The sequence below is a fragment of the Kribbella sp. NPDC000426 genome (assembly GCF_040300265.1).
Lineage (GTDB): Bacteria > Actinomycetota > Actinomycetes > Propionibacteriales > Kribbellaceae > Kribbella.
Genome location: NZ_JBEPDK010000001.1, coordinates 1013760 through 1070899, shown reverse-complemented (window position 1 = coordinate 1070899; position 57140 = coordinate 1013760). Strand labels below are relative to the sequence as shown.

General features: G+C 69.4%; 54 protein-coding genes (2 of these 54 cut by a window edge). 37 read left to right on the top strand and 17 right to left on the bottom strand.

Features of this window, described 5'->3' with window-relative positions:
- A protein-coding gene (locus tag ABT313_RS05195) for an MMPL family transporter (protein ID WP_350848853.1) crosses the window boundary here: on the bottom strand, positions 1-1840 show its 5' portion. The gene continues 323 nt to the left of window position 1, outside the view; the window shows 1840 of its 2163 coding nt (coding positions 1-1840); its start codon is at positions 1838-1840; its stop codon lies off the left edge, out of view.
- Positions 1841-1988: 148 nt separating this feature from the next.
- On the opposite strand from ABT313_RS05195, the gene ABT313_RS05190 reads away from it, so the two are divergent.
- Genes ABT313_RS05190 through ABT313_RS05150 form a run of 9 tightly spaced genes read left to right on the top strand, consistent with a single transcriptional unit; the run spans position 1989 to position 13598 of the window.
- Positions 1989-3356 (top strand): MFS transporter, encoded by a 1368-nt coding sequence (locus ABT313_RS05190; protein ID WP_350848851.1) that lies wholly within the window; start codon positions 1989-1991, stop codon positions 3354-3356.
- Complete coding sequence (locus ABT313_RS05185; protein ID WP_350848850.1) at positions 3353-5455, top strand: molybdopterin oxidoreductase family protein; 2103 nt, start codon at positions 3353-3355, stop codon at positions 5453-5455. The genes ABT313_RS05190 and ABT313_RS05185 overlap by 4 nt, the downstream gene beginning before the upstream one ends.
- Positions 5452-9348, top strand: a complete 3897-nt coding sequence (nirB, locus tag ABT313_RS05180; RefSeq protein WP_350848848.1) for a nitrite reductase large subunit NirB — start codon at positions 5452-5454, stop codon at positions 9346-9348. The genes ABT313_RS05185 and nirB overlap by 4 nt, the downstream gene beginning before the upstream one ends.
- On the top strand, positions 9345-9665 hold the full coding sequence (gene nirD, locus ABT313_RS05175) for a nitrite reductase small subunit NirD (RefSeq protein ID WP_350848846.1): 321 nt from the start codon (positions 9345-9347) through the stop codon (positions 9663-9665). The genes nirB and nirD overlap by 4 nt, the downstream gene beginning before the upstream one ends.
- Positions 9655-10782, top strand: coding sequence for a uroporphyrinogen-III synthase (locus ABT313_RS05170; protein ID WP_350848844.1), 1128 nt, complete (start codon positions 9655-9657; stop codon positions 10780-10782). The genes nirD and ABT313_RS05170 overlap by 11 nt, the downstream gene beginning before the upstream one ends.
- Positions 10779-11555, top strand: a complete 777-nt coding sequence (locus ABT313_RS05165; RefSeq protein ID WP_350848842.1) for a sirohydrochlorin chelatase — start codon at positions 10779-10781, stop codon at positions 11553-11555. The genes ABT313_RS05170 and ABT313_RS05165 overlap by 4 nt, the downstream gene beginning before the upstream one ends.
- Before the next feature lie 23 nt (positions 11556-11578).
- A complete protein-coding gene (locus tag ABT313_RS05160) occupies positions 11579-11809 on the top strand; it encodes a hypothetical protein (protein WP_350848840.1) in 231 nt (76 codons plus the stop codon).
- Positions 11810-11847: 38 nt separating this feature from the next.
- Positions 11848-12474 (top strand): DUF6891 domain-containing protein, encoded by a 627-nt coding sequence (locus ABT313_RS05155; RefSeq protein ID WP_350848838.1) that lies wholly within the window; start codon positions 11848-11850, stop codon positions 12472-12474.
- 11 nt (positions 12475-12485) lie between these two features.
- Entirely contained in the window at positions 12486-13598 is a 1113-nt protein-coding gene (locus ABT313_RS05150) for a hypothetical protein (RefSeq protein WP_350848837.1), read from the top strand.
- Here the strand turns inward: ABT313_RS05150 and ABT313_RS05145 are convergent.
- Positions 13595-13993 (bottom strand): MerR family transcriptional regulator, encoded by a 399-nt coding sequence (locus ABT313_RS05145; RefSeq protein WP_350848835.1) that lies wholly within the window; start codon positions 13991-13993, stop codon positions 13595-13597. The two genes, ABT313_RS05150 and ABT313_RS05145, sit on opposite strands and share 4 nt — an antisense overlap.
- A gap of 67 nt (positions 13994-14060) precedes the next feature.
- Here ABT313_RS05145 and ABT313_RS05140 point away from each other — a divergent pair, with 67 nt between their 5' ends.
- From ABT313_RS05140 to ABT313_RS05125, 4 genes are read left to right on the top strand one after another with little or no spacing between them, the layout of a single operon-like run.
- Positions 14061-15224, top strand: coding sequence for an acyl-CoA dehydrogenase family protein (locus tag ABT313_RS05140; RefSeq protein ID WP_350848833.1), 1164 nt, complete (start codon positions 14061-14063; stop codon positions 15222-15224).
- A gap of 7 nt (positions 15225-15231) precedes the next feature.
- Positions 15232-16761: an acyl-CoA carboxylase subunit beta gene (locus ABT313_RS05135; RefSeq protein WP_350848831.1), complete on the top strand. Its 1530-nt coding sequence runs from the start codon at positions 15232-15234 to the stop codon at positions 16759-16761.
- A gap of 9 nt (positions 16762-16770) precedes the next feature.
- The gene (locus ABT313_RS05130) at positions 16771-17538 is read left to right on the top strand and encodes an HpcH/HpaI aldolase family protein (RefSeq protein ID WP_350848829.1); all 768 of its coding nucleotides are present in this window, start codon (positions 16771-16773) and stop codon (positions 17536-17538) included.
- A 4-nt stretch (positions 17539-17542) separates the two neighbouring features.
- The gene (locus ABT313_RS05125; RefSeq protein WP_350848827.1) at positions 17543-18238 is read left to right on the top strand and encodes a maleylpyruvate isomerase N-terminal domain-containing protein; all 696 of its coding nucleotides are present in this window, start codon (positions 17543-17545) and stop codon (positions 18236-18238) included.
- Here ABT313_RS05125 and ABT313_RS05120 read toward each other — a convergent pair.
- Positions 18235-19308, bottom strand: coding sequence for a CobW family GTP-binding protein (locus ABT313_RS05120; protein WP_350848825.1), 1074 nt, complete (start codon positions 19306-19308; stop codon positions 18235-18237). The two genes, ABT313_RS05125 and ABT313_RS05120, sit on opposite strands and share 4 nt — an antisense overlap.
- A 64-nt stretch (positions 19309-19372) precedes the next feature.
- Between ABT313_RS05120 and ABT313_RS05115 the strand changes: the two genes are divergently transcribed.
- From ABT313_RS05115 to ABT313_RS05090, 6 genes are read left to right on the top strand one after another with little or no spacing between them, the layout of a single operon-like run.
- Entirely contained in the window at positions 19373-20584 is a 1212-nt protein-coding gene (locus tag ABT313_RS05115; RefSeq protein WP_350848823.1) for a GNAT family N-acetyltransferase, read from the top strand.
- A 17-nt stretch (positions 20585-20601) separates the two neighbouring features.
- Positions 20602-21324, top strand: coding sequence for a DUF4129 domain-containing protein (locus tag ABT313_RS05110; RefSeq protein ID WP_350848821.1), 723 nt, complete (start codon positions 20602-20604; stop codon positions 21322-21324).
- Positions 21321-21908, top strand: coding sequence for a hypothetical protein (locus tag ABT313_RS05105; RefSeq protein ID WP_350848819.1), 588 nt, complete (start codon positions 21321-21323; stop codon positions 21906-21908). Before ABT313_RS05110 ends, ABT313_RS05105 begins: the two co-directional genes overlap by 4 nt.
- Before the next feature lie 9 nt (positions 21909-21917).
- Positions 21918-22895, top strand: a complete 978-nt coding sequence (locus ABT313_RS05100; RefSeq protein WP_350848817.1) for an AAA family ATPase — start codon at positions 21918-21920, stop codon at positions 22893-22895.
- A complete protein-coding gene (locus ABT313_RS05095) occupies positions 22892-24193 on the top strand; it encodes a DUF58 domain-containing protein (protein ID WP_350848815.1) in 1302 nt (433 codons plus the stop codon). Before ABT313_RS05100 ends, ABT313_RS05095 begins: the two co-directional genes overlap by 4 nt.
- Positions 24190-24738: a hypothetical protein gene (locus ABT313_RS05090; RefSeq protein WP_350848813.1), complete on the top strand. Its 549-nt coding sequence runs from the start codon at positions 24190-24192 to the stop codon at positions 24736-24738. Before ABT313_RS05095 ends, ABT313_RS05090 begins: the two co-directional genes overlap by 4 nt.
- Here ABT313_RS05090 and ABT313_RS05085 read toward each other — a convergent pair.
- Positions 24735-25274, bottom strand: a complete 540-nt coding sequence (locus ABT313_RS05085; protein WP_350848811.1) for a TetR/AcrR family transcriptional regulator — start codon at positions 25272-25274, stop codon at positions 24735-24737. The two genes, ABT313_RS05090 and ABT313_RS05085, sit on opposite strands and share 4 nt — an antisense overlap.
- A 94-nt stretch (positions 25275-25368) precedes the next feature.
- Here ABT313_RS05085 and ABT313_RS05080 point away from each other — a divergent pair, with 94 nt between their 5' ends.
- Both ABT313_RS05080 and ABT313_RS05075 read left to right on the top strand, forming a co-directional pair.
- Positions 25369-26769 carry a DHA2 family efflux MFS transporter permease subunit gene (locus tag ABT313_RS05080; protein ID WP_350848810.1) on the top strand — a complete coding sequence of 467 codons (1401 nt, stop codon included), beginning with the start codon at positions 25369-25371 and terminating at the stop codon, positions 26767-26769.
- Positions 26770-26771: 2 nt separating this feature from the next.
- The gene (locus tag ABT313_RS05075; protein ID WP_137252890.1) at positions 26772-27107 is read left to right on the top strand and encodes an MmcQ/YjbR family DNA-binding protein; all 336 of its coding nucleotides are present in this window, start codon (positions 26772-26774) and stop codon (positions 27105-27107) included.
- On the opposite strand, the gene ABT313_RS05070 is transcribed toward ABT313_RS05075, so the two are convergent.
- Positions 27087-28286 (bottom strand): neutral zinc metallopeptidase, encoded by a 1200-nt coding sequence (locus ABT313_RS05070; protein ID WP_350848808.1) that lies wholly within the window; start codon positions 28284-28286, stop codon positions 27087-27089. The two genes, ABT313_RS05075 and ABT313_RS05070, sit on opposite strands and share 21 nt — an antisense overlap.
- A gap of 67 nt (positions 28287-28353) precedes the next feature.
- Here ABT313_RS05070 and ABT313_RS05065 point away from each other — a divergent pair, with 67 nt between their 5' ends.
- Together ABT313_RS05065 and ABT313_RS05060 are read left to right on the top strand one after the other, a co-directional pair.
- Positions 28354-30057 (top strand): DUF885 domain-containing protein, encoded by a 1704-nt coding sequence (locus ABT313_RS05065; protein WP_350848806.1) that lies wholly within the window; start codon positions 28354-28356, stop codon positions 30055-30057.
- The gene (locus ABT313_RS05060; protein WP_350848804.1) at positions 30054-31277 is read left to right on the top strand and encodes a Maf family nucleotide pyrophosphatase; all 1224 of its coding nucleotides are present in this window, start codon (positions 30054-30056) and stop codon (positions 31275-31277) included. The genes ABT313_RS05065 and ABT313_RS05060 overlap by 4 nt, the downstream gene beginning before the upstream one ends.
- A gap of 1 nt (position 31278) precedes the next feature.
- Here ABT313_RS05060 and ABT313_RS05055 read toward each other — a convergent pair whose 3' ends face one another.
- Positions 31279-31479: an acyl-CoA carboxylase subunit epsilon gene (locus ABT313_RS05055; protein ID WP_350848802.1), complete on the bottom strand. Its 201-nt coding sequence runs from the start codon at positions 31477-31479 to the stop codon at positions 31279-31281.
- On the bottom strand, positions 31476-33053 hold the full coding sequence (locus tag ABT313_RS05050; RefSeq protein ID WP_350848801.1) for an acyl-CoA carboxylase subunit beta: 1578 nt from the start codon (positions 33051-33053) through the stop codon (positions 31476-31478). The genes ABT313_RS05055 and ABT313_RS05050 overlap by 4 nt, the downstream gene beginning before the upstream one ends.
- Before the next feature lie 89 nt (positions 33054-33142).
- Between ABT313_RS05050 and ABT313_RS05045 the strand changes: the two genes are divergently transcribed.
- Genes ABT313_RS05045 through ABT313_RS05030 form a run of 4 tightly spaced genes read left to right on the top strand, consistent with a single transcriptional unit; the run spans position 33143 to position 38416 of the window.
- Complete coding sequence (locus ABT313_RS05045; protein WP_350848799.1) at positions 33143-34804, top strand: hypothetical protein; 1662 nt, start codon at positions 33143-33145, stop codon at positions 34802-34804.
- Between the two features lie 30 nt (positions 34805-34834).
- On the top strand, positions 34835-35374 hold the full coding sequence (locus ABT313_RS05040) for a hypothetical protein (RefSeq protein WP_350848797.1): 540 nt from the start codon (positions 34835-34837) through the stop codon (positions 35372-35374).
- Positions 35375-35392: 18 nt separating this feature from the next.
- Positions 35393-35815 (top strand): hypothetical protein, encoded by a 423-nt coding sequence (locus ABT313_RS05035; RefSeq protein ID WP_350848795.1) that lies wholly within the window; start codon positions 35393-35395, stop codon positions 35813-35815.
- The gene (locus tag ABT313_RS05030; RefSeq protein ID WP_350848793.1) at positions 35816-38416 is read left to right on the top strand and encodes a hypothetical protein; all 2601 of its coding nucleotides are present in this window, start codon (positions 35816-35818) and stop codon (positions 38414-38416) included.
- 230 nt (positions 38417-38646) lie between these two features.
- On the opposite strand, the gene ABT313_RS05025 is transcribed toward ABT313_RS05030, so the two are convergent.
- Entirely contained in the window at positions 38647-39123 is a 477-nt protein-coding gene (locus tag ABT313_RS05025; RefSeq protein ID WP_350848791.1) for an SCP2 sterol-binding domain-containing protein, read from the bottom strand.
- A 97-nt stretch (positions 39124-39220) separates the two neighbouring features.
- Between ABT313_RS05025 and ABT313_RS05020 the strand changes: the two genes are divergently transcribed.
- The 3 genes from ABT313_RS05020 (at position 39221) to ABT313_RS05010 (ending at position 43398) form a co-directional block, all read left to right on the top strand.
- The gene (locus tag ABT313_RS05020) at positions 39221-39847 is read left to right on the top strand and encodes a TetR/AcrR family transcriptional regulator (protein WP_350848789.1); all 627 of its coding nucleotides are present in this window, start codon (positions 39221-39223) and stop codon (positions 39845-39847) included.
- Positions 39848-39958: 111 nt separating this feature from the next.
- Positions 39959-42586 carry a phosphoenolpyruvate carboxylase gene (locus ABT313_RS05015; protein ID WP_350848788.1) on the top strand — a complete coding sequence of 876 codons (2628 nt, stop codon included), beginning with the start codon at positions 39959-39961 and terminating at the stop codon, positions 42584-42586.
- Positions 42583-43398 carry a biotin--[acetyl-CoA-carboxylase] ligase gene (locus tag ABT313_RS05010; protein WP_350848786.1) on the top strand — a complete coding sequence of 272 codons (816 nt, stop codon included), beginning with the start codon at positions 42583-42585 and terminating at the stop codon, positions 43396-43398. The genes ABT313_RS05015 and ABT313_RS05010 overlap by 4 nt, the downstream gene beginning before the upstream one ends.
- Here the strand turns inward: ABT313_RS05010 and ABT313_RS05005 are convergent.
- The 4 genes from ABT313_RS05005 to ABT313_RS04995 are packed head-to-tail and all read right to left on the bottom strand — an operon-like array spanning position 43370 to position 46361.
- A complete protein-coding gene (locus tag ABT313_RS05005) occupies positions 43370-43915 on the bottom strand; it encodes an MOSC domain-containing protein (RefSeq protein WP_350848784.1) in 546 nt (181 codons plus the stop codon). The genes ABT313_RS05010 and ABT313_RS05005 overlap by 29 nt on opposite strands.
- Positions 43912-44814: a helix-turn-helix domain-containing protein gene (locus ABT313_RS05000; RefSeq protein WP_350848782.1), complete on the bottom strand. Its 903-nt coding sequence runs from the start codon at positions 44812-44814 to the stop codon at positions 43912-43914. Before ABT313_RS05000 ends, ABT313_RS05005 begins: the two co-directional genes overlap by 4 nt.
- 48 nt (positions 44815-44862) lie before the next feature.
- Positions 44863-44970, bottom strand: a complete 108-nt coding sequence (locus ABT313_RS44695) for an MFS transporter small subunit (RefSeq protein ID WP_502883934.1) — start codon at positions 44968-44970, stop codon at positions 44863-44865.
- Entirely contained in the window at positions 44967-46361 is a 1395-nt protein-coding gene (locus tag ABT313_RS04995) for an OFA family MFS transporter (RefSeq protein ID WP_350848780.1), read from the bottom strand. The genes ABT313_RS44695 and ABT313_RS04995 overlap by 4 nt, the downstream gene beginning before the upstream one ends.
- Positions 46362-46526: 165 nt before the next feature.
- Here ABT313_RS04995 and ABT313_RS04990 point away from each other — a divergent pair, with 165 nt between their 5' ends.
- On the top strand, positions 46527-47147 hold the full coding sequence (locus ABT313_RS04990; RefSeq protein WP_350848778.1) for a PH domain-containing protein: 621 nt from the start codon (positions 46527-46529) through the stop codon (positions 47145-47147).
- Here the strand turns inward: ABT313_RS04990 and ABT313_RS04985 are convergent.
- Positions 47144-48433, bottom strand: a complete 1290-nt coding sequence (locus ABT313_RS04985) for a GNAT family N-acetyltransferase (protein WP_350848776.1) — start codon at positions 48431-48433, stop codon at positions 47144-47146. The genes ABT313_RS04990 and ABT313_RS04985 overlap by 4 nt on opposite strands.
- On the opposite strand from ABT313_RS04985, the gene ABT313_RS04980 reads away from it, so the two are divergent.
- Positions 48432-49358, top strand: a complete 927-nt coding sequence (locus ABT313_RS04980) for a hypothetical protein (RefSeq protein WP_350848774.1) — start codon at positions 48432-48434, stop codon at positions 49356-49358. The two genes, ABT313_RS04985 and ABT313_RS04980, sit on opposite strands and share 2 nt — an antisense overlap.
- A 4-nt stretch (positions 49359-49362) precedes the next feature.
- Here the strand turns inward: ABT313_RS04980 and ABT313_RS04975 are convergent, their stop codons facing one another.
- A complete protein-coding gene (locus tag ABT313_RS04975; protein WP_350848772.1) occupies positions 49363-49923 on the bottom strand; it encodes a hypothetical protein in 561 nt (186 codons plus the stop codon).
- 15 nt (positions 49924-49938) lie between these two features.
- Positions 49939-50517: a GtrA family protein gene (locus ABT313_RS04970; protein WP_350848770.1), complete on the bottom strand. Its 579-nt coding sequence runs from the start codon at positions 50515-50517 to the stop codon at positions 49939-49941.
- Between the two features lie 143 nt (positions 50518-50660).
- On the opposite strand from ABT313_RS04970, the gene ABT313_RS04965 reads away from it, so the two are divergent.
- The 3 genes from ABT313_RS04965 to ABT313_RS04955 all read left to right on the top strand — a co-directional run bounded on the left by ABT313_RS04965 (position 50661) and on the right by ABT313_RS04955 (position 53638).
- Positions 50661-51833 (top strand): 5-(carboxyamino)imidazole ribonucleotide synthase, encoded by a 1173-nt coding sequence (locus ABT313_RS04965; RefSeq protein ID WP_350848768.1) that lies wholly within the window; start codon positions 50661-50663, stop codon positions 51831-51833.
- A 23-nt stretch (positions 51834-51856) separates the two neighbouring features.
- Entirely contained in the window at positions 51857-52342 is a 486-nt protein-coding gene (purE, locus tag ABT313_RS04960) for a 5-(carboxyamino)imidazole ribonucleotide mutase (RefSeq protein WP_350849855.1), read from the top strand.
- 75 nt (positions 52343-52417) lie between these two features.
- Entirely contained in the window at positions 52418-53638 is a 1221-nt protein-coding gene (locus tag ABT313_RS04955; protein WP_350848766.1) for an MFS transporter, read from the top strand.
- On the opposite strand, the gene ABT313_RS04950 is transcribed toward ABT313_RS04955, so the two are convergent.
- On the bottom strand, positions 53635-54972 hold the full coding sequence (locus ABT313_RS04950; protein WP_350848764.1) for a UDP-glucose dehydrogenase family protein: 1338 nt from the start codon (positions 54970-54972) through the stop codon (positions 53635-53637). The two genes, ABT313_RS04955 and ABT313_RS04950, sit on opposite strands and share 4 nt — an antisense overlap.
- 124 nt (positions 54973-55096) lie before the next feature.
- Here ABT313_RS04950 and ABT313_RS04945 point away from each other — a divergent pair, with 124 nt between their 5' ends.
- On the top strand, positions 55097-56260 hold the full coding sequence (locus ABT313_RS04945; RefSeq protein WP_350848762.1) for an acyl-CoA dehydrogenase family protein: 1164 nt from the start codon (positions 55097-55099) through the stop codon (positions 56258-56260).
- Between the two features lie 9 nt (positions 56261-56269).
- On the opposite strand, the gene ABT313_RS04940 is transcribed toward ABT313_RS04945, so the two are convergent.
- A complete protein-coding gene (locus ABT313_RS04940) occupies positions 56270-56749 on the bottom strand; it encodes an anti-sigma factor (protein ID WP_350848760.1) in 480 nt (159 codons plus the stop codon).
- Between ABT313_RS04940 and ABT313_RS04935 the strand changes: the two genes are divergently transcribed.
- Positions 56654-57140, top strand: the 5' end (the start) of a protein-coding gene (locus ABT313_RS04935) for a TerC family protein (RefSeq protein ID WP_350848758.1). It continues 524 nt past the right edge of the window; only the first 487 of its 1011 coding nucleotides appear in the window; it begins with the start codon at positions 56654-56656; its stop codon lies off the right edge, out of view. The two genes, ABT313_RS04940 and ABT313_RS04935, sit on opposite strands and share 96 nt — an antisense overlap.

Genomic DNA, 57140 nt, shown 5'->3' with positions numbered 1-57140 from the left:
TCAGGAAGATCGAATAGTCGATGCCTAGGGCAACCAGGAAGACGAACGCGTAGAGCGGGATGCCGGGATCCGCGCCGGGGAACTTGAAGACGTGGTTGAACATCAGCGCGCTCACCCCGAGGGTCGCGCCGAAGGACAGCACGTTCGCGATCACCAGCAGTACGGCGGCGACGAGCGAACGCAGCAGCAGCATCAGTACGACGAAGATCACCGCAAGGATCGTCGGGATGATCACCCGGAGGTCGCGCTGCGCGGCGTCCAGGACGTCGAGGTTGATCGCGGTGTTGCCGCCCACCAGGATGTCCGGACTCACGGCATCCAGCGAGGACCGCAGATGCTTCACGACCTTCGTGGCCTCGGGCGAGTCGGCCGGCACCTTCAGCGTGGCCTGGACCAGCACCTTGCCGTCGACAACCTTCGGCGGTACGCCGGGAGCCACCGACGCGGACGCCTCCCCGATACCGTCGACCTTCAACGCGGTCTGTACGACCTGGTCCGCCTGCGCAACCGGCGTGAGGATCTGCACCGGCGTACCGGCACCCGCGTCGAAGTGCTTGCCCAGCTCCTCCTGCCCGGTGACCGACTCGACCTTGTTCAGGAACAGGTCCTCCTGCGAGGTCCCGCTCGCCTTGAACGTCGGCAGGAACGCCGCGCACGCCAGCAACGCCAGCGCGCTGATCACCCAGACCCGGCGGGAGTGCCGGCCGACCAGCCCGGAGATGCGGCCCCAGAGACGCTTGCCACCGACCTGGTCGCGGGAGTGGACGTGGTCGACCCGCGGGATCGACGGCCAGAAGATCCGCCGGCCGAACGCGAGCAGGATCGCGGGCAGGAACGTCATCGCCGCGATGAACGCGCCCGCGATCCCGAAGGCGCCGACCGGGCCGAGGCCTTTCGTGCTGCCGAGCTGGGAAAGCAGGAGGCACAGCAGACCGAGGATGACCGTCGCCGCGCTGGCCGCGATCGGCTCGATCGACGCCCGCCACGCGACCCGCATCGCCTCGAACTTGCTTTCGTAGTCGTGCAACTCCTCTTTGTAACGAGAGACGAGCAGCAGCGCATAGTCGGTCGAGGCGCCGACCACCAGGATGAACAGGATGCCCTGGCTCTGGCCGTTCAGCTGCAGTACGCCGTTCTTCGCGAGCGGATACACCACGAGCGCGGCCAGCGCGAGGCCGAAGACCGCGGTCAGCAGGACCGCGATCGGCAGGATCGGGCTGCGGTAGACGATCAGCAGGATCACGAACACGACCGCCAGCGCGACCCCGAGCAGAATCCCGTCGATCCCGCTGAACGCGACGACGAAGTCCGCGAACACCCCGCCCGGTCCGGTGACGTAGACCTGCAGACCGGTCGGTGTGAGGTTCTGCTTGATGTCGGTTCGCAGCGTGTCGGCGACCGCGTACAGCACGGTCGTGCCCTGCTTGACCACCTCGTCGGCGCGGTCGCCGTTCGTCTGGATGGTGATCAGCAGCGCCTTGTGATCCTCCGACGGGATCGGGGCGCCGACCGGAGCGGTCAGATAGGAACCCAGCTTCTTCCCGTCGCCGATGTCCAGCGACGGGATCCGGGCGATGAACGCCTTGGCCGCCTCCAGGTCCGCCGGCGTGATCCCGGATTCGCGCTCGATCAGGACGAAGTACGGCAGCGCCTTGGAGTCGACGAACTTCGCCGACTCGTTGGCCACCAGCGTCGACTCGGCCTGCTTCGGGAGGAAGTTGGCGTTGTCGTTCTGCTGGACCTCGCTCAGTTTCCCCACCGCCGGACCGCCCAGGGCGCCCAGCACCAGCCAGCCGATCAGTACTGCGGCAATCGCCGCCCGCCATCCCCATCGGTTCACGCTCGGCACAGTACCCAAGATCTCTCACCACCCCACAGCGGGTGTGCGGGAGCCGTTTCGGCGGCGTAACAACAAGATGACTACGCGGAAACACCCCGGTCATAACGTCCAGGCCTAATCGATGAGGTCGGATGATCGGAGACTTGCGATGACGCTCGAGGCAGGACCGCAGACCGTCACCACCACAGACGCCCGTGGCGCGGTGGGGACCGTCGAGGCGCCGCGGCGCGGACGCTGGATCGACGTCTGGGATCCCGAGGACGCCACGTTCTGGGCCGGGAAGGGCCGGGCGATCGCGCGGCGGAACCTGTGGCCCTCGATCTTCGCCGAGTTCCTCGGCTTCTCCGTCTGGCAGCTGTGGAGCATCGTCGTCGTGTCGATGCCCAAGGCCGGTTTCGGCTACGACACCAACCAGCTGTTCTGGCTGGTCGCGCTGCCGAGTCTGGTCGGCGCGACGCTGCGGTTGCCGTACACGTTCGCCGTACCGCGGTTCGGCGGGCGGAACTGGACGGTTTTCTCGGCGCTGCTGCTGCTGATCCCGACCGTCGGGCTGTCGTACTTCATGACGCGGCCGGACACGCCGTTCTGGCTGATGGCGCTGGTCGCGGCGACCGCGGGCGTCGGCGGCGGCAACTTCGCCAGCAGCATGACCAACATCTCGTTCTTCTACCCGGAGAAGGAGAAGGGTTTCGCGCTCGGCATCAACGCAGCCGGCGGCAACCTCGGCGTCGCCGTCGTCCAGCTCCTGGTGCCGATCGTGATCGTCGCCGGGGCGGGCCTGTCGCTGAACCGGGCCGGGCTGATGTGGCTGCCGCTGATTGTGCTGGCCGCGTTCTGGGCGTGGAAGGTGATGGCCAACCTCTCGGTGGCGAACTCCTCGTTCCGTACGTCGATCGCCGCGGCGAAGCGCCCCCACACCTGGGTGATCTCGTTCCTGTACATCGGTACGTTCGGGTCGTTCATCGGCTTCGGCGCGGCGTTCCCGCTGCTGATCAAGACGACGTTCCCGGACATCACGCCGGCGCACTACGCGTTCCTCGGCGCGTTGGTCGGGTCCATCGCGCGACCGTTCGGCGGCAAGCTGGCCGACCGGGTCGGCGGTGCCTGGATCACGGTCTGTTCGTTCGTGGTGATGGGCCTGGGCATCCTGGCCGCGATCGTGTCGGTGAAGTCCGGCAGCTTCGCGGCGTTCCTGCTCAGCTTCCTCGTCCTGTTCGTCGCCAGCGGCGCGGCCAACGGGTCGACGTACCGGATGATCCCGGCGGTGTTCCGGCTGACGACGCCGGACGACCCGGGCCGGGCGCGGCGCGAGGCGGCGGCCTGCATCGGGATCGCGTCGGCGGTCGGTGCGTACGGCGGATTCCTGGTGCCGCGCGGGTTCGCGATGTCGACGAGCCACTTCGGGTCGCTGATCCCCGCGCTGTACGTGTTCTGCGGGTTCTACGTGCTCTGCCTGGCGGTGACGTACTTCTGCTACCTCCGCAAGGGCGGCCCCCTCAGCCAGGAGCGCGTGTGAGCTCTGTCCTTACCCACTGTCCGTACTGCGCTCTGCAGTGCGCCACCACGCTGCACCCGGTCGCACGACCGGGTGCCGTGGAGGTGCGCCCCGCCGGCGGAGGCGGGTTGTGCCGCAAGGGCTGGACGGCTCCCGACGTACTCACGGTGCCGGATCGGCTCACGACGCCGCTGATCCGCAATGCCGCGGGCGAACTGGTGGAGACGAGCTGGGACACCGCGCTGGACTTCGTTGCCGCGCGTATCCGGTCGGTGCAGGAGGCGCACGGCCGGGACGCGGTGGCGGTGTTCGGCGGCGGCGGGCTGACGAACGAGAAGGCGTACGCGCTCGGGAAGTTCGCCCGGGTGGCGTTGAAGACGGCGAACGTGGACTACAACGGCCGGTTCTGCATGTCGTCGGCGGCAGCCGCGACGAACCGGGCGTTCGGGATCGATCGGGGACTGCCGTTCCCGCTGGCGGATCTGGGCGGCGCCGGCGGGATTCTGCTGGTCGGCAGCAACATCGCGGAGACGATGCCGCCGGCGATCGCGCATCTGCAAGGCGTGCGGGACTCGGGTGGACTTCTGGTCGTCGACCCGCGTCACTCGGCCACTGCCGGACTCACTGCAGACGGTGGCGGCGTCCACCTGCAGGCCACGCCGGGCACGGACCTCGCCCTGGTGCTTGCCCTGACTCACGTGGTCCTGCAGGAGGGCCTTGCGGACACGGATTACCTGGCCGAGCGCGTGGATGATCCGGACTTGCTGATTCGCTCCACGGCTTCCTGGTGGCCGGAGCGGGCTGAGCGGGTGACCGGTGTTCCTGCTGCGACGATCCGCCGGGCCGCGCGGGTGCTGGCTTCTGCTGCTCCGGTGCATGGTGGCGCCGGGGCGTACATCCTCACCGGGCGTGGGGCTGAGCAGCACAGCAAGGGCACCGACACGGTGACTGCTTGTATCAACCTCGCGCTGGCGCTCGGGCTGCCCGGGCGACTGGGAAGCGGCTACGGCTGCATCACGGGACAGGGGAACGGCCAGGGCGGTCGGGAGCACGGGCAGAAGGCGGATCAGCTGCCTGGCTATCGCAGTATTTCCGACCCGGCGGCGCGCGCGCATCTGATGCGGGTCTGGGGTGTCGACGATCTGCCCGGCCCCGGCAAGAGCGCGGTTGAGCTGATCAACTCGCTCGGGCAAGCGGACGGACCCAAGGCGCTCATGGTGCACGGAAGCAATCTGCTGGTGTCGGCGCCGAACCTCGCCTCGGTCCGCGAGCGGCTCGCTTCGCTGGAGTTGCTGGTGGTTGCGGACGTGGTGCCGTCCGAGACGGCGCTGCTAGCGGATGTCGTGTTTCCCGTGACGCAGTGGGCCGAAGAGGACGGGACGATGACGTCGCTCGAGGGACGGGTACTGCGGCGACGTACCGCCGTACCGCCTCCTGGCGAGGTGCGGAGCGACCTTGCTGTGTTTGCCGGTCTGGCCGAAAGGCTCGGTAGTAAAGGGTTTTCGACCGATCCGGCTGAGGTCTTCGAGGAGCTTCGGCGGGCGAGCGCCGGCGGGCGGGCCGACTATTCGGGGATCACGTGGGACCGGTTGGACAACGGCGAGGCGTTGTTCTGGCCGGTACCGCACGAAGGACATCCGGGTACGCCGCGACTCTTCGCGGACGGGTTCCCGACGCCCGACGGACGCGCGCACGTGGTGGCCGTCGACCATCGACCGGTGGCGGACGACCTCAACGCAGAGTCGCCGCTGTACCTGGTGACTGGGCGCCTGCTGCAGCATTACCAAAGCGGTGCACAGACGCGGCGGGTACCGGAGTTGGCTGAGGCGGAGCCGGAGGTGTTCGCGGAGATTCATCCGCGGGTGGCCGCGCAGCTGGGGATCGGTGACGGGCGGCCGGTGCGGTTGCGTACGACGCGTGGGTCGATGGTGCTACCTGCGCGCGTGACCACCGACGTACGGCCGGACACGGTGTTCGTGCCGTTCCACTTCGGTGGGGCCGAGGCCGTCAACGAGCTGACCAACGATGTGCTCGATCCGGTATCGGGGATGCCCGAGTTCAAGGCGTGTGCCGTCGAAGTCACCGCCGCCGTTCTACCGGCGACGGGAGTCTCGGCATGAAGGTGGTGATCATCGGCGGCGGGATGGCCGGCCGGCGGCTGGCGGAGCTGTTGCCGTCGTACGACGTGACTGTGCTCGGCGACGAGCCGTCGTACAACCGCAACAGGCTGACCGAGTACGTCGCCGGCCGCGCCGAGCCGTTGATGGGTGGCGAACCGGTGGCCACCGCTGTGGCGGTGGACCGGGATCGCCAGGTGGTGACTGATGCCGCGGGGCGCGAGTGGGGCTATGACCGGCTGGTGTTCGCGACCGGAGCCGAACCGGTGCTGCCCGAGGCGGTCGCGGGTGTTCATCGCCTTCGTTCGGTTGTTGATGCCCGAGCGGTGGTGGAAGCGGCGGGTTCGGCGCGGCGGGCGGTCGTGCTGGGTGGCGGCGTGCTCGGCGTCGAGACTGCTTGTGCGCTGCGCGGGCGCGGGGTCGCGGTGACACTGGTGCACGACGGGGAAACGCTTCTGGACAAGACGATCCGGGCGTCCGCCGGCCGGCAGGTCACGCGGGCGGTGCGGGCGTTGGGTGTCGAAGTACTGCTCAACGCGACTGTCGACGGCACGGACGTGCGGGACGGGCGTTTCCGGGTGCTGAACCTGCGCAACGGGCGGCAGGTGTACGGCGAGCTGCTGGTCGTGGCATGCGGCGTACGCCCCCGAACCGAGCTGGCCGCGGGCCTGACAGTCCGCACCGGCATCGTCGTCGACCACACCCTCACCAGCCCCGACGACCCAACCATCCACGCAATCGGCGACTGCGCCGAAGTCGACGGCCGTCTTACCGGAACCGTCGCCTCGGCATGGTCCCACGCCGAGCTCCTGGCTGGTCACCTCCGCGCTCAGCACATGCAGACGCCGGGTGTGGTTCCGCCTGAGGTCCTTCGGCTGACAGCCGGTGGGCTGGATGTGCTTGTGCTGGGCGACATGCACGAGGTAGGCGAGGTCGTCCGGCTGGAGGATGGCTCGCGGTACGTGCGGGCCGTCCTGCGGGACGGTGTGGTCCGGTCAGCCGTGGTGGTGGGGGCGCCGGAGGTGGCGGCGGAGCTCGTGCTGCTGGCGGACCGGGGGACGCCGGTTGATGCGGATGGGTTGCTCACGGCGCCCGCCGTACCGGCCAGGAAGATGCCGACCGTGTGTCGGTGCAACGGGGTTACGAGGGCTGCCATCGAGGCGGCCTGGCGTGGGGGTGCCGACAGTGTCGACGGCATCGCCGCCACGACGCGGGCGACGACCGGGTGCGGCAGTTGCACCGGCGCCGTCGGCGAACTGCTCGACCGCTTCCGGCGCGGCGAGACCGAACCAGTCCCGAGCAGGAGGGCGACGATGGCAGAGCTGAAGAAGGCCAAACACGTTGTGGTGGTCGGCGGTGGCATGGTCGCCCACCGGTTGGTCGAGGCGCTGCGGCAACGCGACACCGGCATCACCTATCGCGTCACGGTGTTCGCCGAGGAGCCGCGGCTCCCGTACGACCGGGTCGCGCTGACCAGCTACTTCTCCGGCCGCGACCCGCAGGACCTCTCCCTCGGCGACCCCGACCTGTGGGACGACCCGGCCGTGAACCTGCGCAAGGGCGTCCGGATCTCCTCGATCGACACGACGGCGAAGACCGTGACGACCGCGCGCGGCGAGCAGGTCGGGTACGACGAGCTCGTCCTGGCGACCGGTTCGGCGGCGTTCATCCCGCCCGTGAAGAACAACGACGCGCAGGGCTGCTTCGTCTACCGGACCATCGACGACGTCGCCGCGCTGCGCGTGTACGTCGAACGGCTGAAGTCCGAAGGCAAGCAGGTCAACGGTGTCGTCGTCGGTGGCGGTCTGCTCGGCCTGGAGGCTGCGGGCGCGTTGCGGGCGCTGGATGCGGCGACGAAGGTCGTCGAGTTCGCGCCGCGACTGATGCCGTTGCAGGTCGACGAGGGCGGCGGTTCGGCGCTGTCCCGGTTGATCGAGGGGCTGGATGTCGAAGTTCTGACCGCGACGCAGTGCCAGCGTGTGAAGCTCACTTCGCAAGGCGCGGCGCGGGCGATGGCCGTTGCCGATGGCCCCGATCTGCCGGCCGACGTGGTGGTGTTCGCGACCGGTGTCCGCCCGCGCGACGAGCTCGGCCGCGAGGCCGGCCTGGAGATCGGCGAGCGCGGCGGCGTCGTCGTGGACGAGGCCTGCCGTACGTCGGTGCCCGGCGTATGGGCGATCGGCGAAGTCGCTTGTATCGAAGGCCGCGTGTGGGGATTGATTGCCCCCGGCTACACGATGGCCGAGATAGTTGCCGACCGCCTACTAGGTGGTGAGGCAACGTTCCCCGGCGCCGACACGTCGACCAAGCTGAAGCTGCTCGGCGTCGACGTCGCGAGCTTCGGCGATGCGTTCGGCGCCACCGAAGGCGCGCTCGACATCGTGTACGCCGACCCGGTGGCCGGCGTCTACAAGAAGCTCGTGCTGTCCGACGACGCCCGTACGCTGCTCGGCGGCATCCTGGTCGGCGACGCATCGGCGTACTCCGGGTTGCGCCCGATGGTCGGCCGCGAACTCGGTGCGGACCCGGCCGCGTTCCTGCTGCCGGAAGGCGCCGCGCCGGTGCAGCTCGAGCTGCCGGACGAGGCGCCGGTGTGCTCGTGCAACAACGTATCGGCGGGGACGATCCGCTGCGCCGTACGCGACGAGGGCTGCGGCGACATCAAGTCGGTCTGCGGTCGGACGAAGGCAGGGACGTCGTGCGGTTCCTGCCTGCCGATCGTGAAGAACCTGCTCAACAGCGAGCTCGCGAAGGCCGGTGTCGAGGTCAGCAAGGCGCTGTGCGAACATTTCGCGCTGAGTCGGGCCGAGCTGTTCGACGTCGTCCGGATCACCGAGCTGCGGACGTTCAGCGAGATCGTCGAGCGGCACGGGACCGGGCGCGGCTGCGACATCTGCAAGCCCGTGGTGGCGTCGATCCTGGCCAGCCTGGACCCCGCCGGGCACGTCCTCGAGGGCGAGCGCGCGACGCTGCAGGACACCAACGACCACGTGATGGCCAACATGCAGAAGGACGGCACGTACTCCGTCGTACCGCGGATCCCCGGCGGTGAGATCACGCCGGAGGGGCTGATCACGATCGGCGAGGTGGCGCGCGACTTCGGGCTGTACACGAAGATCACGGGCGGGCAGCGGGTCGACCTGTTCGGTGCCCGGATCGAGCAGCTGCCGGCGATCTGGAAGCGGCTGGTTGATGCCGGGTTCGAGTCCGGGCATGCGTACGGGAAGGCGCTGCGGACGGTGAAGTCGTGCGTCGGGTCGACCTGGTGCAGGTACGGCGTACAGGACTCGGTCGGGATGGCGATCGCGCTGGAGTTGCGGTACCGCGGGCTGCGGTCGCCGCACAAGCTCAAGCTCGGCGTGTCCGGGTGTGCCCGCGAGTGCGCCGAGGCCCGGGGCAAGGACGTCGGCGTGATCGCGACCGAGAAGGGCTGGAACCTGTACGTCGGCGGCAACGGCGGGATGACGCCGCGGCATGCGGAGCTGCTCGCGTCCGATCTCACCGACGAGGAGCTGTTCCGGGCGATCGACCGCTTCCTCATGTACTACGTCCGTACCGGCGACCGGCTACAGCGGACGGCGGTGTGGATGCGCGAGCTCGAGGGCGGCCTCGACCACGTGCGCGACGTCGTACTGAACGACAGTCTCGGGATCGCGGCCGACCTGGACGCCGCGATGGCCATGCATGTCGACTCGTACGTCGACGAGTGGCAGGCGACGCTGAACGACCCGCAGAAGCTGGCCCGGTTCGTGTCGTTCGTGAACGCGCCGGACCAGCCCGACGCCGACCTGCGCTACGTGGTCGAGCGCAGCCAGCCGCGCCCGGCCAGCCCGGCCGAACGCGGGCAGCTGGAGCCGGTCCTGCTGGCCGGCCCCCGATTGGAGGTACGCCGATGATGGTCTGCTCGTTCGACGCACTGCTCCCCGAGCGTGGTGTCGCCGCTCTGCTCGGGGACGTGCAGGTCGCGTTGTTCCGCACCCACGATGGCGAGGTGTTTGCCCTCGGCAACCAGGATCCGTTCAGCGGGGCGAACGTGATGTCGCGCGGGATCGTCGGCAGCCGCGGCGACGTACCGACGGTCGCGTCGCCGATGTTCAAGCAGGTGTTCTCGCTGCGCACGGGCGAGTGCCTGGACGACCCGGAGGTCTCGCTGCCGGTGTATCCGGTCGAGGTCGTCGACGGTCAGGTCGTGGTGGGTTCCGGTGGCGACTAGGCCGGGGCCGCTCAGCGGCTGCACGATCGCGATCACCGCGCATCGGCGGGCGGAGGACCTGATCGCGTCGTTCGAGCGGCGCGGCGCGAAGGTGCTGCACGCGCCGACGCTGCAGATCGTGCCGGTCGCTGACGACCATGCGCTGATCGAGGCGACCCGGCGGGTGATCGCGAACCCGCCGGACGACGTCGTGGTCACGACCGCGGTCGGCTTCCGGGGCTGGGTCGAGGCGGCCGACACCGCGGGGCTGGCGGCTGATCTGCTGGGCACGCTGGAGCAGTCGAGGATCCTCGCCCGCGGCCCGAAGGCGCGTGGCGCGATCCGGGCCGCGGGTTTGGTCGAGCACTGGTCGGCGCGGTCGGAGACGACGGCCGAGGTGGTCGAGTGGTTGCGTATGCAGGGCGTGCACGGGCGGAAGATCGTCGTACAGCTGCACGGTTTGTCGGACCCGTCGTTGCAGGACGCGTTGCGTACGGCGGGGGCGTCGGTGCGCGGGCTGGAGGTGTATCGCTGGGGGCCGGCGCCCGATCCGGTTGTCGTCGAGCGGATGATCTCGCAGATCTGTGCGGGGACCGTGGACGCCGTCGTACACACGTCGGCGCCGGGTGCGCAGGCGATGCTTGATGCTGCGGCGTTGAACGGGCAGTACGACGCGTTGGTGTCGGCGCTGCGGACGGGACGTGTGCTGAACGCCTGTGTGGGGCCGGTGACGGCGGGGCCGTTTGTGGCGTTGGGGCTGGAGCCGCTGGTGCCGGATCGGTTCCGGTTGGGCGCGTTGATCCGGATCGTCACCGATCGGCTGACCGACGACAACGCTCGCTCGATCGAGACGGAGTTCGGGTTGCTGGTGATTCGCGGTGGGGCGGCGGTGCTGAACGGCGTCGTACTCCCGCTCGGGCCTGGGCCGCGGGCGGTGCTGGCCGCGCTTGTCGCGGCCGGTGGGGACGTGGTCTCTCGACCTGAGCTGCTGGCGGTTCTGCCGGGCGCGGAGGATGTGCACGCCGTCGAGGTGACGGTCAATCGTCTGCGCACGGCTGTCGGCCGTCCTGAGCTGGTTCGCACCGTCGTCCGTCGCGGCTACCGGCTGGCCGTCGAACCGGCCGGGGTGCCTTCGTGACGGACCTCGTCGCGGTGGCCCACGGCACTGCCGATCCGCGCGGGATCCGGGTCGTGCACGACCTTGTGCGCGAGATGGCGCGCCAGGCTCCCGGGGTAGCGATCTCGCTCGGCTTCGTGGATCTCAACCTTCCGGCGCTGCCCGAGCTGATGCGCCGAGTGGTTGCCGACAGCAACGAGGCCGTCGTGGTGCCGTTGTTGCTCAGCTCCGGTTACCACGTGTACGTCGACGTCGCGGCCGAGGTGGATCGCTACCCTGGGCAGGTCCATGCGGCCGCTGCGCTCGGACCGGATCCCGTCCTCGCCGACATCCTGGCCGATCGCCTGGGCGACCTGTCCCGCGTCGACCACGTCGTACTGGCCGCCGCCGGCTCGTCAGACCCGCGGGCCCTGCTCGACTGCTCGGAGACCGCCAGGATGCTGTCCCGCCGCATCGATCGCCCGGTGCAGGTCGGCTATCTCTCAGGCGTCGGCGAACGCCTCCCGGCCGTCCTGGCCCGCACGCCGGGCCGAGTCGCCGTCGCGACGTACCTCCTGGCCCCGGGCTTCTTCGAAAAGCTGATCCACCGCCACGCCCGCGGCCACCTGATCAGCCCACCCCTGGGCGCCGACCCCCGCCTGGCCGCCCTCGCCCTCCGTCGGTTCACCTGCATTTCGACAGGACGTGTCGACCCGCGAAGCACCCGGCAAACGATTGTCCCCGGCGTGTCGGGGTCGCTCAGCCGGACACCTCCTGTCGTTCCGCACATAAGTCGAGCCTCCTTGCCTGCGTGACGCGGCAGGCGCATGGTGGAGGGGTGAGCGCGAAGAAATGGGCCGACCTGAGCCCGCGGCAGCAGCGACTGGTCATGATCGGCGCGATCATCGAGGGCCTCATGAAGGCCATCGCCCTGGCCGATCTCGCCCGGCGCCCCGCCGCCCAGGTCCGTGGCCCCAAACCCCTGTGGGCGCTGACCCTCACCCTGTTCAACTCCCTCGGCACCGCCCCCCTTGCCTACTGGTTCTACGGCCGCCGCAAGCCCAACTAGACCGCGTTTGTGGACGCGTCGGCGCTTAGGCTGCCGACGTGGGGATCTATGACGAACTGCTAAGAGTGGCTGACGACCCTGAGGAGTTGGAGGGGGTTCGCGGTCAGATCCGGGCCTGGATCTTGCCTGGCTTCATGGACCGGGCTGAGGTGGTCCAGGCAGCGACGGAGTACTTGGAAGGCGAGGAGTTGCTGACGGCTTCGCAGATCGAGCAAGTCGTCGGCGAGCTGTGGCATACGCGTCTCGCCGAGCAGGAGCTTTGGCCGGCCCGGACCGACGCCGACAACGTGGAGGCGGCCTTCGCCGAGCTGGACGCCGCTGGTGTCGTCGCCCGGATGAACTTCACCTGCTGCCAGACCTGTGGCTCCGCCGAGATCTTCGACGAGCGCCCTGACGACCGTCCGTCCACCGGGTATGTCTTCTTCCACTCCCAGGACGCCGAACGCCTCGCGGACGACTCGGCAGACCTGTTTCTCGCGTACGGCGCGTTCGACGTCCCGGAAGCCGAGTGGCCCGACCGGGTGACTGCTGTCGGCCACCGAGTAGCTGCCGTACTGCGTGCGCACGCCCTCCCGGTGACGTGGAACGGTTCCTCGAACGAGCGCATCCAGGTCGGCCCTCTGACCTGGCAGCGCCGGTTGCCGACAACACCACGAGGCAACTGACCTTGGGGCACGTGTTGCGTACGTGGGCTACACGACTCGACGAGTCGTGGGCGGAGATTGCTGAGATCTCAGGTGATGCACGGACGTTCGACCGGTTGCGGATCAACCGGATCGCTGATGGGTGGGACAACGGCGTCTATCCATTCGTGTATGCCGCGTGTGCCCGTCGGCCGGGGGTGCGTGAGGCCTTCGCGCGTGACGGCTTGGCGTACTACGACTGGCGGGCGAGCGAATCTGAGCAGCAGCGGTTGACGCCGGAGGTGGGTGCGGAGTTGGCCGGGCGATTCGACCTGCGCGGCGCGGAAGTTTCCGAGCTGACGATCGAGCGGTCCCGGGGTCGGCTCGAGTGCCGGATGTCGGTTGTCGTCGAGCGGACCGAGGTGTCGTACGCGCTGCCGGACATCTACTTGTACTGCTCGGGGGTGGAGGCTCTGCAGTTCGATGCCGCGGACCGGCGCGGGATCGCGATCTCCTGGCGTGACGGAGTGCCGCTGTTGTCCATCGGCTCCGACGGATCTGTCAGGGCGCGGGAGGTCGCACTGTCGGTCCAGCGCAAAGACTGGACCTGGTCTGCGAGTGAGCTGCCTCCGGACCCGAGAGGGTCCAAGAGGGTCGGGCGTTCGCTTTCGGGGGCGGCGTTGGAGGCGGCGAGTCTGTTGCGTGCTGCGACGCTTCTGACTCGGTCGGTTTGGGCGTTGGGTATGACGCACGTGGTTCCGGTGCGCGCCTTCGGGCGGATGTTTGCCGGTGCGGGTACGGCGATCCTCGCGGCCGGATCCGCGGTACGTCGGGAGGCCGCGTTCCGGCGGCTGATCGAGCGGTGGCGTACGGCGGGTGGGCCGGAGTTGGCGCCCTGGTTTGCCGCGCCGATGGGGTATCTCCCGCCCGAACCTCCCGAGCTGCCGGCCGGGCATGCGGACGGATCCGAGCTCCTGCTCGCCGGTTTCCGGGTGAGTGCGGACGATCGGCGTACGGCGACTCTCCTGTACGCCGAACCGGGGAGTCCGTGGCTGCTCCGGCGGGTAGCTGGCGAGGATCCAGCCCGGTTCACCGTCGACGGGGCGGCGTTCGGATGCCGGCGCGCTGATGCCGAGCGGAACGGGCTCGTGCGCCTGGAACCCTAAGCCTGGGTCGGCCTGTTGCGGAGGGTGGTGAGGTCGGTGCGGCAGCGGGCCTCTACTTCGGAGAGGTCGGCGAGGGTTTCTTCGATGTCGCGGCGGCGTTGTTCGAGTTCGGCTCGGCGGTGGGTGATCTGGTCCAGGAGGTAGACGAGCTGGCCCTCCTCGCCGGGCTCGGCGTCGTACATGTCGACGATCTTGGCGATCTCGTCGAGGGAGAAGCCGAGGCGTTTGCCGCGGAGGATGAGGCCCAGGCGGACCTTGTCGCGGGGGTGGTAGACGCGGGCGGTGCCGCGGCGTTCGGGGGTGAGCAGGCCGCGGTCCTCGTAGAAGCGGATCGTTCGGAGCGTGACGTCGTACTCGGTGGCGAGCTCGGCGATCGACCAGGTCTCAGCGGACACCTGGCTATTGTGCATGCAGCCAGCGTGCTTTACGTTTACGTAAGCGTCAAGCACGAAGGGGTGCCGCATGTTCGAGCTGTCCGAGGAACACCGGGAGTTCCGCCAGAGCGTCCGCGACTTCGCCGAGGCGGAGATCGCGCCGCATGCGGCCGAGTGGGATCGCAAGCACTACTTCCCGGTGGAGGTCGTGCAGAAGGTGGGGCGGCTCGGCCTGTTCGGGCTGACCGCGCCGGAGGAGTACGGCGGCGCCGGCGGCGACTTCACCAGCCTCTGCGTGGCGATCGAGGAGATTTCCCGGGTCGACCAGTCGATGGGCATCACGCTGGAGGCGGCGGTCGGGCTCGGCATCAACCCGATCCTGACCTACGGCACCGACGAGCAGAAGGCGACCTGGCTGCCCGACCTGGTGGCCGGGCAGAAGCTGGCCGGGTTCGGCCTGACCGAACCCGAGTCGGGTTCGGACGCCGGCGCGACCAGGACCCGCGCGGTGCTCGACGGCGGCGAGTGGGTGATCGACGGCTCGAAACAGTTCATCACCAACTCCGGCTCGAGCATCACGAGCTGCGTGACGGTGACCGCGCGGACCGGTGAGCGCGCGGACGGCAAGCCCGAGATCTCCACGATCATCGTCCCGGCCGGTACGCCGGGCTTCGTGGCGGAGGCGGCGTACGACAAGCTCGGCTGGCATGCGAGCGACACGCATCCGCTGTCGCTGAGCGGCGTCCGCGTCCCGGAGGCCAACCTGCTCGGTCGGCGCGGGAAGGGGTTCGCCCAGTTCCTCGCGACGCTCGACGACGGGCGGGTCGCGATCGCGGCGGTCGCGCTCGGCTGCATCCGCGCGTGCCTGGAGCTGTCGGTGCAGTACGCCGGTGAGCGGCAGACGTTCGGTGGACCGATCGGCCGCAAGCAGGGTGTCGCATTTCAGATCGCCGACCTGAAGGTGATGGCCGACGCGGCCGAGCTGCTGGTGTACCGGGCTGCGGCGCTCAAGGACGCTCAAGCATCGGTGCAGGAGTTCAAGCAGGCGGCGTCGGTCGCCAAGTTGTATGCGACTGAGGCCGCGGTGAGTGCTACCAGGATCGCCACCCAGGTCTTCGGCGGCTACGGCTTCATGGAGGAGTACCCGGTCACCCGCTTCTACCGCGACGCCAAGATCCTCGAGATCGGCGAGGGTACGTCGGAGGTCCAGCGGATGCTCATCGCCCGAAGCCTCGGGCTACCGGTGGAATGATGCCTGCATGACCCACGATCACTGGACTGAGGTCAAGGTCGCCCGCGAAGCGACGCTGGCGCCGCCGGACAAGGCCAAAGCCAAGCTCGACAGCCAGAACAAGCTGTATGTCCGCGACCGGATCGCGCTGCTCGTCGACGAGGGCTCCTTCGTCGAGGAAGCCCAGTTGGCCAACGCCCTGAACCCCGGTCTGCCCGCCGACGGCGTGGTCACCGGCCGGGCGCTGGTCGACGGCCGACCGGCGCTGATCGTCGCGAACGACCCGACCGTCAAGGCCGGGTCTTGGGGTGCGCGGACGGTCGAGAAGATCGTCCGGATCACGGAGGTCGCGCTCCGCGACGAGCTGCCGATCTTCTGGCTGATCGACTCCGCCGGCGCTCGCATCACCGACCAGGTCCAGCTGTTCCCGGGCCGTCGCGGCGCCGGCCGGATCTTCCACAACCAGGTCGCGCTGTCCGGCAAGGTCCCGCAGATCTGCTGCCTGTTCGGTCCGTCCGCGGCCGGCGGCGCGTACATCCCGGCGTTCTGCGACATCGTGATCATGGTCGACGGCAACGCCTCGATGTACCTGGGCTCGCCCCGGATGGCCGAGATGGTCGTCGGCGAGAAGGTCACGCTGGAGGAGATGGGCGGCGCCCGGATGCACACCAGCGTCTCGGGCTGCGGCGACCTGCTCGCGTCCGACGACACCGAGGCGATCGAGCTCGCCAAGCAGTACTTCTCCTACCTGCCCGGTTCGTGGCGTTCGCGGCCGCCGTCGTACGACGCCTCGGAGGCCGGCCGCGACTTCACCCGTGACCTGGTGCCGGCCGAGGAGAGCGTCGGGTTCGACATCCACGACGTGATCGATGCGGTCGTCGACGCGGACACGTTCTTCGAGATCAAGCCGGCGTACGCGCCGGAGCTCGTGGTCGGGTTCGGCCTGCTGGCCGGGCAGGTGGTCGGGATCGTGGCGAACCAGCCGGCCGTGAAGGGCGGGGTGCTGTTCGTCGACTCCGCGGACAAGGCGGCCCGGTTCATCTGGCTGTGCGACGCGTTCAACGTGCCGCTCGTCTATCTGTGCGACGTGCCCGGCTTCATGATCGGCAGCGAGGTCGAGCGGGCCGGGATCATCCGGCACGGCGCGAAGATGATCACCGCGGTGTCCGAGGCGACCGTGCCGACGGTGTCGGTGATCGTCCGCAAGGCGTACGGCGCCGGCCTGTACGCGATGTGCGGCCCCGGCTTCTCGCCCGACGCGTGCGTCGCGTTGCCGACCGCGAAGATCGCCGTGATGGGTCCGGAGGCGGCGATCAACGCCGTGTACTACAACAAGATCCAGGAGATCGCCGACGAGGGCGAGCGGGTCGAGTACGTCGCCAAGCTCCGCGAGGAGTACGAGACCGATATCGACATCCTGCGCCTGGCGGCGGATCTGGTCATCGACGCGATCGTCGAGCCGGAGGACCTGCGCAACGACCTGATCGCGCGCCTCGCGGCAGCGCAGTCCAAGGACCGAACCTTCTCGCATCGTCGGCACGGAGTCCCGCCCGTCTAATGTGGGGTTGTGACTTTCGCTGAGCAGATCAGGGGCAGGGAGAAGCTCGTCGGGTACTGGGTGACGCTGGACGCGCCGCCCGCGACCGAGCGGATCGCGCGGTTGGGGTACGACTACGTGGTGCTGGACGCGCAGCACGGGCTGATCGGGTACCAGGGGCTGGTGACCGGGCTGCTCGCGATCGACGCCGGGAGCGCGCTGAGCGACCGCGAGGCCGCCGGGCTGGTGCGGGTCGAGGCGAACAACCCGACGCCGATCGGGCGGGCGCTGGACGCCGGCGCGACCGGGGTGATCGTGCCGCTGATCGACACCGCCGAGGACGTCGCGGCCGCCGTCCGGGCTGCGAAGTACCCGCCGCTCGGCGTGCGCTCGTTCGGGCCGTTGCGGGCCTCGCTGCGGATCGACGCGGAGCCGGCCAAGGCCAACGCCGCCACCGTCGTGCTGGCGATGATCGAGACGCCGCTCGGACTGAAGAACGTCGCGGAGATCTGCGCGACGCCGGGCCTGGACGGGCTGTACGTCGGCCCGTCGGATCTCAGTCTCGCGCTCGGCGCGCGGTACCCGGGCGACCCGGAGGTGGACGGGCCGTTCGAGGAGGCGCTCGAGCTGATCGCCCGTACCGCTGCCGATGCGGGCATCGCGTGCGGCATCCACACCTTCGACGGTGAGAACGCGCAGCGGCGGCTGGCGCAGGGGTACACGTTCGCGACGGTCTCGTCGGATCTGAGCCACCTCGAGGCGATCGCCGCCGCACACCTCGACACCGCGCGTTCCTGACACCATGAAGGCACCCGAGCGCGGCGCGTTGCCGCTGGGACTGGCGGCGACGCTGGGACGCACGTACGGGCGATTGACCGAGACGGTGCAAGGACTGACCGATGCCGATTTCCAGCGCGAGACCCGTTGCCCCGGAATGCCTGTCGGCCCGCTGCTCGTCCACCTGCTGTACGACGCCCAGCGCGCGCTGATCGCGTTCGCCAGCCCGGCCGTGGTCGAGCCCGACCGGGACTTCGTCAGCTACTGGACGGACTTCCCGCCGCAGCCGGACGGCGACACCAGCTTCGTCCAGGGCGTCGCGGCGTCGTACCGCAAGCCCGGTCAGCTCGTGCAGCACTGGCGTGAGGTCTCGGAGGCCGCCGTACGGGCGTCCGCGCTCGGGCTGGCCACGAAGGGCCGGCGGATCGAGACCCAGGGGCACGTCCTGCGGGCGGTCGACTTCGTCGCGACATTGGTGCTCGAGGCAACGGTTCACCACCTCGACCTGACCGTCGGGCTGCCGGACGCGCCCGAGCCGGATCCGGAAGGACTGCAGGTGACCGCGCGGACACTCGACGGCTTGTTCGGCCCGGATGCGTGGGACGTGATCGGCTGGGACACCACGACGTACGTGCTGAAGGCAACCGGTCGGCTGCCGCTCGACGACGATGACCTGGAGATGCTCGGCCCGCACGCGAGCCGACTGCCGCTGCTCGGCTAGAACACCCCGGCGAACGGATCCTCCAGCTCCTGCCAGTCGAGGCTGGCCAGCTCGGACTCGGTGAGCAGGCAGGCGTCGAGGATCGCCTGCAACCGCGCCGGATCGAGGCCCATGCCGGTCGCAACCACCGTGCACTCCGCGAGGTGCTCGGTCTCGGACCACTCGCCGAGCATCCCGAGCGAGGCGCTGTACCCGGCGGATTCCCAGCGGACGCGCTGTGTTGGCCGGTTCGCCAGCCAGACCACACCGCGGCTGCGGACGACGCCGTCGACGATGTCCTCGAGCGCGTCGTTCAGCCGGGCCGGGTGCAGCGGGCGGGTCGACGTCCACAGCACGGTCGTCACCCCATCGCCGCTCGGCTGCAGTCGATCCGACGACGCGAGCTCGCCGGCCCACGCCTCGGCCGCATCGAAGTCGAAGCGCCCCGTCCGTGCGACAGGTCCGGTCGGTACGCCGGCCAGGTCCGCGGTGACGACCGCCGTCCGCGGGTTCAGGTGCTCGAGCAAATGGACCAGCCGCTCCGGTGTCGCGCTGCGGTGTGCGTTGGCGAGCGCGCACACGTCGGCGTACTCGATCTGGCGGGCCGTCAGCTCCGCGACGTTGCGCCGGTCGGGGAGGCCGAGGGCAAGACCGCGCTCAGCGAGCAGCTCGTCACCGGACAGTTGCTCGACGAGCAGTACGGCGTCGACGACGCAGGTGACTGTGTCCACGGCGATCTCCGGCACGGCCGACAGCAGCGTGGCGACGAGCGGACGCGCCTCCATCGCCGGCGGCGCCGCGAGCACGATGTGGTCCCAGTTCGCCCGCGCTACCAGTGCCTCCAGCAACGGCACCAGCGACTCGATCAGCTGGCAGGCGCCGCAGTCGTCGCCGATCGTGAACTCGCCGGCGTCGATCGGCCCGGACGCGTCCTGCACGCGCCACGACAGCGCGCCGCGGCCGGGCAACTCGTCCTGATCCACGACCACGACCACTGTGGTGGCGTCGGTCATCGCATCGAGGACAGGCTCCCGCAAGGTCGTGGAGAGCCCCACCAACAGGGACAACGGAGTCTTCGCTCGGGCGGTCATGGTCTGAGTATATGAAAACGGTTTTCATCAGTCCAGAGGTCCGATCGTCTGGTAGGCAAGGGACATGGCGATCGAGATCGAGCAGTTCAGCGGTGAATGGGACGAGCTCCTGGAGCTCCTGGACATGGCGTTCTCGTCGCCGTGGACCGACGCGCAGTACGAATCCGAGCGGAAGATCTGGGAGCGCGAACGGTCGACGGTCGCGATCGACGACGGGCAACTGGTCGGGCACACCGGGACGTTCTCGCACCGGATGGCGGTGCCCGGCGGGCAGTTGGGGGTCGCCGGGGTGACGATGGTCGGCGTCCGGGCGACGCATCGGCGGCGAGGGATCCTGCGTGACCTGATGCTGGCCCAGTTGACCGACATTCACGAGGCGGGAACCGAGCCGTTGGCAGCGTTGACCGCGAGCGAGCCGGTCATCTACCCGCGGTTCGGGTACGGGCTCGCGGCCGACCACCAGGAGATCGTCGTACCGAAGGTGTCGCGCACGCTGCGTCCGGTGGCGGGCATCGACGACGTGAAGATCCGGTACGTCGACGCCCGCGAGAGCCTCGCCCGCTGCGGGGAGCTGCGGAACAAGCTGGCGCTGGAGCGGCCGGGGATGTTCCAGCACGACGAGCGCTGGCAGGAGTACACGATCAGCGACAATCTGACGGGCAGCCCGGCCAACGGATCGAAGGTCCGGTGCGTGCTGGCCGAGCGCGACGGCGAGCTCACCGGGTTCGCCCACTACCGGACCAAAAGGGCAGAGAAGGGGTACGTCGATGTGCACCGCGTGCATGCGGTCGACATCGCGTCCCATGCGGCGTTGTGGAGGTACCTGCTCGAGCCGGACCTGCTCAGCGAGACGCGCTGCGAGATGCTCGCCTCGGACGATCCGCTGCTGGACCTCCTGCTCGACCCGCGGGCACCGTCGCCGATCACCCGCGACGGCCTGTGGGTCCGGCCGGTTGATGTCGGTACGGCGCTGGCGGGGCGCACCTATGCGCGCGACATCGACGTCGTCATCGAGGTGGTCGACGACTTCCTGCCGTGGAATGCGGGCCGCTGGCACCTGGACGGCGGGCCGGGAGGTGCCAGCTGCGAGTCGACGTCCCGGGACGCCGACCTGACATTGCACGTGCGTGATCTCGGGGCCGTCTACCTCGGTCGCCCGTCACTGGACCGGCTCGGCCGGGCCGGTCTGGTCGACGAGCACACGGCCGGCGCCCTGTCCACGACTGCGGAAGCGTTTTCCACATCTCGACTTCCCTTCCTCGATACGGGCTTTTGAGGGGGTAACCTGCCCAGATGCAGACGCAGCGGCGGGGCGCACTCGCGGTAGCCGCCGTGGTGCTCGTGGGGGTGGTCGCGGCCGGCTTCGTCGTGCTCGCGTCGGCGAGCGGGCCGGTCCGTCCGGTGAGCGACAGCACGCTGAAGGCCAGCCCGCGGCCGCTGCCGACGTTCACGCCGTCGGACACCGCGGCGCCGCCGCCGTCGGCGACCGCGTCTCCGCGCGACCTCAAGCCGGTGGAGATGCCGGCCTGGTTGAAGGCGCTGTGGCAGGCGGTGATCTATCTCGCGGTCGCGGCGCTGCTGGTCTTCATCGGCCTGGTCATCTATCGGGTCATCAGCAAGGTCCGGCTGCCGCAGGCCGAGCCTGACGACACCGACTGGGAGCGGGTGAAGACCGAGCGTCTGGCCGAGGCCGTCGACGCGGGTCTCGCGCGGATCGACTCCGGCAAGGCGACGGATGCCGTCATCGCGTGCTGGGTTGCGTTGGAGGAAGCCGCCGCGTCGGCCGGAGTACCGCGGGATCCGTCGGAGACGCCGGCCGAGTTCACCGTGCGCGTGCTCGGGATCGGCGGGATCTCCGAAGGACAACTGCTCCGGCTCGGCGCGCTGTACCGCGAAGCGCGGTACTCGACGCACGGTTCGAGCGAGGACGCGCGGGCCGAGGCGCGGGCGGCGTTGCTGCGGTTGCGTGACGAACTTGCCGCGGCTCATCCCGATACGGCGGAGGTCGCCGGATGACGTCGTACCGCTGGTCGCCCTTGGAGGAGAAAGGGCCGCCGCAAGAGGTCAAGAAGAGCCGCTCACTGCGGCTGAACAAGATGCTCCTGCAGCACGTCGGCCTCGCGGTGCTGGCGAGTCTGCTGCTGGTGGCCGTGTTCGGCGCGGCAGGGATGGCGCCGCGGCCGCTGTGGTTCGTCGGCGCCGCGCTGGCAGTCGGGATCGGGTCGCTGGCGATCCGGTTGGTGCTGCCGCAGGTGATCGAGACGAGTTGGCCCGGCCAGCACGACGACAAGCTCGCCGCGCTGCGCACGCGGACCAGCGACAACCGGACCCAGTTCATCGCCACCTGGTTGCAGGAGTCGGGCCGCGAGCGACGTGCCGGCGAAGGCTCCCAGACGTTCGTACGCCGGGTGCGGCCGATGCTGCTCGAGCTGGCCACCGACCGCCTGGTGCACCGGCACGGCGTCGACCCCGAGCTCGAACCGGACCGGGCTCGCGAGATCACCGGCGACCGGCTCTGGCAGCTGATCACCGGTGACGACAAGCGCACCGCGTCGCTCGACGAGATCGAGTACGCGATCCACACCATCGAGAACCTGTGAGGATTACCTGTGACTGATCGCGAGCTGACTCTGGGTGAGGTCTCTGACCTGAGCCGGCAGGTGCTGGAGCGGGTCAGCCAGGCCGTCGTCGGGAAGGCCGAGGCACTCGAGCTGGTGCTGGCGGGCGTCCTGGCCGGCGGGCACGTGCTGCTCGAGGACTACCCGGGTCTCGCGAAGACGCTGGCCGCGCGGTCGTTCGCGCAGGCGCTCGGGCTGGAGTTCCGGCGCGTGCAGTTCACGCCGGACCTGCTGCCGTCGGACGTCACCGGCGGGTTCGTGTACGACCAGAAAGAGTCCGAGTTCGTCTTCCGGCCCGGCCCGATCTTCACCGGCCTGCTGCTGGCCGACGAGATCAACCGGACGCCGCCGAAGACGCAGGCCGCGCTGCTGGAGTCGATGCAGGAGCACCAGGTCACCGTCGAGGGGCAGACGTTCCCGCTGCCGACCCCGTTCCACGTGCTCGCAACGGCGAACCCGGTGGAGTACGAGGGCACCTACCCGTTGCCCGAGGCACAGCTCGACCGCTTCATGCTGCGGATCGGCTTCGGCTACCCGAGCCCCGCGGAGGAGTGGGAGGTACTGCGACGCCGGATGAGCCGTCGTCGTGAGGACCAGACCGTCGAGGCCGTGACCGACGCCGCCGGCCTGCTCGCCGCCCAGCAGGCTGTTGAGCGGGTGACGGTCGACGACACCGTCGGCCAGTACTGCGTCGACCTCGCGGCCGCGACCCGTCGGGACTCGCAGGTGCTCGTGGGTGCGTCGCCGCGTGGTTCGCTGGCGCTGCTGCTGACCGCGCGGGCTTACGCGGTGATCAAGGGCCGCGACTACGTCGTACCGGAGGATGTGAAGGCGGTGGCCGTGGCTGCGCTGGCACACCGGATCACGGTGCGGCCGGAGCTGTGGCTGCACGAGGTGACCGGGGCGACCGTCGTGCGGACCGTGCTCGGCTCGGTCGCGGCGCCGCCGACCGTGGTCGCTGCTACATGAGGTGGCGTCCGACCCACGCGCAGATCCGGGCGATCTGCGTCGCCGCGGTGCTGCTCGCGGTCGCCGTACTGCTTCGGCGGCCGGATGCCGCCGTGTTCGGGTTGCCGTTGGCGTTCCTGGCGGCGTGGGGACGGTTCTTCCGGCCCCGGGAGCAGCCGGAGGTGCACACCGAGCTCGACGCGGACGTGCTGTTCGAGGGGCAGGCGACGACGTACCGGCTGCGGGTGCCGGACGGGGTCGATCCGGACATCGACCTGATCGTGGCGGCGTTGCCGCGGACCTCCTGGTTCCAGTACGACCCACCGCAGGCGGCGATCGCGGAGCCGGTGTCGAACGGCGAGGTGACACTGGAGGTCGGCGTACGGTCGAAGCGGTGGGGACTGCGGTCGTTGGAGCGGCCAACGGTCACCGCGACCTCGTCGGTCGGGGCGTACCGGATCCAGGTGACGTCGGTGGCGTCGCAGGCGGTGACGACGCTGCCGCTGCGGGAGGGATTCGAGGCGGTCGACGCCGTACCGCGGCCGGCCGGGCTGGTCGGGTTGCACCGGTCGCGGCGGCCGGGTGAGGGGACGGAGCTGGCCGGTGTCCGGCCGTTCCGGACCGGTGACCGGTTGCGGCGGATCAACTGGGCCGTGTCGGCGCGGACGCAGGAGTTGCACGTCACGTCGACGTGGTCGGACCGCGACACCGAGGTCGTGATCATGGTCGACACCGGCGGCGAGATCGGCATCAGCGAAGGGATCGAGGGGCGGTCGTCGAGCCTGGACACCGCCGTACGGGCTGCCGCAGCGGTCGCTGAGCACTACCTGCGCAACGGCGACCGGGTGCGGCTGATCGACACCGGCAGCCTGTTCCGCGGTGTGCGGTCGGGGAGCGGGCGCGCGCATCTGCGGCGGATCCTGGACACGCTCGTCCATGCGGATCGGCGCGGCCGGCAGCAGGACGAGGAGCAGCTGGCCCGGCGCAACCGAGTCCGGTCGGACAGCCTGGTGCTCGTGCTCAGTCCACTGCTGCGTCCGGTGATGCTCGGCTACATCGTCACGCTCGTCCACTCCGGCTGCACGGTGATCGCGATCGACACCTTGCCGCCGGACGTCGAGTCGATCATCGACGTCGACGCCCACGACAAGCGGTCGTGGCCGTTGGCCTGGCGCGTGCGGCTGCTCGAGCGTCGCCGCGACCTCGACCGGCTCAGCGACCTCGGCGTACCGACGGTTCCGTGGCGCGGCTCCGGGACGCTGGACGAGGTACTGCGAGACGCCGCGCGCCTGTCCGCCGCACCGAGGATCCGCTCATGAACGCTTCGGAGAAGATCACACTCTGGCTGGCGCAGCTGCGCGCGTCCGGCCGGGCTGTTGTGTATGCCCGGCTGGTGATCGCGGTCGCGGGTGCTGCGGCGCTCGTCGTACCGTCGGTTCAGTCGTGGGACCAGCTGGACCTGATCCCGCTGGTCGGCGTACCGATGCTGTTGGCAACTATCGTGCTGCCGGATTCGCTGGCGGGTGTGGTGTTCCTGCTGGTTGTGGCGCTCGGGTGGTTGATGCGGGCGCCGGCCGAGATCAGCTGGAGCCTGGTGCTGACCGCGCTGGCGCTCGTGGCGGTGCATCTCGCGACCGCGTTCGCTGCTCAGCTGCCGTCGTACGCCCGGGTCCATCCGGCCGCGCTGCGGCGCTGGTGGTTGCCTACAGCAATCGCCTTGTCGCTGGTGCCGGTGGTGGCCCTGGCTGCCGCGCTGGTGCAGGGCGCGGACGTACCTGGGTCGCTGGTAGTAACGGTCGCCGCGATGGGCCTCGGAACAGCAACCATCTGGTTCGCCGCCGGACAGAAACTCGACCGGGGTTAGTTTCCGAGGGTGTCCTCGATCTCCTGGGCCCACTTCGCGGGAATCGCGTTCGGGCCGATGACTTGCATGGCGGACATGACGGTCAGGAGCATGCCGGCGGAGAGGAACTCGCGGGCCTGCTGCGGTGACGCGCCGGTCAGCTCGCGGACGAGCGCGTAGATGCTCCCGAAACGCTGCCGGACGCAGTCGCCGATGGCTGGGTCGCCGCTGGCCGAGAAGCCGTGCAGCAGCACCAGGAGCAGTTCGGGCTCGTCGAGCAGCGCCTTGTAGTTGCGGCCCAGCGCGCTGAGCTCCGGAGACTCGTCGGCCGCCTCGCGGAAGATCTCCTCGATCCGCCGGCACACGCTGTCCACAGCGGCCAGGAACAGTTGCTGCTTGGTCCCGAAGAGCCGGATCACATACGGCTGCGAAACCCCGGCCATCCGCGCGATCTCGTCGGTCTTGGTCCCCTCGTACCCGGACGCGGCGAACGCCTGGACGGCGGCTCGCAGGACCTCCTCGCCACGCTCTTTCGCGGTCAGCCTAACCCTCGTCATCCCAGCTCCTCTCGAACACGCTTGACATGTTATCAGTGGATGCATACTCTCGTCATCAGCGAAGTTATCAGTCAATTACAACTTGGAGCCCGAGATGACCGCTCTCGTCGAGAGGGAAGTGGTGGGGACCCGGAGCCGTGGGCTCGGGGTGGTGCTGGCCGCAGTGGGGATTCCCACCTTCATGGTCACGCTGGACAACCTGGTCGTGACGAACGCGCTGCCGGTGATCAAGACCGAGCTGGGCGCGTCGCTGTCGGACCTGCAGTGGTTCGTGAACGCCTACACGCTGGCCTTCGCCGCGCTGCTGCTGACCGCGGCCGCGATCGGCGACCGGCTCGGCAGGCGGCGGATGTTCCTGGCCGGGATCGCGCTGTTCACGCTCGCCTCGGCGACCTGCGCGCTGGCGACCGAACCGTGGATGCTGGTCGGCGCCCGCGCGATCCAGGGCATCGGGGCAGCGGCCGTGATGCCGCTGTCGCTGACCTTGCTTGCCGGCGCGGTGCCGGAGAAGCAGCGCAGCGCGGCGATCGGCATCTGGGGCGGCATCTCGGGCCTCGGCGTCGCCGTCGGCCCCGTGGTCGGCGGAGCGGTGGTCGACGGCCTCAACTGGCAGTGGATCTTCTGGCTGAACGTGCCGGTCGGCGTGTTCGCAGTAGTGCTCGCCGCTCGGGTGCTGACCGAGTCCAGCGGTACGGCGAAGCGGCTCGACCTGCTCGGGCTGGTGCTGGCGACGGCCGGCGTGCTGTCGATCGTGTGGGGTGTCGTGCACGGAGCCGACGACGGCTGGACGTCAGCCGGCGTACTCGGCTCGCTGATCGCGGGCGTCGTGCTGCTCGCTGCGTTCATCGGCTGGGAGGGGCGGACGTCCGCTCCGATGCTGCCACTGCGGTTGTTCTCGGTCCGCTCGTTCAGCGTGGTGAACCTCGTTTCGTTCACCTTCGCGGTCGGCGTGTTCGGCTCGGTGTTCCTGCTGGCGCAGTTCTTCCAGGTCGTGCAGGGCTACACGCCGTTCCAGTCCGGCGTCCGCACGCTGCCGTGGACCGCGGCGCCGTTGGTGGTCGCACCGATCGCCGGCCTGATCGTGGACCGGGCCGGCCCGCGGGCGCTGATCGTCACCGGGCAGCTGTTCCTGGCCGCCGCGCTCGGGTGGATCGCGCTGATCACGACCGCGACGACGCAGTACGGCGAACTCGTCGTACCGTTCGTCCTGGCCGGGATCGGGATGGGGCTGACCTTCGCGCCGTCGGCGAGCGTCGTGATGAACAGCGCGTCCGACGCGGACCGGGGTGTGGCGTCGGGTACGAACAACACGATCCGCGAGGTCGGGGTCGCGATGGGCGTCGCCGTCCTCGCGTCGGTGTTCGCCTCGGCGGGGTCGTACGAGTCGCCGACCAGCTACGCCGCCGGCCTGGTGCCCGCGGTCTGGACCGGCGCCGCGATCGTCGCGGCGGGTGCGCTGGCCGCGTTCTTGCTGCCGGGTCGCTCTAAAGTGTGATCGTGCTGGACGCAGACGACGTACGACGGATCGCGCTGTCCTTCCCGGAGACGGTAGAGAAGAAGCGCTGGGGACACCCGACGTTCGACGTGGCCGGGCGGATGTTCGTCACGGTGCCGGACGACCAGACGTCGTTCGCGGTCCGGTGTCCCCGGCTGGAACGCGAGGAGTTGATCGCGGCGGAACCCGAGAAGTTCTGGGTGCCGAAGCACGAGGCGGGCTCGAACTGGGTTCGGGCCCGCCTCGCCGCGCTCGAGGACGCCGACGAGTTGCACGACATCCTGCTCGACTCCTGGCAGCAGGTCGCCCCGCCGGGGCTAGCTGACGTATCTGGGTGACACCGCGAACGTGTTGCAGCTGGCCGGGTTGCCGGTCTTGAACGACGTACCCATGAACCGCTGCTGGCTCGCCACGCTGCCGTGGTCGCCCTGTTCCGGCTTGTCGCCGGCGGTCAGGACCCACTTGTTCCAGACGTAGAGCATCTCGCCGCTGATCGGGTAGCTGCGTTTGTTCACCGCGAGGAAGACGCCGGCGAAGCAGTTCGCCTGCAGCTCCATCCGGCGGGTCTGCCGGGTCCGGTCGTCGTAGTTGGTCAGCTCGTACCGGAGGTTGTCCGACGCCTGCAGGATGCCGGTCATGTTCTGTACGCCGTGCCCGTACTCGTGCGCGACCGAACGGGTGTACCACATTCGCGCGTACGCCTTGGACTCCGCGTCGGGGTACTGCGTGTACGCCTGCACGAACACGTCGACCTTCATGTACAGGTTGTTGTTGGCCGAGCAGTAGTACGGCACGCTGACCGGGCCGGTGCCGCACGGGCCGGTCGCGTTCGTCCCCGCCCAGAACGTCATCGTCGGCGGCGTGAACTTGTAGCCGGCCTTCGCCACCAGCGGCGCCCACGACTTGTCCAGGCAGGGCTTGATCGCGGTCCAGTACGCCGCCGCGTTGCGCGCGTTGGTCGGCCGGACGCGCGGCTCCTTACAGCTGACCGTCTTCATCTGGCCGACCTTGTAGATCGCGTTCTTGGCCACGACCGCCGAGTCCGGCACCTTCGGCGCCGTGGTGTTCGTCGTGGTGCTGGTCGGCTGCTCGGTCGGCTGTTCCGTGGGCTCCTCGGTCGGTTCCTCGGTGGGCGACCCGGTCGGCTCGGGGGTGTAGCGGCTCGGACTCACCGGCGGGGTGGTGACGTCGTCGGCGTTCTTCTTGACCACGCCGATGATCCATCCGCCGACGATCGCGACGCCGACGATCGACAGGATCGCGATCAGCGGCGCCTTCGACTTCTTCCGCGGCCGCTGCGGCTGCCAGCCCGAACCAGGACCAGGTGCTCCGAAACTGGGGCCCCAGCCGAACCCGGGGCCTTGCGGCGGCGGCCCGCCGTACTGGCGCGGTGGTTGTGCGTACTGCGGCTGCTGGTACTGCGGTGGCGGGGGCTGCTGGGGGTACTGCTGCTGGTACTGCGGGTTCGGCGGGTACGGCGGATTCTGGCCGGGCGGCCCGTAGGGTGGCTGGCTCAACGCCGTTCCTCTCCTGTGCGTCAGAAAAAGCGACCGCCACAGTATCGTGGACGGGTAGGGTCGGCCTGTGACTGATGCTGTGACTGATGCCCGCACACCGAACAGCCCGATCGACCAGCTGGCTGAACGGCACCTCGAGCAGGAGATCGTGCTCGACCCGATCACGGCCACCGAGCTCGGGATCGCCGGCCACGACCACGAGCTGCCGGACTTCACGCCGGCCGGGTTCGAGGCGCGGATCGCGCTGACCCGGCAGACCCTCGCCGAGGCGCAGACCATCGAGCCCGCGAGTCCGCGCGAAGAGGTCGCCAAGGACGCGCTGGTCGAGCGCCTCGGGCTGGAGCTCGAGCGCTACGAGGCCGGCGTACCGCAGCATCAGCTGAACGCGATCTCGTCGGTGCCGGCGGCACTGCGGCAGGTGTTCGACCTGATGCCGACCGATACCGAGCAGGACTGGGAGACGGTCGCGATCCGGCTCAACCAGATCGGTACGACGCTCGACGGCTACCGCGACACACTGCTCGAGCAGGCCGCGCACGGCCGGATCTCCGCGGTGCGGCAGGTGAACGGGCTGGCCGAGCGGATCGCCAGCTGGACCGGTGCCGAGGGCGACGACTTCTTCGCCGGGCTGGCCGCGCAGGCGCCCGACAGCGCAGTGAAGCCGACGGTCGAGGCCGCGGCCGCGTCGGCACGCAAGGCGTTCGACCAGTTCGGGGCGTGGCTGACGACCGATCTCGCGCCGCGGGCGCCGCAGCGGGACGCGTGCGGCCGGGAGGTGTACGAGCTGGCCTCGCGCAGCTTCCTCGGTGCGGCGGTCGACCTCGAGGAGACGTACGCCTGGGGCTGGGCCGAACTGGCCCGGATCGAGAACGACATGCAGGACATCGCGGCCGGGCTGAACGGCGGCGACCGGGGCATCGAGGCGACGGCTGCCCTGCTGGACAACGACCCGGCGCGGACGATCCGCGGCAAGGACGCCTTCCGGGACTGGATGCAGCAGCTGTCCGACGCCGCCGTCGCCGAGCTGGGCGGCACCCACTTCGACATCGCCGACGAGATCCGCACGCTCGAGTGCATGATCGCGCCGACCTCGGACGGATCGATCTACTACACGCAGCCGAGCGAGGACCTGACCACCCGGCCGGGCCGGATGTGGTGGGCGGTGCCGAACGGCGTCGAGCAGTTCGCCACCTGGCGCGAGGTCACGACCGTGTACCACGAGGGTGTGCCCGGGCATCACCTCCAGGTCGCGCAGACGATGCTGCGGACCGACCTGCTGAACCGCTGGCAGCGGATCGCCTGCTGGGTGTCCGGTCACGGCGAGGGCTGGGCGCTGTACGCCGAGCGCCTGATGGAGGAGCTCGGGTACCTCGAGGAACCGGGCGCGCGGTTCGGCATGCTGGACGCGCAGGGGTTCCGGGCCGCGCGGGTGATCGTTGACATCGGCATGCATCTCGAGCTGGAGGTGCCGCGCGACAACCCGTTCGGCTGGCGGCCGGGGGAGCGGTGGAACGCCGAGCTCGGGTTCGAGTTCCTGCGGGCGCACTGCCGGATGGAGGTCGAGTTCCTGCAGGCCGAGCTCAACCGGTACCTCGGCTGGCCGGGGCAGGCGCCGTCGTACAAGGTCGGTGAGCGGATCTGGCTGCAGGCCCGCGAGGAAGCCAAGCAGCGCAAGGGATCCGCGTTCGACCTGCGGGCGTTCCACTCCGACGCGCTGAACCTCGGCTCGATCGGCCTGGACCCGCTGCGCCGGGCGCTGGCGAAGCTGTGAGCATCCGGTTCGTCCTGGCCTCGAAGTCGCCGGCCAGGCTGAAGACGCTGCGCAGCGCCGGCATCGAGCCGGAGGTGATCGTCTCCGGGGTCGACGAGGACCACATCACCGCCGAGAACCCGGGTGAGCTGGCTCGCCTGCTCGCGACGCTGAAGGCGCGCGCCGTCGTCGCTTCGTTGTCCGATCACGCGACGGTGCTCGGCTGCGACTCCGTGCTGGAGTTCGACGGGGAGCCGTACGGGAAACCCGAGACGGAGGACGTCGCCCGCGAGCGCTGGCGGATGATGCGCGGGCGCACCGGCGTACTGCACACGGGGCACTGCCTGATCGACACCTCCGGCAAGCAGGAGCTGCGGGAGCTGTCGTCGACGAAGGTCCAGTTCGCGGACCTGACCGACGAGGAGATCGACGCGTACGTCGCCACCGGTGAACCGCTCGTCGTCGCCGGCGCCTTCACCGTCGACGGCCTCGGCGGCCCGTTCGTCACGGCGATCGAGGGCGACTACCACAACGTGGTCGGGCTCTCGCTGCCGTTGCTGCGCCGCATGCTCGCCGAGGTCGGCATCTCCTGGCCGGCCCTCTGGAAGGCCCAGAAACCCTTCACCTACGACGAATCCGTCGCCGCCACCTACGACGAGACGCGCGGCGGCGAGCGCCGCGCCCGAGCGGCGGCCGAAGCCGTCGACGCCCTGCTGCAGAACCGCGCGGCCGACCCTTCCACCGCCTCCGCCGGTGGCCGGCGGGTGCTCGAGCTTGCCGTCGGCACCGGCATCGTCGGCGCCGAGCTGGTTGCCCTGGGCAACTTGGTGCACGGCGTGGACATCTCGACGGCGATGCTGCGGCACGCGCGGGTCCGGCTCCCGGGTCATGTCGCCGCGGCCGACGCGACGCGGCTGCCGATCGCGGACCGTCGCTGCGACGCGGTCGTGGCCGTCTGGCTGCTGCACCTGCTCGACAACAGCGAGCCGGTGATCGCCGAGGTCGCCCGGGTACTGCGCACCGACGGCGTCTTCATCACCACCACGGAGAAATCCGACGCCAGCCGCTACGCCGACGACCGAGCCTCCGACGAGACCCGATCACAGGATGCACTGGCCCACCTCGTCGCCGTCGCCTCCCGCCACGGCCTCGCCCTGGACAGCGCCACAACCTTCGAAGGCCCCACCCGAAACACCGGCGCGGCCCCCGTCTACCCCCTCATCCGCTTCCGCCGCGTCTGATCTAGGGGTGCGCGGACGCGCGCCACTGGCCGGGGCCGGGGTGGAAGGGGGTGCGGGCGTTGCGCCAGTAGGTGGCCCAGTTGCTGGCGCGGTCGGTTGCGGGCACAGGCGGTGCGGCCACGGCGCGGGCTGCGATCACCGTGACGAGTGCGGCCAGCTCCTCAGGCGTGGGATCGCCCTTCACAATCTTCACAGTGCTCACAGGGGGATGTTCCCATGCTTCTTCGGGGGCAGGGTGTCGCGCTTGGTGCGGAGCAGGCGGAGGGCGCGGATGATTTCGGCGCGGGTCTCGCTGGGCTTGATCACCGCGTCGATGTAGCCGCGCTCGGCCGCGATGTACGGGTTCGCGAGGTGGTCCTCGTACTCCGTGATCAGCTGCTGGCGGCGAGACTCCGCGTCATCGGCGCCGGCCAGCTCGCGGCGGTACAGGATGTTGACCGCGCCCTGGGCGCCCATCACCGCGATCTGCGCGGTCGGCCAGGCGATGTTCATGTCGGCGCCGAGGTGCTTCGAGCCCATCACGTCGTACGCGCCGCCGTAAGCCTTGCGGGTGATCACGGTGATCATCGGAACGGTCGCTTCGGCGTACGCGTAGATCAGCTTGGCGCCGCGGCGGATGATGCCGTTCCACTCCTGGTCGGTGCCGGGCAGGAAGCCGGGCACGTCGACGAAGGTCAGGATCGGCAGGTTGAACGCGTCGCAGGTCCGGACGAAGCGGGCCGCCTTCTCGGACGCGTCGATGTCGAGCGTGCCGGCGAACTGCATCGGCTGGTTCGCGACCACGCCGACCGGGCGGCCCTCGACCCGGCCGAAGCCGACGATCATGTTCGGCGCGAACAGCGCGTGCACCTCGAGGAATTCGCCGTCGTCGACGACCGCCTCGATCGCGGTGTGCATGTCGTACGGCTGGTTCGGCGAGTCGGGGACCAGCGTGTCGAGCGCGAGGTCGGTCTCGGTCGGCTCGAGATCGGCCGGTGCGTCGTACACCGGGGGATCCTCGAGGTTGTTCTGCGGGAGGTGACCGACGAGCGCCTTCACCCACTCGATCGCGTCCTCCTCGTCGCTGCCGAGGTAGTGCGCGTTCCCGGACTTGGTGTTGTGCGTCCGGGCGCCGCCGAGTTCCTCCTGCGTGACGTCCTCGCCGGTGACGGTCTTGATCACGTCCGGACCGGTGATGAACATGTACGACGACTCGTCAACCATCACGGTGAAGTCGGTGACCGCGGGGGAGTAGACCGCGCCGCCGGCACACGGGCCCATGATGAGGGAGATCTGCGGGATCACGCCGGACGCGCGGACGTTGCGGCGGAAGATCTCGCCGTACAGCCCGAGGGAGACCACGCCCTCCTGGATCCGCGCGCCGCCGGAGTCGTTGATGCCGATCAGCGGGCAGCCGATCTTCATCGCCAGGTCCATCACCTTGACGATCTTCTCGCCGAAGACCTCGCCCAGGCTGCCGCCGAAGACGGTGAAGTCCTGGGCGAACACGCACACCTGACGGCCGTCGATGGTGCCGAACCCGGTCACCACGCCGTCGCCGTACGGGCGGTTGCCGTCCAGGCCGAAGCTGGTCGAGCGGTGCCGGGCGAACTCGTCCAGCTCGGAGAAGGAGCCCTCGTCGAGCAGCAGGTCGATCCGCTCGCGGGCGGTCTTCTTACCGCGCGCGTGCTGCTTCTCCACGGCGCGCTCGGACCCGGCGTGCACGGCCTCGTCCAGCCGGTGCTCGAGGTCCGCGAGCTTCCCGGCCGTGGTGTGGATGTTCACCGTCTCTCCCATGAACGGGCAGCCTACGCGCCAGTACGCCGTACTGCCTGTGACGTCCGCCGCAGCGCGTCGCTGAACCTGGCCGCCGGTACGTTCTCGGCGTGGCGGACGCACAGGTCAGTGGTCTGATCCGGAGCATCAACGAGCTCGTCGAGCGGGATACCGGGAGCTGGTCGCTGGCGGTCGGCGACCAGATCACCCAGCGGGTGACGCGGTCCGACCAGCGGCAGTTGCGGCTGCTCGCGGACAATCTCGACATCCCGGCCCGGCTCGCGCCACGGCCTGGCGAGGAGGACAAGCGGGCGGAGATCCGGGCGGCTCTGATCGAGACGGTGGCGAGCTGCGCCGGCGTACTGGAACCGCGGGAGCCGGTGCAGGAGTCGCTGTATCCCTACGGCCAGTCCCGGTTCGAGGCGGCAAACAGCCGGCTCTATGCGCAGTACGAGACGCCTCGCTTGGCCGCCGAGCTTCGGCCGGATGGGCGGCCGGATGATCTCGGTCTCTTCGCGCCTCCGCGGATCGAAGGCGACGTGCTGGCCGCGCATGCGGCGGTTGTGGCGATCAGTGCGCGGACCGGGCGCCCGGAGCGCGCAGTACTGCGTGAGCTTGTCGGCGCGGGACGTGGCGCCCACGCGATGGCCGCGGCGCGGTTGCTGCTCCAGTCGCGGCCTGGCTTCACGGCCTTGCCCGCGCCCGAGCGGAATGAGCTGACGACGGCCATCGCCGATCATCTCGAAGCCCGGTTCGAGAACCACGAACGGCAGACGCCGGGGCCGGAGATCGGTGCCGTACTGGCTGATCGTCAGCAGTTGGCCGGCTTCGGCTCGACCACGATCACGACGGCGAGCCAGGACGCCAACGAGGAGATCGCCCACCTGCACCAGTCCTTCGACAAGCTCGGCTGGCCGCCGGCTGTGGAGACGCCGGAGTCGGTCGACGAGCTGTGCCGGCGGATCCAGGGCTCTGTGGAGGAGCTCCTCGACGCGCCGAAGTCGCGGTGGGACGTCCGGATCAATCCGGGAACCCCTTCTGTGGAACAAGTGTCGGCGCTCCAGAAGCTGATCGAGAGCAATCGGACTCACCCGCTGAGTCCTGTCGACGCGACGGCTGCCCGCGAGGCGTTCCAGACGGTGGCGACGGCGTACGTCCGCGGGGCGGTTCCGGAGGAGTACGACCATCGGCACGAGGCGGCGGCTGATGCGGTTGCACCGCGGTTCGCGAACATCGAGGAGGCTGTCAGTACGGCGTACGCCGAGGACCATGTGCGCGAGCTTGCTGACCGGACGCTGCCGTACGAGTTGGCGATCCAGGTCCGGCACGCGCATCCGCCGGCTCCGGACCAGCGGCTGGCACCGGCGGCTCGCGCGTTCGCGGCGGTCATCGACAAGGCTGCTGGTCTTGAGAATGGTGAGACGCTGCGCCGGATGGCAGGCGAGGGGCGGGTGCTGATGGTTCAGGCTGCGGTCGACGGGCTGGTGGCGGCTTCCGCCGTACCGAATGTCGAGCGGCAGTTCGTCGCCGGGCGGATCACGGACGAGGCCGATCGGCAGTTCGACGCGCTGGACACCGGCGACGCGGAGCGGTACGGCGCCGATATCGGTGAGATGGCTGTGTCGATGGCACATCAACGACAGCCGATGGCGCGGTTCGTGTCCGGGCACGACCCGGCGCTGGCCCGGCCGCAGACACAGGCTCGCTCCGCTCCTCCGGCGAGCCGTCGGCCGTCCGAACCTGATCCGAAGCGGCCGGGTCTGGACCGCTGAACCGAACCCTTCGGGTGCCACGATGGGGCGGTGGAGTACGCCGAGTTCGACGCCGCACGCCGCCGCATCATCCAGTCCTGGGGCAACGACATCACCGACCCCGAACAACTAGCCGCAGCAGTCGCCGATCTGCGCGAACAGGCGACGAGTCTGACCAGCGGATCCGACCGCGCGATGCGCTACCTGACCGCAATGGACGAACTCGTTGCCGAGGCCTCGGAACCCGAGAGCGAGTACATCCGCAGGGCGTCCGACGTGATGATGCGATCGAGCGGGCCGGAGGGTACGCCGGCCGAGCAGCGGGCGCGGGCCGAGGCGGGGATGGCCGAGATCGCGCAGATCGCTGCCGAGGCTCCGACGGCGGGCGAGCGGGACGCCGTACTCGAGATGAACGAGCCGTTGGCCGTGATCGCGGCGACGCATCGGGGCGTCGACGACCAGGCCGCCAGATTCGCGGTTGATCCCGCGGTGGCGCCGGCGGGCCGGATCTCGGCTCCGAAGTCGGCGCCTGGGTCGCGCTCGACCGCGGCGTCCGGAACCGGGCCCAAGGCATCCAGTCGCGATCTGTGACCATGCGATGATGGCCCGATGGAGTACGGGGACTTCGATGCTGCGCGCCGTCAGCTCGTTCGTGCGTGGGGCACGGAGATCACCGACCCCGAAGAGCTGGCCGCGGCCGTCGAACGGCTCCGGGAACAGGCCGCGACCGTCGACGGTGACGCGGACCGGGCGAAGGCGATCCGCTACCTGACCACGCTGGACAACCTCGTGCTCGAAGCCCGGACGCCGGAGAGCGTCCCGGTCCGGCAGGCGTCCGACGTGATGATGCGGTCCTCGAGCCCGGAGGGTACGGCGGCCGAGCGGCGGGCCCGGGCCGAGGCCGGGATCGCCGAGATCGCGCGGATCGCGTACGCTGCCCCGACTGCCGGCGAGCGGGATGCCGCGCTCGAGATGAACGAGACCCTGGTGCAGATCATCGAGATGATCGACCTGGGATCCGCGGAGCGGTAGATGGCCGGCGGGATGGTCCGCAGCGCGAACAGCGAGATCCCGGACCTCGACAACGGGTTGTGGGAACGCGTCCGCGACGCTGTGGCGACCGAGTCGGGCTCGGCGGTCTCGTTGTGGAACGGGGATCTGCACTACACGGACGACCCGACGATCCGCGGTGCGGCGTACACGGACGGGACCGTTCGGCTGAACCGGACGCTGGTGGTGCAGCCGCTGCAGGAGATGTACGCGACCCGCGGAGAGCCGGCGACGCTGGAGGAGTGGGGGATCCGGCGGAACGCGCTGAAGACGGTCTGCCACGAGTTCGACCACCTGGCCGGACCGGAGGGGTTCACGCACGAGCGTTGGACGGCGGATCTGCAGCCGCTGGAGTACCGGCCGCTCGAAGAGGGCGTCACCGAGGCGTGGAGTCAGGCACAACTCGACTCGATCGCCGACCGCGTGCTGCCGCCGGACCTCGCCACGCAGGTGAAGGCGGTGCGGGTGCCGCACTCGTACCCCGGGTACGAGCCCGCTGCGCGCGCGTTCGCCGACCAGATCGGCGCCGAGGCGAACCTGTCCGGCAACGAGGTACTCCGCCGGATGGCCAGCCAGCCGCCGATGTCGAAGGCACGTGCGGCGGCCGACGTGATGTTCGACAGCTCGGACCTGCCGAACCTCGTACCTGCCGCGGAACAGGAGGCGGTCCGCGAACGGCTCGCTGCCCAGATCAACGAGGACTTCGGCAAACTCCGCTCCCTGAACGACAGCACCGCCACCAACCTCCGCTCCATCTCCCACACCCGCGGCGCCGAAATCGCCGACTCCCTAACGGACACAGTCCGAGCCACCGAAACGCAGTACCGCGACCAGCTCTCCCAGCAACAGACCCAACAGCTGCAGCAGGTCGCCAACCGCGACCAACCCACCATCGAACTACCCCGCCCGGACCAGACAGCCCAACCCACCCGCCCCCAATTCCCCGTCCTCCAGCCCTTTCCTGCAAGACCCGCCCAACCGCAGCCCCAGTCACAGACCCAGCCCCAACCCCAGTCGGCGCAGCCGCAACCACAGCCGGCGCAGCCGCAACCACAGCCGGCGCAGCCGCAACCACAGCAGCCGCAGACGTACCAGCCACCCCAGCCAGAGCAACCCACCCAGCCACTGCCGCAGCAGCAACCACCGGTCTACGCGCAGCCGCAGCAGGCCCAGCCGCAGGCGTACCAGCCACCGCAGCCAGTCCAGCCCACGCAGCCACAGGCCTACGCGCAGCCGCAGCAGGTTCTCCCGCAGCAGCAAGCCCAACCGCAGCAGCCACCTGCCTACCAGCAGCCACAGCCGGCAGCAGGCCAACAGGCCCAGTGGTGGCCGCAGCAACAACCGGTCCAGCCACAGCAGACTCCCGGCCAGCCGCAGCCCTGGCAGCAACCGCAGCAGGCGGCGTACCCGCAACAGACTCCCGGCCAGCCGCAACCGCAGTCTGCGCAGCCCTGGCAGCCGCAGTACGCCCAGCCGCAGCAGTCACCAGCCCAGCAGCAAACCCGACGCCGGTGGTGGCAGAGGCGCCAACCCCAACAACAATCGCAGCAGCCACGCACCCCGCAACAGCAGCAACCACAACCGCAGCCTCCGGCGTACCCACAACCACAAGCCCCCGCCTACCCACAGCCACAGCAGCCGCCGGCCCAGCAAACCCCAGGCCAGTGGTGGCAGCAACCACAACAGCCTGCTCCACAACAAACTCCAGGCCAGTGGCAACCCCCACGCGCTCCACAGCCCGAGGCATTCCACTCACCACCGCACCAGCCACCGCAGCCTCAACAACAGCCCAGCCAGTGGCAGCCCCCGCGCGGTCCGCAGCGCGAGGTATTCCATTCGCCGTCGCAGCAACCGCAGCAGCAACCGCACCAGGCCCAGCAGCAGCCGGGCCAGTGGCAGCCTCCCCGCGGTCCGCAGCAAGAGCAGTTCCACGTACCGACACAGCCGTACGCGCAACCACAGCAAGGCCAGCTACAACCAGCCCAGCCCGGCCAGCAGCAGTGGCAGCAACCGCAGCAGGGGCAGCTGCAGGTGGGGCCGTCTGGGCAGCAGGGGGTGGGGCAGTGGCAGCAGGCGCCGGGGGCGCAGTACTCGCAGGGGGCTCCGCAGGCGGTGGCTGGGCAGTGGCCGGCGCCTCAGGCTTCGCAGCGGCAGCAGTTCCCGCCGCCGACGCAGTACGGCCAGCCGCAACCGGCTCCCCAACAGCCGGCCCCTCAGCAGCAGACGCAGTACGGCCAACCGCAGCAGGCGCCTCAGCAGCAGACGCAGTACGGTCAACCGCAGCAGGCTTCCCACCAGCAGGCGTATCCCGGGCAGGCTCAGCCGGCTCCTCAGCAGCCGGCGCAGCCTGGGCAGGTGCAGCAGGGTTCTCAGCAGCCTGGGCAGCAGTGGTGGCAGCAGGGGCAGCAGGGTGGCTCGGGGGCGGCGCAGGATGTGGCGGCTTTGCGGGCTGTGCTTGATCATCAGGCGCCGGCCGCAGGAGCTACACGAATGGCGCCGGGGCAGGCGGCAACCGCCCACCGCGGTGGTGCACACCAAACCGAGCAGTCCGCCAACCGCACAACAGACAGCCCCAGCCGCTAACCCGACCAACGAACCAGCGCCGGGCCAACCGCCAACCGCCTCCGGGTCGGCCTGGCCGCCAACCACCGCAACCCGACCCACGAACCAGCGCCGGGCCGACCCAACCGCCGACCACCTTCCGCCGGGCCGACCCAACCGCCGACCATCTTCAGGCGGGCCGACCGTGAGCCAGGATCAGGCGAGCGTCTGACGGCTGATCAGCGTCGGGCCGACCCAACGGCTGATCAGCTTCAGGTGGGGCCTACGGCGAAGAGTTTGGTTAGGCGGGCGGCTTGGGCTAGGTCTCCGCGGACTGAGAGGCGTTGTTTGAGGACGGCGGTGATCGGGTCCTCGTTGCCGGTGACGATTCTCAGGAGGGTGGTGGGGTCTGTGCGGATCGAGATGTCGGGCGGTGCGGGGCGGGTCGACAGGACTGTGCAGCGGCTGTCGTGGACGTGGATCCAGTACTCGTCGACGGAGCAACCGTCCCCGCCCGCGCCGGTGATCTGCCAGCTGATCACAGCGTCGAACCCGGCGGCCCGGGCGGGTCGGAGGTACTCCGGCATCCGGCGAAAGATCTCGCGCAACGCGACCTCTCGCACTCCCCCGATGAGATGATGCCGAAGCTCCCGCTCCGACGTCCGGTCGACCAATCGGGCCAGCTCGCTCGCGTCCAAGGTGGTGATGCCCTCGGACTCCAGCCAACCGGCACTGCCTCGCTCGGTCATCGACCACCCCCGCGGCAGTTCGAAGGGACACTCGCCGGACAGGCCGCGTGTTCCTACCAGACTGTAGGAATTTCCTACGATGAGGTAGGTTTGTCAAGTGGTCGAGGACCCTGAACGACGTCGGCGGGCTCGGCATCTCGGTCCGGAGCGCCGGCGTCCGTTGATCCTGGATGCCGCGCTCGAGGTCTTCTCGGCGAACGGCTTCGCCGGTACGACGATGCAGTCGGTCGCGGACGCGGCCGGCGTCACCAAACCGGTCGTCTACGACTCGTTCGCGAATCGGGACGAACTGCTGCTGGCCCTGCTCGCCCGCGAGGAGCAGCACCTGGTCGTCTCGATCGTCGCCGCGCTGCCCGCGGATCCCAGCGTCGGCACCCCGGAGGAGCACGTCCTCGAGGGCCTGACCGCGTTCCTGACCGCGGTCTCGAAGCAGCCGCAGTCGTGGCGCATCGTCTTCGGCGCGCAGTACGGCGCTGCGCCGGTCGTCGCCGAGCGGGTCCGCGCTGCCCGCGCGTTCCTGGTCGAGAGCCTGCGCCTGACCCTGCTCAAGTCCCTCCCCGGTGTAGCCGACCCCGACGCCAACCTCCCGGTCCTCGCCGAACTGCTCGCGTCGATGACCGAGTCCTGCGCCCGGATGCTCGTCGTCGACGGCACCGACCGCAGCCCGGCCGAGCTGGCCAAGACCGTCTCCCAGGTCGTCGCCGGCGGCTTCGGCAACGTCTGAACGGCGACACACCGCGACATACTGTGAAGTAGCTGAACGGGCGGTCACGATCGGCTTCCAGTGGCTGGACTGTGCGGCGTGGATGGGCGTCCGCCGATAGGGTGGGCGAACGTGAGCGAGACCGGTAGTGAGACCCGTACCCGCGCGCGGTTCGAGGTGCCTGAAGAACTCAGGGCCGACGTCCGCCTGCTCGGCGAGATCCTCGGCAAGGTCCTGGTCGAGTACGCCGGGCAGCCGCTGCTCGACGACGTCGAGAAACTGCGCGAGCTGACCATCGCCGGCGACGGCGCCGCGGCCGAGGAACTGGTCGCGTCGTGGCCGCACGAGCGGGCCGAGGATGTGGCACGGGCCTTCACCTGCTACTTCCACCTGACCAACCTGAGCGAGGAGCTGCACCGCGCCCGGGTACTGCGGGAGCGCGACCGCGCCGGCAGCGAGGCCGTCGTGTCCGAGCTGGCCCAGGCTGTCGAGCAGATCGCCCGCGACAGCGGCGAGCAGCAGGCCCGTGCCCTGCTGAACGGGCTGGAGTTTCGCCCGGTGCTGACCGCGCACCCGACCGAGGCCCGGCGCCGCGCCGTACTGGCCACGATCCGGCGCATCTCCGCGCTGCTGGACGAGCGCCACGACCCGCGGGCCGGCGACAGCGACCTGGCCGAGAACCGTCGCCGCCTCGTCGAGCAGGTCGACGTCCTCTGGCGTACGTCGCAACTCCGCACCAGCCGGCCGACTCCGCTGGACGAGGTGCGGTCCGCCATGGCCGTGTTCGAAGAGACCCTGTTCGATGTCGTAGGCAACGTGTACCGCCGCCTCGACGACGCGCTGGCCGGGGACGCGGCCGGCACCCGGACGCCGGTAGTGGCGCCGTTCGTGCACCTGGGTTCCTGGATCGGTGGCGACCGGGACGGCAACCCGAACGTCACCGCGGCGATCACCCGGGAGGCCATGCAGATCCAGGCCGACCACGTGCTCCGGGCGCTCGAGCAGGCGACCGAGGAACTCGGCCGCGCACTCACTCTGGACGCCGCGACCACTCCGCCGTCCGCACCGGTCCGCCGCATCCTGGAGGACGCGCGGGCGGTCAACCCGGAGCTGATCGCTGACATCGAGACCCGCTCGCCGGCCGAGCCGCACCGGCAGCTCCTGCTGCTCGCAGCGCGCCGGCTCGCGGCGACGCGGTCCCGTGACGCCGACTTCGGCTATCCGCGGGCGGCTGACTTCCTCCACGAGCTCAAGGTCCTGCAGGACTCGCTGGTCACGGCTGGCGCACCACGCCAGGCGTACGGCCAGCTGCAGCAGCTCATCTGGCAGGTGAACTCGTTCGGCTTCCACCTCGCCGAGCTGGAGATCCGGCAGCACTCCGCAGTACACGCCAAGGCTCTGGAAGAGGTGCTGGGCGGCGGCGAGCTCTCCGACCAGACCGAAGAAGTGCTGGCCACGCTCCGGGTCATCGGGCAGATCCAGCAGCGCTTCGGTCCTGAGGCGTGCCGTCGGTACGTCGTGTCGTTCACGCGCAACGCCGGCGACCTGGCAGCTGTGTACGAGCTGGCCGACGCCGCGCTGGACGGGCGTCCGATCGAGCTCGACGTCGTGCCGTTGTTCGAGACCGGTGAGGACCTGCAGAACTCGGTGGAGGTGCTGGACAACGCAATCCAGCTCACCCGGGTGCGGCACCGGCTCACCGCGAACGACCGGCGCTTCGAGGTCATGCTCGGGTACTCCGACTCCGCCAAGGACGTCGGACCGGTCTCGGCGACGCTGGCTCTGTACGACGCGCAGGCACGGATCACCGCGTGGGCGCAGCGCAATGCGATCCGGCTGACCCTGTTCCACGGTCGCGGTGGCGCGCTCGGTCGCGGCGGTGGTCCGGCGAACCGCGCCGTACTCGCGCAGGCTCCCGGGTCGGTCGCCGGCCGGTTCAAGCTGACCGAGCAGGGCGAGGCGATCCCCGCGCGGTACGGGAACGCACCGATTGCGCAGCGCCACATCGAGCAGGTCACTGCGGCGACGCTGCTCGCGTCCACTCCGGCGGTGGAGGAGCGGGCCACGGCGGCGGCGGAGCGCTTCGCTGTGATGGAGAAGACCCTCGACGAGGCCGCGCGTACGGCGTACCACGGGCTGGTGAAGGCGGACGGGTTCGCGGAGTGGTTCGGGCGGGTGACTCCGCTGGAGGAGCTCGGCCAACTGCCGCTCGGGTCGCGGCCCGCACGGCGTGGTGTGGCGGTGTCGTCGCTGGAGGACCTGCGGGCGATCCCGTGGGTGTTCGCCTGGTCGCAGGCCCGTGTGAACGCCCCGGGTTGGTACGGCCTCGGTACGGCGCTGGCTGCCGTCGGGGACGTCGCGCTGCTGCAGGACGCGAATCAGAACTGGCCGCTGTTCCAGGTGATGCTGGAGAACGCGGAGATGTCGCTGGCGAAGACGGACAGCCGGATCCTCGGCCGCTACCTGGAGCTGGGCGACCGGCCCGAGCTGACGCAGCAGATGCTCGACGAGCACGCGCTGACGACCGAGTGGGTGCTCAAGGTGCTCGGCGAGGAGCGACTGCTCCAGGGCCGGCGCGTGCTGGGCCGTGCGGTCGAGCTGCGCAACCCGTACGTCGACGCACTCAGCTACCTGCAACTGCGGGCGCTGCGGACACTACGTACCGACGACTCGCTGGATGAGGAGCAGATCGTCCGCACGCGACGGCTGCTGTTGCTGACCGTCTCAGGCGTTGCTGCCGGTCTGCAGAACACCGGATGAGATTCAGCGACCTGGAGCGGCCCCCGCTGGACGAGAAGTTCCTGCGGGGCCGCTTGGTGCGTCCCGGTTCGCTGTGGACGCAGATCGACGTACTCGCGGAGACGCCTTCGACCAATGCGGTCGTGGCCGCCGCGGCCGCTGGCGGCCAGCCCGAGGGGCTGGTTGTCGCAGCGGAGTACCAGTCGTCCGGACGCGGGCGGCTGGGGCGGACGTGGACCACACCACCGCGCTCTGCCTTGCTCATGTCTGTTCTGCTGCGTCCTGTGACCGTGGAGGCGGCACGCTGGCCCTGGCTCGGTCTGCTGGTTCCGCTGGCTGCTGCGGCTGCAGTGCGTGCGGTTGCTGAGGTCCCGGCGCAAGTGAAGTGGCCGAACGACGTACTGGTCGAGGACCGCAAGTTGGCGGGCATCCTGCTCGAGCGCATCGAGGGACCGGCCGCTGTGGTCGGCATCGGTCTGAACGTGACACTCCGCGAGTCAGAGAAGCCGCACGAGGCCGCCACGTCGCTGGAGTTGGAGAAGGCGACGACGACCGACCGCGCCACCGTGATGGCAGCCGTACTGCGTGAGCTCGCCTCCCGCTACCAGGCCTGGGTCGACGCCAACGGTGATCCAGAGGTGGTGCTCCCGGAGTACCGCGAACTGTCTGCGACGCTAGGGCGAGCTGTCCGCGTGGAGCTGCCGGATGGCACGTTCCTGGAGGGCACTGCTCGCGATCTGGCGGACGATGGCCGGCTCATCGTCGACACTGCAGACGGCCCAAGGCCTTTGGCAGCGGGCGATGTCACGCACCTGAGGACAGCTGGCCAATAGTCGGCCCGTGGTCGGGTCGGTGGACCACGCTGATGCGGTTTCCCTCACGCACCGAGCCGGTCTCCAGAACTTTCAAATAGGCGCCGACCCGACCGGTCTTCGCGAACCGGTGGTGGAACCTGTGGATCCCCATCCGCCCCGACAGGTTCCCGCAGGGCGTCCGCGGCGACCGTACCTCGACCAGGATCCCGTGCTTCGGCCCGCCGATCCGCCACCGCTCGCCGATCACGGCCCCGGTGATGTCGAGCCCGGACGTCCTCAGGTTCTCGCCGAACAACCCCGGCGGTATGTCGCGATCCAGCTCGACGGACCACCAGTCCGCGTCTTCCTCGGCGTACGCGTAGAGCGCCTTGTCCGGGCCGCCGTGGTACCGCGTATCGCACTGCCGATCACCGGCCAGCCCGAGTTCGCCGACCTCGACCGGCCCGCGCACCGGCCGCTTGTCGATCGCCGTCCATCGCGTCGGCCCGCGGATCACCTCGTGTACGACGTTGACCGCCACCACCCGCGCAGTCATTGGCTGATCCAACGAATCGGGTCGCCGCTGTCCAGGTCGTCGCAGCCGGCATCGTGCAGCGCGCCGGCGACGAGCGTCCGGCGGTACGACGCGAACGTCAGGACGTGCGCGATCATCCCGCCGGCCGTGTAGACCTCGGCGTTCTCGCCCGGGCAGACGATCAGCTCGTCGAGCCGGTTCGCCGTACACAGCGCCCCGACTTCGGCCGCGAACGCCGGTCCGACCACGTCGAGCCGGCGCCGCATGCTCTGCACGCTCTCGCCGCGCTCGACCGAGAAGTCGTACTCCTGGCCGGTCAGGTTCGCGTGCCACATCCCGAGCTGACCGACGAGCCGGGACAGCAGCGAGCGGAGCGTCGGGTGGTCGTCGATTCCTTCGACCGAGATCTCGATCGGCCGGTCGAGTTGCTCGTCGGTCAGCGTCGCCGCCTGCCCGACCATCTGGCCGAGCAGCCAGATGTGGTGGTCAACCATCGTCCGCACCAGATCCATCGAACTCACCTCGTCCCTGGCCGCCACCCGCAGCCCGTTCGGCGGGTGGAAGTGGATGCCGCTCGGCGCCTCCAGCCGGATCCGGTCCGGCCGGCCACGCCACTCCGCCGGCGGTACGCCGTACGCCCGGCCGAAGGCGCGCGTGAACGCCTCGTGCGACCCGTACCCGGCCTCGACCGCGACATCGAGGATCTGCCCCGGCCCGGTCAGCAGCCGGTACGCCGATCGCTCGAGCAGGATCCGCCGTCGTAGCGCGGCCGGGGGCTCGCCGGCTGCGGCCGCGATCATCCGGTCGAGATGCGACCGCGACAGCTGGAGTCGCGCGGCGAGGTCGGCGCCGTTGACCGCGTGCTCGTCGAGCGCGTCGGCCAGTACGTCGACGAAGGCGGCGAGCACGTCGGTGGTCATGCCACCATCGTGCCGCCGCCGGCTTCGTCGTACTTGATCGTTTTCGCTTTACCCGGTAAAGATTTTTGCCGCGGTGATCAGCGTCTCGATGACGCCGTACCCGAGCAGGACGGCGACGAGCAGCCAGGAGATCACCAGGCGTGGGGTCTGGTTCATCGGGTCGCCTCCAGCGTCGACTCGGACTTCTCGTGGAACCGGTCGGAGACCGAGCGGATCAACAGGTTCGCGACGAACCCGACCGCCAGTACGCCGACCATCGTGAACAGCGCCGGCCGGTATGCCGACGCGGTCAGCGTGCCCGGCTTGCCCTCATGGTCGAGGAAACCGTTGATGATCAGCGGTCCGGCGATACCCGCCGCCGACCAGGCCGTCAGCAGCCGCCCGTGGATCGCGCCGACCTGATAGGTGCCGAACAGATCCCGCAGGTACGCCGGAACCGTCGCGAACCCGCCGCCGTAGAACGAGATGATGATCGCGGCGAGCAGGACGAACACGACCGTGCTGGTGTGGCCGACGGTCGCGAGCAGCGCGTAGGCGATGATCCCGACACCGAGGTACATCGCGTAGATCGGCTTGCGGCCGATCACGTCCGACGTCGTCGACCAGCCGAACCGCCCGGCCATGTTGAAGATCGACAGCAGCCCGACGAACCCGGCCGCCGCCGCGACCGCGACACTCGACTTGCCGCCATCGCCGCGGAAGAAGTCCTGGATCATCGGGCTGGCCTGCTCGAGGATGCCGATCCCCGCGGTCACGTTGCAGAACAGCACGACCCAGAGGAACCAGAACTGCGGCGTCTTGATCGCGTTCGCGGCCGACACGTTCGCGGTGGTGACGAGCGCCTTCTGCTGCACGGTCTTCGGGTCGAAGCCCTCCGGCGTCCAGCCCTCGGCGGGCACCCGGATGTTGAAGACGCCGAACATCATGATGACGAAGTAGCCGATGCCGAGCGTGACGAACAGCCCGACCAGCGCGCTGCCGCCGGCGACCGACGTACTGACGTTCGGGTCGTAGTTCGAGTCGTACAGGCCGAGCAGCTGGCGCGACAGCGGGCTCGCGACCAGCGCGCCGCCGCCGAAGCCCATGATCGCCAGGCCGGTGGCCAGACCCGGGCGGTCCGGGAACCACTTGATCAGCGTGGACACCGGCGAGATGTAGCCGATCCCCAGGCCGATGCCGCCGATCACGCCGTACCCGAGGTAGACCAGCCAGAGCTGGCCGGTGCCGATGCCGAGGGCGCCGACGAGGAAGCCGGTGGCCCAGAAACAGGCAGCGACGAACATCGCTTTCCGTGGGCCGTTGCGTTCGACCCAGGTGCCGCCGATCGCGGCGGACAGGCCGAGCATCACGATCGCGATGCTGAACACCACGCCGACGGCGGTCTGGCTGCTGTCGAAGTGTTTCACCATCGAGGTCTTGTAGACGCTGGTCGCGTACGCCTGCCCGATGCACAGGTGAACCGCCAGCGCGGCCGGCGGGATCAGCCAGCGGCTGTACCCGGGCGGCGCGATCGTGTGCTCCCGATCGAGTATCGACAAGACTGCCATCACGGCTCCCTCTCGTCCCCCAGTTGATAACCCCTCGCGCATCCTGGCTCACTGTATGCATTTTGTGAAGTGTTAAACCAGTTTGTTGCCCGATAGGTACCCACCGGTTTCCCGCATTCGTGTCGAGTCGGGACATGAGGACCCGGTAGCTGTGAGACTGGGGGTATGGCGATCTCGGCGAAGTTGTTGGGTGAGGACGAGTACGTCGTCGTCAGCACCCGGACGCACTGGAAGGCGCTGATCGGCCCGGTGCTTCTGCTGCTGGTGGTGGCGGGCGCGGGCGGTTTCCTGGCCGCGATCGTGCCGGCCGGCTCGCTGCAGACCCCGGCCCGGATCGCGATCCTCGCTGTCGGCGTGGTGATCCTGGCGGCGTTCGCGCTGAAGCCGTTCCTGAACTGGTTCTTCTCGACGTACACGATCACGAACCGGCGGCTGATCACCCGGCACGGCATCCTCACCCGCACCGGGCGGGACATCCCGCTGATGCGGGTCAACGACGTGTCCTACGAACACGGCCTGATCGACCGCATCCTCGGCTGCGGCACCCTCCACATCGAGTCCGCCGGCGAACGCGGCCAGGTGGTCCTTCCCGACGTACCGCACGTCGAGCACGTCCACCTGCAGATGTCCGACCTCCTCTTCGGCGGCCCCGACGGCAAACCCGGGGACGGCATCCTCGAGAACGAAGACCCCCCGGAACACATGCGCCGCCGCCCACAACAACCCCAACAGCAACCCCGCTCAGACGACGGCGAAACCCTCTTCAGCTCCGACGACGACCGCTAGAAGACCTCGAGGCTCACCGGTGCCAGTGGCCAGCGGAAGGCTGCGGTTGCTTGGTTGAGCGATCCGGGGGTGTGTTCGGTGACGCGGGCGGTGGTTGCGAACTCGGCCAGGGGGCGGCCGCCGAGGTAGGCCGCGGCGAGTTCGGCTACTGACAGGCTCAGGTCTGGCGCGTCGTCGGTGCGTTCGCACGAGACGGACGATCCGGCCGCGGTCAGGCGGTAGCGGCCAGCGTTGCCCTCGATCAGGTCGTCGGTGACCTCCAGGACAACGTCGACGGGCACGGCGTACTGACGTTGCTGGAGAGCTCGGCGGACGTCGGTGATGCGGACCCAGAGGGACTCGCTGAGGCGGCGGTCCAGGGCGGTTGGGGTTTTTACCAGTTGGAGGAGGGGCTCGTCGACGGCTGCGTAGCTGTAGCCGAGTTTGGCGCTCAGGTCCATCGTCAGCAGGTGCTGCCAGAGGACTCGGTACGCCGTGGGGGACGGGGCGACCAGCTCTTCGACGTGCACCTCGTACGCCGGCCCGGTCTGGCCCCAGACCATCTTGCCGCGCCAGAGGGCATACCCGTCGATGGCGTCGGTCTCGTCCCGGTGGGCCACGATGCGGAGGGCAGTGCGTCCGCCGCGGTCGTCCGGCTTGTCTTGCAGGTGCTTCTGCCACCGCAGCTCGGACCGGTCGGAAACGCCGGGCCGGACCTGCTGCATCTGGGCGAGGATGCGCGGCAGCTCCTTGAGCGCCTCGTCCGCGGACAGCTCACCGAGCTCGCCCGGGCGGATCGGTCCGGTCGGCGGGCCGACGCGGTGCAGATCGACCTCGTACGACGTGCCCCACGCGGCTGCGGCGTACCCGAAGCGGCCGTAGATCGCCGGCTCGCTGGCCCAGAGCACCGCGATCGCCTCCGGCACCTCGCGCAGCTGCTGCCCGATCAGCCCGGACATCACGCCACGCCGCCGATGCGTCGACTTCACGCCGACCCCGGTCACATGCGCCGCAGCCACGACGGCCCCCGGCACCGACAGGTCGCGCGTCAAGGCACGCGTCGACCCGATGATCTCGCCGCCGTCCGTCGCCACCAGCGCGCGCTCGGGCTCGAACAGTTGCTGCCCGAGCTCGTCGGGCGTCACCTCGAACATCATCGCCGCGCCGAACACGGCCTGAACCGCGTCGTACTCGCTCGCCTGGGCCGTCCGCACCTCGATATCGGTCACGTACCGCATCTTCACACGCCCCACCGACAACCACAGCCCTTTCGTGCGCATCAAGGCAACTGGGAGGACAGTGCACATGATCAAGATTCTCGGAGCGACGACAGCGGCCATGCTGATCGCAGGCCTGATCCCCGGAACGGCAGTCGCGAGGCAGAGCGCGGTGGCGACACCGAGCACGGCGTCCGCGGGAGGCTGCATGGTTCTGGCCGGATCCGTGACGGCCGCCGGTGACCACGCGTACAAGACTGTCGTCGCTGGGACACCGTCCAGAGTGCTGGCCAGCGGCACCCTCGGGCGCGGGGTGTATCCGGCCGGCGCGGCGCGAATCAGTCAATCGATGACGTGGGGCGACGACGGGATCAGCCTCTCGTTCGTGTCCGGTGACACCGTCCTGGGGGATGCGCTGTACCGCGCGCAGTACACGACCGGCGACGACGGCGTCGTCGACGGCACGGTGACGCGGGTCGGAGGCGGTTGGGGGAACTTCGTCGCCATCGAGGGTGCGTCGTACTGGGACTCCGTGGTCAGGCGGGGCAATGCGTACGGGCTCACCAGCGACGGGACACTGTACCGCTGGACCGTCGACAGCAAGGGGGTCTGGCGGAACAAGGTGTCCGCACCCGGATTCGCCGCGGTGAAGGCGATGACGCTGATCAGCTCCACCCTGACCTACGACACGTTCCTGGCGAATACCCGCGGCGGAGCGTTGTACACGATCCACATCCCGACCGGCGCGCCGATGAAGCCGGTCGTCAAGCAGATCCGCAGCTCGACCTGGCAGGGCTTCGAGACGCTGATCTCGCAGCAGTGCGGCAACTACGGCACGCTTCTGCTCGGCATCGACCGCGACACCCACCTCGGCTACCTGTACGCCGTCGGCCATGCCACCGGACCGACCACCGTCATCCAGTCGTTCGGCAAGGTGTCCACTACCTTCGCCGATCCGGTCTACTTCCATTGGGATGACGGCAACGCGACCGCCAAGCCGCCGTTCGGCGAGTGACGCCTCAGACGGCTTCGACGTTGTCGATCAGCCAGTGGCCGTCGACTGACTGGAGGGTGAGGACCACGCGGGTCCGCTGAACGCTCGGTGTCTTCAGGGTTTTCGTCGTTGTGGTGGTGTCGACGAACAGGAGGACATGCGCCGTGGAGGCTGTCGCGTCCTGGACCGCGGCCTCCTTCACGGCGGCCTTGGCGACGGCCTGCTGGCTCAGCTGCTGCGCACGGATGGCGTCGACGGTCTGGGCGAACTCGGACCCGAACTTGTCCGTCGTGACCTTCCGCGTCGCCGCCGCGTACTCATCGAGCTTGCGGTAGTCGTAGCTGAACAGGACGCCCACGCCGGTCTGGGCAGCCGCAACCACGTCCTTCCGCAGTTGCTCGTCCGGCCCGGCCTGGTCGAGCTTCTGCTGCAGGTCGTCGGCGCGCTTCGCCTGGGTGTTCGCGTCCGACCGCACGATGCTGACGGCAGCGATCCCGGAGCCGACGGCGACCACGAGCAGTACGGCGAGAACGATGCTGACCACAACCGCCGGATGCGGCCGCCGCGGTGCTGGAGAGTTGGACATCCGGCCGGTCCGCGGTCAGCGGACGACAGGCAGTTCGCCGGTGTTCTCGGTGCTCTCGGCGCTATCGGTGTGAAGCTCCGCCGGCGAGTCCGGGGTCGGCGTGTGCTCCGCCTCGTCCAGCTCGATCTCTTCCTTGAACACGAACTTCCGGTACGACCAGAAGCGGAACAGGGTGCCGAGTCCGAGGCCGATGAAGTTCGCGGCGATGTTGTCGGACAGCCAGGTGTGCAGGTCCAGCACGTACCGCGAGAAGGCCAGACAGCCGGCCGCGATCAGCAGGCCGATCCCGTTCAGCACGAAGAACAACACGTACTCACGGTGCAGACCGCTGCGCTCGCGGTGCCGCCACGTCCAGTAGCGGTTGCCGAAGTACGTCACGACGGTGGCGACCGTGGTCGAGATCAGCTTCGCGGTCAGCGGCTTGTGGTGCAGCATGCCCTCGCCGGAGTCGGCGAGCACCAGCGGGTTGTTGAACACGAGCCAGTTGTAGATCGGCAGGTCGACGACCAGCCCGAGGATGCCGACCAGACCGAACTTGGCCACTTCGTGCACCAGATGCTGGAACTGGCGGTACAGCGTGGTGACGAGCTTCAACGGTCTTCGGAACCTTCTGTGATCACATGCTGACGGGAGGGTCAGCCTCCCACGGTACCCGGACACCGGTCCGACCCCGAAATCGCCAGCGTGCCGCGGTGGCCGCTGACCGGCTCATGTTGTATGGACATTAGGCTCCGGTTGTGAAGTTCGATCGAGAAGACCTCCCCGTCGGTACGCCGGTCGTCGGCATGGTCGGCGGCGGCCAACTGGCCCGGATGACGCAGGAAACGGCTGTCGCGCTCGGCATCCAGCTCCGCGTGCTCGCCGAAGGCCCGACCGTGTCGGCCGCCCAGGCGGTCGCGGACGCTCCGGTCGGCGACTACAAGGACCTCGAGACCGTACGGCGCTTCGCCGCCGAGTGCGACGTGGTGACGTTCGACCACGAGCACGTCCCGACCGAGATCCTGCACACCCTCGAGGCGGACGGCATCAAGGTCCATCCGGGCCCGGACGCGCTCGTCCACGCCCAGGACAAGGCCGTGATGCGCGCCCGGCTGGACACGTTCGACGCCCCGGCGCCGGCCCATCAGGTCGTGCAGACGCCGGCCGAGGTCGAGGACTTCGCCAAGCGGGTCGGCGGGTTCCCGATCATCCTCAAGACCACCCGCGGCGGGTACGACGGCAAGGGCGTCTGGTTCGTCGACGGGCCGGACGACTCCCAGATCGCCACGGCGTTCGGGAGCGGCGTACCGGTCCTGGCCGAGGAGAAGGTCGACTTCGTCCGCGAGCTGTCCGCGATCGTGGCGCGTTCGCCGCACGGGCAGGCGGTCGCCTACCCGATCGTCGAGTCGGTGCAGAAGGACGGCATCTGCGTCGAGGTCACCGCGCCCGCGCCCGGCCTGGCCCCGGAGCGGGCCGCGCGGGCGCAGCAGACCGCGCTGCGGATCGCCGGGGAGCTCGGCGTGGTCGGCGTACTCGCGGTGGAGATGTTCGAGGCGCGCGACGGGCGGCTGCTGGTCAACGAGCTGGCGATGCGCCCGCACAACACCGGCCACTGGTCGATCGACGGCGCGGTCACGTCGCAGTTCGAGAACCACCTGCGCGCAGTACTCGACCTGCCGCTCGGGTCGCCGGCCGCGCGAGCGCCGTACACCGTGATGGTCAACGTGCTCGGCGGTGACGTCGAGGACATGCACCGCGGTCTGCTGCACTGCATGGCCCGCGACCCCGGGCTGAAGGTCCACTTCTACGGGAAGTCGGTGAAGCCGGGCCGCAAGATCGGCCACGTCACGGCGTACGGCGACGACCTCGAAGAGACCCGTGAGCGCGCCCGGCACGCGGCGGCGTACCTGACCGGCACCATCGACGAATAGGACTGACTGTGATTGGCATCGTGATGGGGTCGGACAGCGACTGGCCGACGATGAAAGCGGCGGCCGAGGTGTGCGTGGAGTTCGACGTGCCCTTTGAGGCAGACGTCGTGTCCGCGCACCGGATGGCGACCGAGATGATCGACTACGGACGGTCAGCCCACGAGCGGGGCCTGAAGGTGCTGATCGCGGGCGCCGGCGGGGCCGCGCACCTGCCGGGCATGCTCGCGTCGGTGACACCGTTGCCGGTGATCGGCGTACCGGTTCCGCTGAAATACCTCGACGGAATGGACTCACTGCTGTCGATCGTGCAGATGCCGGCCGGAGTCCCGGTTGCAACGGTGTCAATCGGGAACGCTCGGAATGCGGGGCTGCTCGCGGTCCGGATCCTGGCCGCGGCGGACGAGAAGTTGCGGGACAAGATGCTGGCGTTCCAGGAATCGCTGGCGGACGTGGCACGGGGTAAGGGCAGCACGGTGCGTGACGGGGCGGCAGAGTTGCGTAAAGGCTGAGGCAGTCGCTGGTTTCCACAGGATGGGGGCGGGTAGTCGTGAGATCCCATTGGTTGTCGTCTAAGGTCGTCGATCGTGACTCCGCCCACTGATTCGGACACGCAGCGCATACCGGTCCGGTATTGGATCTGGTTGTTCGGCGCTGCTGTCTCCCTGCTCGGCGACCTGACGATGACGTTCGCCATCGGATGGTCGGCCAGCCAGCACGGCGGCCGCGTCGCAGGTCTCATCCTGCTCCTGGCCGCCGCCCCGCGCGCCGCACTTCTCCTGATCGGAGGAGCGATCGGAGACCGGTACGGCGCCCCGCGCGTACTGCTCGTCAGTTGTATTGCGATGTTCGTGGTCACCCTGGCCCTCGTTCCGGCCACCCTTGCCTTCGACGAACCGATCTGGCTCCTGGTGGTCCTGGCCCTCGTGGTCGGGGTCATCGACGCGTTCTTCCTGCCGTCGTCCCGCGCCATGCCCCGCCTGCTGGTTCCCCCGGAACAGGTCCCGCGGGCCCTGGCCAGCTTCCAGGTGACCGGCGTCGTCTTCGCCGTCAGCGGCACCGCGGTCGGCGGCGTACTGGTCAGCTGGGCCGGGTTGACCGCGGCGGGCGGATTCGACGCGCTGACGTTCGGCGTCATGATCATCGTGCTGATTCTGCTGCGGAAGACGATCGCCCCTCCCGGCCGGATGCCGACGGGCATGCTGCGCTCGATCGCCGCCGGTATTCAGGTCGCCTTCGGACGGCCGCTGACGCGCGCCTTGCTGCTGACGATGACCGTCGCGGCCGGCCTGCTGATGCCCCTCGACGCGTTGCTGTTTCCATTGCTGGCCCGCTCGCACGGATGGAACGCCGCAACTGCCGGTCTCCTGGTGGCGAGCCGGAGCCTCGGAGTGGGGGTGATCGCCCTGCGCATCCTCATGCGGGGGGCCTTTCCCCGTCCCGGAATCTTCGCCGCGCTCGGTCTGTTGGTGGCGGCTGCCGGGTTGTTCGGGCTCTCGGTCTTCGATCCGCTGCCCCTCACGTTTGCTGCCGGGGTGCTGAGCGGGATCGGGGTCGGCACGTTCACGGGTCATGTGCTGCCGCTGCTGATGAACTCGGTGGAGCGTGAGTTCCAGTCCCGCCTGCAGTCCATCGTCGTACTCGCCCAGAGTCTCGCGCTGGTGATCATGAACCCGGTGCTCGGCGCGCTCGCCGATCTGGACGGGGTGGGCATCACCGGTGTGTGCCTCGGGATCTCGGTGGCCGCGGCACTCACCGGTTGCGTCGTGCTGACGCGCCCCGTCCTGCGGGCCGCGACAGTCGTCTAGGGCTTTCCCGGTGCGCGGTAGGTCCAGCCTGCGGCGCGCCAGGCTTCGGCGTCCATGTTCAGGCGGGCGTCGATCACGACCGGTGTGGTGACGATCTCCTTCAGCGTGGCGGGGTCGAGTTCGCGGAACTCGGGCCACTCGGTGAGGTGCAGTACGGCGTGTGCGTCGCGGCAGGCCTCGACCGCGGTCGGGGCGTAGCGCAGTGTCGGGCGGACGCGGCGGGCGTTCTCCATCGCCTCCGGGTCGTAGACGGTCACGTTCGCGCCGTGCAGCTGGATCCGGCCGGCCACGTCGAGGGCCGGCGAGTCGCGGACGTCGTCCGTACCGGCCTTGAAGGCGGCGCCGAGGACGGTGACGTTCTTGCCGACCCACTCGCCGCCGAGCATCTCGTGGGTCAGGTCCACGATCCCGGCGCGGCGGTGCTGGTTGATGTCGTCGACCTCACGCAGGAACGTGATGACCTCTTCGACGCCGAGCTCGCCGGCCCGGTGCATGAACGCGCGCAGGTCCTTCGGCAGGCAGCCGCCGCCGTACCCCGGGCCCGCGTTCAGCATGCCGCGGCCGATCCGCTTGTCGTACCCGAGCGCGTCGGCCAGCAGCGTCACGTCGGCGCCGGTCGCGTCGGCCATCTCGGCGAGCGCGTTGATGAACGAGATCTTCGTGGCCAGGAAGGCGTTCGCGCCGCCCTTCACCAGCTCCGCGGTCGGCAGGTTGCACACGACGACCGGCGTACCCTCGCTGATCGGGGTGGCGAACACCTCGCGCAGGCGGGTCTCGGCGGCGTCGGACTGGACGCCGAACACCAGCCGGTCCGGGTGCAGCGTGTCGTCGACGCCGTGCGCCTCGCGGAGGAACTCGGGCTGCCAGGCGATCTCGATGCTCGTGCCGGCCGGGGCCTCGGCGTGGAAGCGGGCCTCGACGACCTTCGACGTACCGACCGGGACCGTGGAGCGGCCGACCACCAGGGCCGGCTTGGTCAGCAGCGGGGCCAGCATCGTGACGACCGAGTGCACCTGGGCCAGGTCGGCCGCCTCGCTGCCCTCGAGCTGCGGCGTGCCGACGCAGATGAAGTGCACGTCGGCCCAGTCGCCGATCTCGCGGTAGTCCTTGGTGAACCGCAGCCGGCCGGAGTCCACGTGTTTCTTCAGCAGCGGGTCCAGCCCGGGTTCGTACAGCGGGGCCTTGCCGTCGTTCAGCAGCTTCAGTCGGTGCTCGTCGATCTCGACCCCGATGACGTCGAAACCGAACTCGGCCATCCCCGCCGCGGTGTTCGCGCCGAGGTAGTTGGTGCCGATGACGGCGATCCGCAGGGGGCGGGAGGTCGCTTCACTCATGTCGGGGACTCTACCCATCGTGGTTATCAGACGGTGACCGGCTCATGTCTGTGGAGTGCGCTCTTGCTCACTTTCGGGGTACGACGCCCTGCCCCGGCGGGTTGTTCGTCGTACTGTGTGACTCGTGAGTAACTCATTCGAGCTGTACGCGCTGTCGGAGGAGCACCAGGCGATCCGGGAGGCCGTCCGGGACGTCTGCGACGCCAAGGTCGCCCCGCACGCCGGGGACGTCGACGAGCTGGCCGAGTTCCCGAAGGCGTCGTACGACGCGCTCAAGGCCTCGGACTTCCACGCGCCGCACATCCCGGAGCAGTACGGCGGCGCCGGCGCGGACGCGCTCGCGACGGTGATCGTGATCGAGGAGGTCGCCCGCGCCTGCGCCTCGACCTCGCTGATCCCGGCCGTGAACAAGCTCGGCTCGCTGCCGCTGCTGCTGTCCGCCTCGGACGAGGTCAAGCAGCGCTACCTGCCGCCGGTCGCCGCGGGTGACTCGATGTTCTCGTACTGCCTGTCGGAGCCCGAGGCGGGATCGGACGCGGCCTCGATGAAGACGCGGGCGGTGCTCGACGGCGACTCGTACGTCCTGAACGGCGTGAAGCGCTGGATCACGAACGCCGGGGTGTCGGACTTCTACACGGTCTTCGCGGTGACGGACCCGTCAGCGCGGTCGCGCGGGATCTCGGCGTTCGTCGTGGAGAAGTCGGATGAGGGCGTGTCGTTCGGGGCGCCGGAGAAGAAGCTCGGCATCAAGGGCTCGCCGACGCGCGAGGTGTACTTCGACAACGTGCGCATCCCTTCGTCGCGGCTGATCGGTCCGGAAGGCACCGGGTTCTCGACCGCGATGGCGACGCTGGACCACACGCGCGTGACGATCGCGGCGCAGGCGCTCGGGATCGCGCAGGGTGCTTTGGACTACGCCCTCGGGTACGTCAAGGAACGCAAGCAGTTCGGCAAGGCGATCGCGGAGTTCCAGGGCCTGCAGTTCATGCTCGCCGACATGGGCATGAAGATCGAGGCGGCCCGGCAACTCACGTACGCCGCGGCCGCCCGCTCCGAGCGCGGCGACGCCGACCTCACGTACTTCGGCGCCGCGGCCAAGTGCTTCGCGTCCGACGTGGCGATGGCGGTGACCACCGACGCAGTACAACTCCTCGGCGGCTACGGCTACACCCACGACTACCCGGTGGAACGCATGATGCGCGACGCCAAGATCACCCAGATCTATGAGGGAACGAACCAGGTCCAGCGCATCGTCATGGCGCGCCAGCTCCTCAAGGGCATCAGCTGAGTCGCCGGTTCAGCCGGGCAGGGTTCCCCGGATGATGCTGTTGTGGGAGTGTTCGGGGTTCCCGTCGTCGGGCTCGAGTGAGACGTCGACGATCCGATAGCCCTGCGCGGTGACGTTCGGCGGGATCTGGAAGGTTCCGCCGGTCCGCGGGTCGAGGACTCCGAGCGAGACCATGCGCTTGCCGTCGACGTTGATCAGCCACACTTCGTAGAAGCCCTGGCCGGAGTTCAATCCGGCGGCTGCCACTTTGAGCTGGCCGCCGGCTCGATCAGGTCGGCGGTGCCGTCGCCGCGAAGTGGTTCGTCCCGATCGCGGTGGGCCGGGGTCAGGGCAGCGGCCGGGTATCCTCGGGGCAACCGCCCGACCCGTTGCCCTCGACAACCGGAGGACGCCGTGCTGGACATCGGTGCCACGACCTGGGCGGTGACGATCGGGCTGATCGTCGCGCTGCTCGCCGCCGACCTGGTGATCGCCGCTGCCCGCCCGCACAAGGTCGGGTTCGGTGAAGCGGCCGGCTGGTCGGTGTTCTACGTCCTGGTGGCAGTTGCCTTTGGCATCTGGTTTCTCAGTGCCCACGGCGGCGACTTCGGCGCGCAGTACTTCGCGGGTTACATCGTGGAGAAGAGCCTGTCGGTCGACAACCTGTTCGTGTTCGTGATCATCATGACGACGTTCGCGGTCCCGGAGGAGCACCAGCACAAGGTGCTCACCTTCGGGATCGTGCTCGCGCTGGTGATGCGGGGGATCTTCATCGCGGTCGGGGCGACGCTGCTGTCGTTGTTCTCGTTCATGTTCTTGATCTTCGGGCTACTGCTGCTCTACACGGCGGTCCAGCTGTTCCGGCACCGCAACGAGGATCCCGACGTCGAGAACAACGTGA

Coding starts and splice junctions, on each gene's coding strand:
- ABT313_RS05190 (WP_350848851.1), top strand. CDS start 1,989: ATGACGCTCGAGGCAGGACCGCAGACCGTCACCACCACAGACGCCCGT.
- nirB (WP_350848848.1), top strand. CDS start 5,452: ATGAAGGTGGTGATCATCGGCGGCGGGATGGCCGGCCGGCGGCTGGCG.
- nirD (WP_350848846.1), top strand. CDS start 9,345: ATGATGGTCTGCTCGTTCGACGCACTGCTCCCCGAGCGTGGTGTCGCC.
- ABT313_RS05140 (WP_350848833.1), top strand. CDS start 14,061: ATGTTCGAGCTGTCCGAGGAACACCGGGAGTTCCGCCAGAGCGTCCGC.
- ABT313_RS05135 (WP_350848831.1), top strand. CDS start 15,232: ATGACCCACGATCACTGGACTGAGGTCAAGGTCGCCCGCGAAGCGACG.
- ABT313_RS05125 (WP_350848827.1), top strand. CDS start 17,543: ATGAAGGCACCCGAGCGCGGCGCGTTGCCGCTGGGACTGGCGGCGACG.
- ABT313_RS05120 (WP_350848825.1), bottom strand. CDS start 19,308: ATGACCGCCCGAGCGAAGACTCCGTTGTCCCTGTTGGTGGGGCTCTCC.
- ABT313_RS05115 (WP_350848823.1), top strand. CDS start 19,373: ATGGCGATCGAGATCGAGCAGTTCAGCGGTGAATGGGACGAGCTCCTG.
- ABT313_RS05110 (WP_350848821.1), top strand. CDS start 20,602: ATGCAGACGCAGCGGCGGGGCGCACTCGCGGTAGCCGCCGTGGTGCTC.
- ABT313_RS05105 (WP_350848819.1), top strand. CDS start 21,321: ATGACGTCGTACCGCTGGTCGCCCTTGGAGGAGAAAGGGCCGCCGCAA.
- ABT313_RS05095 (WP_350848815.1), top strand. CDS start 22,892: ATGAGGTGGCGTCCGACCCACGCGCAGATCCGGGCGATCTGCGTCGCC.
- ABT313_RS05090 (WP_350848813.1), top strand. CDS start 24,190: ATGAACGCTTCGGAGAAGATCACACTCTGGCTGGCGCAGCTGCGCGCG.
- ABT313_RS05085 (WP_350848811.1), bottom strand. CDS start 25,274: ATGACGAGGGTTAGGCTGACCGCGAAAGAGCGTGGCGAGGAGGTCCTG.
- ABT313_RS05080 (WP_350848810.1), top strand. CDS start 25,369: ATGACCGCTCTCGTCGAGAGGGAAGTGGTGGGGACCCGGAGCCGTGGG.
- ABT313_RS05050 (WP_350848801.1), bottom strand. CDS start 33,053: ATGGGAGAGACGGTGAACATCCACACCACGGCCGGGAAGCTCGCGGAC.
- ABT313_RS05035 (WP_350848795.1), top strand. CDS start 35,393: ATGGAGTACGGGGACTTCGATGCTGCGCGCCGTCAGCTCGTTCGTGCG.
- ABT313_RS05030 (WP_350848793.1), top strand. CDS start 35,816: ATGGCCGGCGGGATGGTCCGCAGCGCGAACAGCGAGATCCCGGACCTC.
- ABT313_RS05025 (WP_350848791.1), bottom strand. CDS start 39,123: ATGACCGAGCGAGGCAGTGCCGGTTGGCTGGAGTCCGAGGGCATCACC.
- ABT313_RS05010 (WP_350848786.1), top strand. CDS start 42,583: ATGAGATTCAGCGACCTGGAGCGGCCCCCGCTGGACGAGAAGTTCCTG.
- ABT313_RS05005 (WP_350848784.1), bottom strand. CDS start 43,915: ATGACTGCGCGGGTGGTGGCGGTCAACGTCGTACACGAGGTGATCCGC.
- ABT313_RS05000 (WP_350848782.1), bottom strand. CDS start 44,814: ATGACCACCGACGTGCTCGCCGCCTTCGTCGACGTACTGGCCGACGCG.
- ABT313_RS44695 (WP_502883934.1), bottom strand. CDS start 44,970: ATGAACCAGACCCCACGCCTGGTGATCTCCTGGCTGCTCGTCGCCGTC.
- ABT313_RS04995 (WP_350848780.1), bottom strand. CDS start 46,361: ATGGCAGTCTTGTCGATACTCGATCGGGAGCACACGATCGCGCCGCCC.
- ABT313_RS04990 (WP_350848778.1), top strand. CDS start 46,527: ATGGCGATCTCGGCGAAGTTGTTGGGTGAGGACGAGTACGTCGTCGTC.
- ABT313_RS04980 (WP_350848774.1), top strand. CDS start 48,432: ATGATCAAGATTCTCGGAGCGACGACAGCGGCCATGCTGATCGCAGGC.
- ABT313_RS04985 (WP_350848776.1), bottom strand. CDS start 48,433: ATGTGCACTGTCCTCCCAGTTGCCTTGATGCGCACGAAAGGGCTGTGG.
- ABT313_RS04975 (WP_350848772.1), bottom strand. CDS start 49,923: ATGTCCAACTCTCCAGCACCGCGGCGGCCGCATCCGGCGGTTGTGGTC.
- purE (WP_350849855.1), top strand. CDS start 51,857: ATGGGGTCGGACAGCGACTGGCCGACGATGAAAGCGGCGGCCGAGGTG.
- ABT313_RS04950 (WP_350848764.1), bottom strand. CDS start 54,972: ATGAGTGAAGCGACCTCCCGCCCCCTGCGGATCGCCGTCATCGGCACC.